The 54,559-nt window shown below is 47.4% G+C and carries 71 protein-coding genes and 1 pseudogene; 44 read left to right on the forward strand and 28 right to left on the reverse strand.

Annotated features, from left to right (window positions below; translation table 11 throughout):
- Positions 1-604 precede the first annotated feature (604 nt).
- From KTQ90_RS03345 to KTQ90_RS03425, 17 genes are all read left to right on the forward strand, one after another.
- Positions 605-850 carry a hypothetical protein gene (locus tag KTQ90_RS03345; RefSeq protein ID WP_217317191.1) on the forward strand — a complete coding sequence of 82 codons (246 nt, stop codon included), beginning with the start codon at positions 605-607 and terminating at the stop codon, positions 848-850.
- Between the two features lie 2 nt (positions 851-852).
- On the forward strand, positions 853-1,161 hold the full coding sequence (locus KTQ90_RS03350) for a hypothetical protein (protein WP_217317192.1): 309 nt from the start codon (positions 853-855) through the stop codon (positions 1,159-1,161).
- Positions 1,158-1,358: a hypothetical protein gene (locus KTQ90_RS03355; RefSeq protein ID WP_217317193.1), complete on the forward strand. Its 201-nt coding sequence runs from the start codon at positions 1,158-1,160 to the stop codon at positions 1,356-1,358. Before KTQ90_RS03350 ends, KTQ90_RS03355 begins: the two co-directional genes overlap by 4 nt.
- Positions 1,359-1,524: 166 nt before the next feature.
- Positions 1,525-2,127 carry a nucleotide modification associated domain-containing protein gene (locus KTQ90_RS13940; protein WP_217317194.1) on the forward strand — a complete coding sequence of 201 codons (603 nt, stop codon included), beginning with the start codon at positions 1,525-1,527 and terminating at the stop codon, positions 2,125-2,127.
- 1 nt (position 2,128) lies between these two features.
- Positions 2,129-2,353, forward strand: coding sequence for a hypothetical protein (locus tag KTQ90_RS03365; RefSeq protein ID WP_217317195.1), 225 nt, complete (start codon positions 2,129-2,131; stop codon positions 2,351-2,353).
- Positions 2,354-2,375: 22 nt separating this feature from the next.
- A complete protein-coding gene (locus KTQ90_RS03370; protein WP_217317196.1) occupies positions 2,376-3,137 on the forward strand; it encodes a Rha family transcriptional regulator in 762 nt (253 codons plus the stop codon).
- Positions 3,137-3,742 carry a class I SAM-dependent methyltransferase gene (locus tag KTQ90_RS03375; RefSeq protein ID WP_217317197.1) on the forward strand — a complete coding sequence of 202 codons (606 nt, stop codon included), beginning with the start codon at positions 3,137-3,139 and terminating at the stop codon, positions 3,740-3,742. The genes KTQ90_RS03370 and KTQ90_RS03375 overlap by 1 nt, the downstream gene beginning before the upstream one ends.
- Positions 3,739-3,963 carry a hypothetical protein gene (locus KTQ90_RS03380; protein ID WP_217317198.1) on the forward strand — a complete coding sequence of 75 codons (225 nt, stop codon included), beginning with the start codon at positions 3,739-3,741 and terminating at the stop codon, positions 3,961-3,963. Before KTQ90_RS03375 ends, KTQ90_RS03380 begins: the two co-directional genes overlap by 4 nt.
- An 11-nt stretch (positions 3,964-3,974) precedes the next feature.
- Positions 3,975-4,406, forward strand: coding sequence for a hypothetical protein (locus KTQ90_RS03385; protein ID WP_217317199.1), 432 nt, complete (start codon positions 3,975-3,977; stop codon positions 4,404-4,406).
- Between the two features lie 9 nt (positions 4,407-4,415).
- The gene (locus KTQ90_RS03390; RefSeq protein ID WP_217317200.1) at positions 4,416-4,838 is read left to right on the forward strand and encodes a DUF7448 domain-containing protein; all 423 of its coding nucleotides are present in this window, start codon (positions 4,416-4,418) and stop codon (positions 4,836-4,838) included.
- Positions 4,835-5,008: a hypothetical protein gene (locus tag KTQ90_RS03395; RefSeq protein WP_217317201.1), complete on the forward strand. Its 174-nt coding sequence runs from the start codon at positions 4,835-4,837 to the stop codon at positions 5,006-5,008. The genes KTQ90_RS03390 and KTQ90_RS03395 overlap by 4 nt, the downstream gene beginning before the upstream one ends.
- 14 nt (positions 5,009-5,022) lie before the next feature.
- A complete protein-coding gene (locus KTQ90_RS03400) occupies positions 5,023-5,529 on the forward strand; it encodes a dUTP diphosphatase (protein ID WP_217317202.1) in 507 nt (168 codons plus the stop codon).
- 1 nt (position 5,530) lies between these two features.
- Entirely contained in the window at positions 5,531-6,040 is a 510-nt protein-coding gene (locus KTQ90_RS03405) for a RuvC family protein (RefSeq protein WP_217317203.1), read from the forward strand.
- A gap of 38 nt (positions 6,041-6,078) precedes the next feature.
- Complete coding sequence (locus tag KTQ90_RS03410; RefSeq protein WP_217317204.1) at positions 6,079-6,492, forward strand: hypothetical protein; 414 nt, start codon at positions 6,079-6,081, stop codon at positions 6,490-6,492.
- Positions 6,493-6,494: 2 nt separating this feature from the next.
- A complete protein-coding gene (locus tag KTQ90_RS03415) occupies positions 6,495-7,016 on the forward strand; it encodes a hypothetical protein (protein ID WP_217317205.1) in 522 nt (173 codons plus the stop codon).
- Positions 7,013-8,581: a DNA primase family protein gene (locus KTQ90_RS03420; protein ID WP_217317206.1), complete on the forward strand. Its 1,569-nt coding sequence runs from the start codon at positions 7,013-7,015 to the stop codon at positions 8,579-8,581. The genes KTQ90_RS03415 and KTQ90_RS03420 overlap by 4 nt, the downstream gene beginning before the upstream one ends.
- A gap of 12 nt (positions 8,582-8,593) precedes the next feature.
- Positions 8,594-8,782, forward strand: a complete 189-nt coding sequence (locus KTQ90_RS03425) for a hypothetical protein (RefSeq protein ID WP_217317207.1) — start codon at positions 8,594-8,596, stop codon at positions 8,780-8,782.
- Positions 8,783-8,833: 51 nt separating this feature from the next.
- Here KTQ90_RS03425 and KTQ90_RS03430 read toward each other — a convergent pair whose 3' ends face one another.
- The 4 genes from KTQ90_RS03430 to KTQ90_RS03445 form a co-directional block, all read right to left on the reverse strand.
- The gene (locus tag KTQ90_RS03430; RefSeq protein WP_217317208.1) at positions 8,834-9,343 is read right to left on the reverse strand and encodes a hypothetical protein; all 510 of its coding nucleotides are present in this window, start codon (positions 9,341-9,343) and stop codon (positions 8,834-8,836) included.
- 2 nt (positions 9,344-9,345) lie between these two features.
- Positions 9,346-10,104, reverse strand: coding sequence for a hypothetical protein (locus tag KTQ90_RS03435; RefSeq protein WP_217317209.1), 759 nt, complete (start codon positions 10,102-10,104; stop codon positions 9,346-9,348).
- A gap of 43 nt (positions 10,105-10,147) precedes the next feature.
- Positions 10,148-11,779, reverse strand: a complete 1,632-nt coding sequence (locus KTQ90_RS03440; protein ID WP_217317210.1) for a phage portal protein — start codon at positions 11,777-11,779, stop codon at positions 10,148-10,150.
- A 68-nt stretch (positions 11,780-11,847) separates the two neighbouring features.
- A complete protein-coding gene (locus KTQ90_RS03445; RefSeq protein WP_254359387.1) occupies positions 11,848-14,112 on the reverse strand; it encodes a terminase large subunit domain-containing protein in 2,265 nt (754 codons plus the stop codon).
- Between the two features lie 164 nt (positions 14,113-14,276).
- Between KTQ90_RS03445 and KTQ90_RS03450 the strand changes: the two genes are divergently transcribed.
- The 27 genes from KTQ90_RS03450 to KTQ90_RS03580 all read left to right on the forward strand — a co-directional run bounded on the left by KTQ90_RS03450 (position 14,277) and on the right by KTQ90_RS03580 (position 43,293).
- Positions 14,277-14,969, forward strand: a complete 693-nt coding sequence (locus KTQ90_RS03450) for a hypothetical protein (protein ID WP_217317211.1) — start codon at positions 14,277-14,279, stop codon at positions 14,967-14,969.
- Between the two features lie 27 nt (positions 14,970-14,996).
- Entirely contained in the window at positions 14,997-15,767 is a 771-nt protein-coding gene (locus KTQ90_RS03455; protein WP_217317212.1) for a hypothetical protein, read from the forward strand.
- Between the two features lie 33 nt (positions 15,768-15,800).
- Positions 15,801-16,991 (forward strand): hypothetical protein, encoded by a 1,191-nt coding sequence (locus tag KTQ90_RS03460; protein WP_217317213.1) that lies wholly within the window; start codon positions 15,801-15,803, stop codon positions 16,989-16,991.
- Positions 16,992-17,084: 93 nt separating this feature from the next.
- Positions 17,085-17,513 carry a hypothetical protein gene (locus tag KTQ90_RS03465; RefSeq protein WP_217317214.1) on the forward strand — a complete coding sequence of 143 codons (429 nt, stop codon included), beginning with the start codon at positions 17,085-17,087 and terminating at the stop codon, positions 17,511-17,513.
- A gap of 63 nt (positions 17,514-17,576) precedes the next feature.
- The gene (locus KTQ90_RS03470; RefSeq protein WP_217317215.1) at positions 17,577-17,897 is read left to right on the forward strand and encodes a hypothetical protein; all 321 of its coding nucleotides are present in this window, start codon (positions 17,577-17,579) and stop codon (positions 17,895-17,897) included.
- A gap of 3 nt (positions 17,898-17,900) precedes the next feature.
- Positions 17,901-18,470, forward strand: coding sequence for a hypothetical protein (locus KTQ90_RS03475; RefSeq protein WP_217317216.1), 570 nt, complete (start codon positions 17,901-17,903; stop codon positions 18,468-18,470).
- A complete protein-coding gene (locus KTQ90_RS03480; protein ID WP_217317217.1) occupies positions 18,467-18,874 on the forward strand; it encodes a hypothetical protein in 408 nt (135 codons plus the stop codon). The genes KTQ90_RS03475 and KTQ90_RS03480 overlap by 4 nt, the downstream gene beginning before the upstream one ends.
- Before the next feature lie 38 nt (positions 18,875-18,912).
- A complete protein-coding gene (locus KTQ90_RS03485; protein WP_217317218.1) occupies positions 18,913-19,497 on the forward strand; it encodes a hypothetical protein in 585 nt (194 codons plus the stop codon).
- Between the two features lie 122 nt (positions 19,498-19,619).
- A complete protein-coding gene (locus KTQ90_RS03490) occupies positions 19,620-20,060 on the forward strand; it encodes a hypothetical protein (protein WP_217317219.1) in 441 nt (146 codons plus the stop codon).
- Positions 19,946-20,335 (forward strand): hypothetical protein, encoded by a 390-nt coding sequence (locus KTQ90_RS03495; RefSeq protein ID WP_217317220.1) that lies wholly within the window; start codon positions 19,946-19,948, stop codon positions 20,333-20,335. Before KTQ90_RS03490 ends, KTQ90_RS03495 begins: the two co-directional genes overlap by 115 nt.
- Positions 20,336-20,531: 196 nt before the next feature.
- Entirely contained in the window at positions 20,532-27,773 is a 7,242-nt protein-coding gene (locus KTQ90_RS03500; protein WP_217317221.1) for a hypothetical protein, read from the forward strand.
- 96 nt (positions 27,774-27,869) lie between these two features.
- Entirely contained in the window at positions 27,870-28,337 is a 468-nt protein-coding gene (locus tag KTQ90_RS03505) for a hypothetical protein (RefSeq protein WP_217317222.1), read from the forward strand.
- 4 nt (positions 28,338-28,341) lie between these two features.
- On the forward strand, positions 28,342-32,853 hold the full coding sequence (locus tag KTQ90_RS03510; RefSeq protein ID WP_217317223.1) for a hypothetical protein: 4,512 nt from the start codon (positions 28,342-28,344) through the stop codon (positions 32,851-32,853).
- Between the two features lie 3 nt (positions 32,854-32,856).
- Positions 32,857-35,223: a hypothetical protein gene (locus KTQ90_RS03515; protein WP_217317224.1), complete on the forward strand. Its 2,367-nt coding sequence runs from the start codon at positions 32,857-32,859 to the stop codon at positions 35,221-35,223.
- A gap of 94 nt (positions 35,224-35,317) precedes the next feature.
- Positions 35,318-35,689, forward strand: a complete 372-nt coding sequence (locus KTQ90_RS03520; RefSeq protein WP_217317225.1) for a four helix bundle protein — start codon at positions 35,318-35,320, stop codon at positions 35,687-35,689.
- A gap of 232 nt (positions 35,690-35,921) precedes the next feature.
- Entirely contained in the window at positions 35,922-37,097 is a 1,176-nt protein-coding gene (locus KTQ90_RS03525; protein WP_217317226.1) for an RNA-directed DNA polymerase, read from the forward strand.
- A 4-nt stretch (positions 37,098-37,101) separates the two neighbouring features.
- Positions 37,102-37,716 carry a DUF4376 domain-containing protein gene (locus tag KTQ90_RS03530; protein ID WP_217317227.1) on the forward strand — a complete coding sequence of 205 codons (615 nt, stop codon included), beginning with the start codon at positions 37,102-37,104 and terminating at the stop codon, positions 37,714-37,716.
- Position 37,717: 1 nt separating this feature from the next.
- Positions 37,718-38,170 (forward strand): hypothetical protein, encoded by a 453-nt coding sequence (locus tag KTQ90_RS03535; protein ID WP_217317228.1) that lies wholly within the window; start codon positions 37,718-37,720, stop codon positions 38,168-38,170.
- Between the two features lie 12 nt (positions 38,171-38,182).
- Positions 38,183-38,644, forward strand: coding sequence for a DUF5675 family protein (locus KTQ90_RS03540; RefSeq protein ID WP_217317229.1), 462 nt, complete (start codon positions 38,183-38,185; stop codon positions 38,642-38,644).
- 19 nt (positions 38,645-38,663) lie between these two features.
- On the forward strand, positions 38,664-39,146 hold the full coding sequence (locus tag KTQ90_RS03545; RefSeq protein ID WP_217317230.1) for a hypothetical protein: 483 nt from the start codon (positions 38,664-38,666) through the stop codon (positions 39,144-39,146).
- Positions 39,147-39,151: 5 nt separating this feature from the next.
- Positions 39,152-39,835, forward strand: coding sequence for a hypothetical protein (locus KTQ90_RS03550; RefSeq protein ID WP_217317231.1), 684 nt, complete (start codon positions 39,152-39,154; stop codon positions 39,833-39,835).
- Positions 39,836-40,026: 191 nt separating this feature from the next.
- Positions 40,027-40,533, forward strand: coding sequence for a hypothetical protein (locus KTQ90_RS03555; protein WP_217317232.1), 507 nt, complete (start codon positions 40,027-40,029; stop codon positions 40,531-40,533).
- Positions 40,534-40,544: 11 nt separating this feature from the next.
- On the forward strand, positions 40,545-40,889 hold the full coding sequence (locus KTQ90_RS03560; RefSeq protein WP_217317233.1) for a helix-turn-helix domain-containing protein: 345 nt from the start codon (positions 40,545-40,547) through the stop codon (positions 40,887-40,889).
- Positions 40,890-41,110: 221 nt separating this feature from the next.
- Entirely contained in the window at positions 41,111-41,827 is a 717-nt protein-coding gene (locus KTQ90_RS03565; protein ID WP_217317234.1) for a hypothetical protein, read from the forward strand.
- A 123-nt stretch (positions 41,828-41,950) separates the two neighbouring features.
- A complete protein-coding gene (locus KTQ90_RS03570) occupies positions 41,951-42,442 on the forward strand; it encodes a hypothetical protein (protein ID WP_217317235.1) in 492 nt (163 codons plus the stop codon).
- Entirely contained in the window at positions 42,439-42,870 is a 432-nt protein-coding gene (locus KTQ90_RS03575; protein WP_217317236.1) for a hypothetical protein, read from the forward strand. Before KTQ90_RS03570 ends, KTQ90_RS03575 begins: the two co-directional genes overlap by 4 nt.
- Before the next feature lie 15 nt (positions 42,871-42,885).
- A complete protein-coding gene (locus tag KTQ90_RS03580) occupies positions 42,886-43,293 on the forward strand; it encodes a hypothetical protein (protein ID WP_217317237.1) in 408 nt (135 codons plus the stop codon).
- 71 nt (positions 43,294-43,364) lie between these two features.
- Here the strand turns inward: KTQ90_RS03580 and KTQ90_RS03585 are convergent, their stop codons facing one another.
- From KTQ90_RS03585 to KTQ90_RS03695, 24 genes and pseudogenes are all read right to left on the reverse strand, one after another.
- Positions 43,365-44,102, reverse strand: a complete 738-nt coding sequence (locus KTQ90_RS03585; protein WP_217317238.1) for a hypothetical protein — start codon at positions 44,100-44,102, stop codon at positions 43,365-43,367.
- Between the two features lie 2 nt (positions 44,103-44,104).
- A complete protein-coding gene (locus KTQ90_RS03590) occupies positions 44,105-44,440 on the reverse strand; it encodes a DUF4406 domain-containing protein (RefSeq protein ID WP_217317239.1) in 336 nt (111 codons plus the stop codon).
- Positions 44,441-44,453: 13 nt separating this feature from the next.
- A complete protein-coding gene (locus KTQ90_RS03595) occupies positions 44,454-45,464 on the reverse strand; it encodes a radical SAM family protein (protein WP_217317240.1) in 1,011 nt (336 codons plus the stop codon).
- A gap of 238 nt (positions 45,465-45,702) precedes the next feature.
- Positions 45,703-46,083 carry a hypothetical protein gene (locus KTQ90_RS03600; protein WP_217317241.1) on the reverse strand — a complete coding sequence of 127 codons (381 nt, stop codon included), beginning with the start codon at positions 46,081-46,083 and terminating at the stop codon, positions 45,703-45,705.
- Positions 46,076-46,213, reverse strand: a complete 138-nt coding sequence (locus tag KTQ90_RS03605) for a hypothetical protein (RefSeq protein WP_217317242.1) — start codon at positions 46,211-46,213, stop codon at positions 46,076-46,078. The genes KTQ90_RS03600 and KTQ90_RS03605 overlap by 8 nt, the downstream gene beginning before the upstream one ends.
- Before the next feature lie 15 nt (positions 46,214-46,228).
- Positions 46,229-46,360 (reverse strand): hypothetical protein, encoded by a 132-nt coding sequence (locus tag KTQ90_RS13845; RefSeq protein WP_302180496.1) that lies wholly within the window; start codon positions 46,358-46,360, stop codon positions 46,229-46,231.
- Positions 46,361-46,540: 180 nt separating this feature from the next.
- A complete protein-coding gene (locus tag KTQ90_RS03610; protein ID WP_217317243.1) occupies positions 46,541-46,924 on the reverse strand; it encodes a YopX family protein in 384 nt (127 codons plus the stop codon).
- A 26-nt stretch (positions 46,925-46,950) separates the two neighbouring features.
- Positions 46,951-47,319 (reverse strand): YopX family protein, encoded by a 369-nt coding sequence (locus tag KTQ90_RS03615; RefSeq protein ID WP_217317244.1) that lies wholly within the window; start codon positions 47,317-47,319, stop codon positions 46,951-46,953.
- A 3-nt stretch (positions 47,320-47,322) separates the two neighbouring features.
- Positions 47,323-47,904 (reverse strand): NUMOD4 domain-containing protein, encoded by a 582-nt coding sequence (locus KTQ90_RS03620; RefSeq protein WP_217317245.1) that lies wholly within the window; start codon positions 47,902-47,904, stop codon positions 47,323-47,325.
- A 1-nt stretch (position 47,905) separates the two neighbouring features.
- Positions 47,906-48,244, reverse strand: a complete 339-nt coding sequence (locus tag KTQ90_RS03625) for a hypothetical protein (protein ID WP_217317246.1) — start codon at positions 48,242-48,244, stop codon at positions 47,906-47,908.
- A 297-nt stretch (positions 48,245-48,541) separates the two neighbouring features.
- Complete coding sequence (locus KTQ90_RS03630) at positions 48,542-48,691, reverse strand: hypothetical protein (protein WP_217317247.1); 150 nt, start codon at positions 48,689-48,691, stop codon at positions 48,542-48,544.
- A 47-nt stretch (positions 48,692-48,738) separates the two neighbouring features.
- A complete protein-coding gene (locus KTQ90_RS03635; protein WP_254359391.1) occupies positions 48,739-49,458 on the reverse strand; it encodes a DUF2829 domain-containing protein in 720 nt (239 codons plus the stop codon).
- A gap of 5 nt (positions 49,459-49,463) precedes the next feature.
- Positions 49,464-50,093, reverse strand: a complete 630-nt coding sequence (locus tag KTQ90_RS03640) for a hypothetical protein (protein ID WP_217317248.1) — start codon at positions 50,091-50,093, stop codon at positions 49,464-49,466.
- Between the two features lie 25 nt (positions 50,094-50,118).
- Positions 50,119-50,397, reverse strand: a complete 279-nt coding sequence (locus tag KTQ90_RS03645; protein WP_217317249.1) for a hypothetical protein — start codon at positions 50,395-50,397, stop codon at positions 50,119-50,121.
- 7 nt (positions 50,398-50,404) lie between these two features.
- Positions 50,405-50,812 carry a hypothetical protein gene (locus KTQ90_RS03650; protein ID WP_217317250.1) on the reverse strand — a complete coding sequence of 136 codons (408 nt, stop codon included), beginning with the start codon at positions 50,810-50,812 and terminating at the stop codon, positions 50,405-50,407.
- Between the two features lie 124 nt (positions 50,813-50,936).
- Entirely contained in the window at positions 50,937-51,263 is a 327-nt protein-coding gene (locus tag KTQ90_RS03655) for a hypothetical protein (RefSeq protein ID WP_217317251.1), read from the reverse strand.
- Positions 51,260-51,811, reverse strand: coding sequence for a hypothetical protein (locus KTQ90_RS03660; protein WP_217317252.1), 552 nt, complete (start codon positions 51,809-51,811; stop codon positions 51,260-51,262). The genes KTQ90_RS03655 and KTQ90_RS03660 overlap by 4 nt, the downstream gene beginning before the upstream one ends.
- 2 nt (positions 51,812-51,813) lie before the next feature.
- On the reverse strand, positions 51,814-52,065 hold the full coding sequence (locus tag KTQ90_RS03665; protein ID WP_217317253.1) for a hypothetical protein: 252 nt from the start codon (positions 52,063-52,065) through the stop codon (positions 51,814-51,816).
- A 7-nt stretch (positions 52,066-52,072) separates the two neighbouring features.
- The gene (locus tag KTQ90_RS03670; protein WP_217317254.1) at positions 52,073-52,789 is read right to left on the reverse strand and encodes a hypothetical protein; all 717 of its coding nucleotides are present in this window, start codon (positions 52,787-52,789) and stop codon (positions 52,073-52,075) included.
- Positions 52,773-52,976 carry a hypothetical protein gene (locus KTQ90_RS03675; protein ID WP_217317255.1) on the reverse strand — a complete coding sequence of 68 codons (204 nt, stop codon included), beginning with the start codon at positions 52,974-52,976 and terminating at the stop codon, positions 52,773-52,775. The genes KTQ90_RS03670 and KTQ90_RS03675 overlap by 17 nt, the downstream gene beginning before the upstream one ends.
- A 1-nt stretch (position 52,977) precedes the next feature.
- On the reverse strand, positions 52,978-53,238 hold the full coding sequence (locus tag KTQ90_RS03680; RefSeq protein WP_217317256.1) for a hypothetical protein: 261 nt from the start codon (positions 53,236-53,238) through the stop codon (positions 52,978-52,980).
- Positions 53,239-53,511: 273 nt separating this feature from the next.
- Complete coding sequence (locus tag KTQ90_RS03685; protein WP_217317257.1) at positions 53,512-53,676, reverse strand: hypothetical protein; 165 nt, start codon at positions 53,674-53,676, stop codon at positions 53,512-53,514.
- Between the two features lies 1 nt (position 53,677).
- Positions 53,678-54,004 (reverse strand): hypothetical protein, encoded by a 327-nt coding sequence (locus tag KTQ90_RS03690; protein WP_217317258.1) that lies wholly within the window; start codon positions 54,002-54,004, stop codon positions 53,678-53,680.
- A 220-nt stretch (positions 54,005-54,224) separates the two neighbouring features.
- Positions 54,225-54,559, reverse strand: a pseudogene (locus tag KTQ90_RS03695) (A1S_2505 family phage non-structural protein); the annotation flags it as partial.

Here is a 54,559-nt window from a genome sequence, read left to right on the forward strand (position 1 = left end):
GAAGAAAAAATTTTTAAGCGGTTACAAATTTATATAATATTAGGCAAGCGTGAAACATAAAATGTGCGTTTAACACTTATTAACGTTATATTATTGCATATAATATAAAGAAAACAGGGTGCGCCCCCCTGAGAATTGGCTATTTGTCAGCATAGTCACCTCTTTTAAAAATTTTTTCTTCCGATTTTTGGTTAAGTGTAAACTTATGTTCTCATTTGTTAAAAACTATAAACTTGTATATTTATGTATATTCAGTTTTATTAACTTCCTGGCGGTCGAAACTGGGAAGTGGAACGTCTCTTTGTCGCCGAATAGCTATGTATATTTATTATACACTCGGTGTAGGATAAAAATGCACCAAAAACCTCGTATTTACGGGAGTTTGTGCATGATTGTAGGACTTATTTTGTACCTTCGTTTCAGAGGCATGTGAGGATAGGGGTTGAGAACCTTATCATACACTACCTACACAAACCCCGTGTTTATCGGGGATTTGGCTGCATTTGGAACCTACATAAATCGTTCATTTTCTGTTAATCGGAATTGACCGTCTCTACGGACTGGTTTTATTAGATGCAAAAGTAGTAAAATTAATTGTAAAAGTATGGGAAACGGAATGGAAAACCTCATGGAAAGACTTGAAAAAGAGTTGGAGGAGGAAAAGATGGCGAGGATTAAGCGTCGCAGATGGCGCAGGCGTTTCATGTTGTTGATGGTATTCGGAGTGATAGTGTTTTCTATTTCTGCCGTAACGGCTGCATTCACCAAGTCATTGGTAGCTGGATTTATGGTACTGGGTCTTGTATGTATGCTCTCATATCCGCTTTATCAATTATATAACGAATGTTAATTATGGGATTTTTCAAGAAAGAGAAGAAAGAGGTAGTGGACGTGCAGCCATTCAGCACCCCCTATGAGTCTAAGACAAACGAGTCCTGCGACGGTCTGACCCGTGCGATGGACAATGCGGCGGATGTGGCTACGATGCGCCATGTCTTGTTGCAGTTCTCCAATTGGTTCAAGAGTGACTTCAAGGAGTTGCCGCTTCTGCAAGCAGACCCGTTTGTTGACGACTGGTGCAATGGCATGACGAGAATGATATATGACTATATGTCAGACATTACAAAGAAAAAAGAAGAAACAAACAAGACAAAGGTATGAAACAGGAGTTATTGGATGATTTGCAGCGTTTGCTGAAATGCCCTATACCAAAGGTGCAGTATGCCGGTGAGGGTGCTCTTGTTGTTTATCACAGCAATAACAACCCTACGGAGGACGATATAGCCGCCTACAAGCTTGCGCTGCGCGAGATGGAGGAGATATGGGTGCCGTTCAAAGAAAGGAGTAACAATGATTAACAGAGAGGACATTAAGGAGGGCTTGAAGTTTAGGATGCCCAACAACAAAATCGAGCGTAAGCATCAAGGTACCACGGATATGTGTGAATCCATCTAGTATCTGACAACGCTGAAAACTCCGCACGGAGACAAAAATTATGTAACGCTCCAAGTACCGCTTTTCGAGGTGTGCGGCGGTCCGAAGCTGATAAGCTTAGCAGACAAGGAAGACCCGCATTGCGCATGGGTCGGCGAGTACATCAAGGTTCGCAGCGATGCGATCGGAAAGAAACCGCTCTACATATCCCTGGGCGACGTGATGCAACGCGGAATACGTGCCATCGACGCTAATCTCTACCTCATTTTCAGTGCAGAGATTCCGAAAAACAACTGGGCGTACAACGCCTTTTGGGGTGGCAGTCGTAGCGGCGGGAAAAAATACCGTATGGAGCATTACGGATGTTCCCTTGATCCGATTGACGTTCTTTCAAAGCTTTCCGCGTTTACTGAACAGCCAACTGGAGATGCCGATGCGTTCCGCGACATTACCGATGGCATGTACGACACCTTCAAAGCGAAGAACCACGACTACGGCAATAGCTTCTCGGAATTGTTTGCGGAGTGCGGCATGACATACGCCTACGGGCACATGACAGAGAAGTTGAAGCGCGTGAAGTCGCTGATGTCTGACGAGGCGAAGGTGAAGGGCGAGAGTATGAGAGACTCATTGCTTGACCTTGCGAACTATGCGATACTTACAATTATGGAACTTGACAAAACAAGGAAGTGATATGCCGAAGATTGTTTTAGACCTCAAAGAAAGCGGAATGGAGCTTTTCTTTAAATTGTTCTTTAGTGCTACAAGAAAATTGGGGCTTTCAGACAAAGAGGCGTGCGAAGCATTCAGAAAGTCTGTTGAAGCAATAGAAAATGCTCCGGCAGAGGAAAGATGCGCCTGGTATAATTCGCATGAACACATCAAGCTGCGAGTGGAAACAATAAATGACAAAAAGTAATTGTAACTTAAAATCTAACAATATGCAAGAGATTGTATTTAGAAGCAACGATAACCAAGCTCTGACGACAAGTGTGATTGTTGCAGAGAAGTTTGGCAAGGAGCATAGCGACGTTCTTAAAGCTATAAAAAGTTTATTTACGACAGGGGAAAAATCCCTTTTCGTTGAGAACCAGCAACTTGCGAAGATGTTTTCCCTTACGGAGGTGGAACAGCCGATGCCTGTTGGTGGCGGTGTGAAGAAGCTGCCTATCTACGTGATGAATAGGGATGGTTTTACTCTGTTGGCTATGGGCTTTACCGGTGCGAAGGCGTTGGCTTTTAAGTTGGAGTATATGAACGCCTTTAACGCCATGGAACAACAGATACGTCAGAGTTCGGGCGTTCCGCAGACGTTCTCCCAAGCTCTTATGCTTGCTGCCAAGCAGCAGGAGCAGATAGAAGCACAGCAGAAACAGCTTGAGATGCAGAAGCCGAAAGTAGAGTTCTTTGAAGCAGTGGCTGAAAGCAAGACCGCCATCGACATCAAGGCTGCTGCGAATACACTCCACTTCAAAAACATCGGCAGAAACAAGTTGTTTGAAATTCTGCGCAACGCGAAAATACTCATGTGGAACAATCTCCCATATCAGAAGTATGTTGACTGTGGATATTTCCGCACGATAGAACAGAAATACACGACGCATGACGGTGTGAAAATCAGCATCAAGACCCTCGTCTATCAGAAGGGAATGGATTTTATCCGCAGAACACTGAATAATTTGGGTTACAAACAGGTTGAGTAATGACTAAGGACTGGAGCGGAAACGGCAAGAGCACCTTCATAACAATCGGTGCGAGCAACCACACGGACAAGGAGCGTGAGGAGCACGATTTCTACGCTACGAGCCCTGTTGCGATTGACAGACTTGTCCGCAACTTCGAGCTGCCGAAGAAGATTTGGGAGTGTGCTTGTGGTACTGGATGCTTGTCGGAACGCCTTGTTGAGTTCGGGCACGATGTCGTGAGCACCGACCTTATAGACCGGGGTTACGGCGATGTGCAGGACTTCTTCAAGGCAGACACGATGCCCGACGGCTGCGAGTGCATACTGACGAACCCACCCTACAAGTACGCACTGGAGTTCGTGCAACACTCGCTTGACTTGCTTCCCGACGGAGGCTTGTGTGTGATGTTTCTCAAGACAACATTCCTGGAGGGCCAGAAACGCTACGAGAGGCTCTATAAGAACACGCCACCTAAGTATGTACTGCAATTCTCAAAGAGAGTGCTGTGCGCAAAGAACGGCAAGTTCGCTGCAATGCGAAATGGCGGCGGCAGTGCAGTCAGCTACGCATGGTTTGTATGGAAGAAAGGTTACAACGGAGAAACAACCATAAAATGGATATGAGCAAAAACAGATACCGCAACAAAGCACCCTACTCCACCCTGCATCCCGACGCAAGGCACTGGACTCGCAAGGGGAACTCGTGGAAGCAGAAGGTTGGCTACGATACCGAGGGTGAGGCATGGGAGTTTCTAAATCAGAACCCGAGGCTGAAAGCTATTGGCGAAAAGCCTTACTTCTGTGAGCTGTGCTCAAGGTGGCACATCGGAAGGTTGCACAAATAAATATTGAGGATATGAAGAAGAAAGGATATTACGAATATACACCGCAGATTTACCCAAGGAAACTTTGGGTGATGTACAATACATCGGAAGAAGAAATAGACAAATGCTTTACCAACATGAAAGGCGAACCTCTTGTTCACAACGGCGAGCCTATGAGCGAAGGAAACTACGGAGGTATGGTTTATGACGAATGTATGAGTAAGGCAGGGAAATACTTCGGTAATCTCGTTGTCTTTCCCAAAAAGAGCGATATGACTATGAAAAATATCTGCCATGAGGCATATCATATTCTATCGTCTATCAACGATGCGTGCGACTTGGAAAGAATGTATAACGGCAGAAATGAGCACCAGGCATACCTCATGGGTTGGATATGTGATTGTATCAACAACGCTCGTTTGGGAGTCGGTGATTTTATAGAAATTAAAGACAAGGAGGAATAGCTTATGTTTTTGGGATTTGAAAACTATCGCGAAATTGATGTGCTAAAAGGAAAAACACTCGTTAGTGTCGATAGAGGCCATTATGACTCAAACGATGCTTTGTTTTTCAAAACAGCTGATGGAGAATTTTACATTATGACGCACTACCAAGAGTGTTGCGAGAATGTATATATAGATGATATTTGCGGTGATTTCGCTGATTTGCTGAATGAGGAAATACTGACAGCGGAAGAGTTAAACAACGACTATCCTGTAGATGAAGAATGTATTGAAGATACTTATACTTGGACATTTTATCATTTAGCAACGTTTCATGGGGATGTCACTATTCGATGGTTTGGAACAAGTAACGGCTATTACTCCGAGAGTGCGGAATTTTACAAAATTAGTGAGGAAGATTATAATGTTCATGTAAATAGGAACAGCTTATGATTAAGAAAGGAGATAAGCGCAAGAAGCATTATAAGTGCAAGGACTGCGCAATGTTTGCGGACGAGGATGCAGATGGCGCACCCTATTGCCTCGCCAAAGACCTCTACACGTTCGTAATGGGCAAAGATGAGGCTTGCGAGGAGTTTGTAAAGTGGAACGGTAAGAAATAACAAACAAAAACAAAATGGAAAGAGAGAAGATAGTAATAGAACTTTGTGGCGGCAGGATGCCTGAAAAGGCACACGATGCCGACGCGGCGTATGATGTGTTCACCAAGGAAGATGTAAAAGTGCTAGACTATGAGCGCTATGCAATACCGCTCGGCTTCAAAATACAACTGCCCAAACACCTTGCAGCAGTTATACAACCAAGAAGCGGAATGTCTGCAAAAGGTATGCCCTCCCAAAAGATGTGGAATGGCGAAATCATTAAAGAAAAGCGAATTGATGCCGATGTTGAACTTGGCTTGATAGATAGCGGCTATACCGGCGAGGTGAAAGCAATCGTGAAAACCTTGGGTATAGGTGCTTTTATGTCAGGAGACATTTTTATCCCTGCCGGCACAAAGATAGCACAGATGCGCATTGTGGAGATACCGAATACGGAACTTGTGAGCGGTGTCATCAAAATTCAAGAAAATGATGACAAGAAGCGTGGCGACAACGGTTTTAATTCAACAGGAGTAAAATAACATGGCAAGCAAGACATACATCGGCATAGACCCTGGCTCAAAGGGTTTCATAGCAGTAATGCACCCTGACGGCACGCGTGAGTATTGCTCCTTGCAGGACCGCGATTATCACGATATTGCGCTGTTTCTGAAAAACATCAAGACGGTGTGTGAGGAAAATTGCGTGTGCTGTATGGAGGAGATACACGCCATCTTCGGTTCGTCGGCAAAGTCCACATTCTCGTTCGGAGAAACGTTCGGAGTGCTGCAAGGTCTGTTGATTGCGCTTGAGATACCCTATCATCTTGTACCTCCGAAGACTTGGCAGAAGGAGATTTGGATAAGTCACGATAAGGTTATCAAGAGTTACTGCGGAAAGAAAAGCACTGACAACAAGGCGACATCCATCAACGCCGCAAGACGACTGTTCCCGACCGAAGATTTTAGGCGTACAAGCAAGTGCAAGAACGTAGACGATAACAAGTGCGACGCAACGCTGATATGCGAATATGGGCGAAGGAAATGCCTTTAGAGAGGATAAAAACATTGTTTAACTAAATAAGTATAGATATGGATTTTGGAAAGAAATTATATTGCGGCAATTTTGTGGTTACAAAGAAATCGCGCAGTCTAAGCAAGCAGGAGTTGAAGGAACTCCGCGACAAGGAAGGTATCCGTGAGGATGTCCGCAAGCATCTGACACGAGGCTCGCTTCCGTACATTTGCGTCGAAACGGTCGGCGGCGGATGGAAGGTGGAGTTCGGTATCGGCACGACGATGTTCGAGGCAATCGACGCGCTCGGCATGGTTCGTGACGAGAAGGGCGACTGGCGCACTCACGGAACGGAAGGCAAGAACGCAGAGGCTATCTTTACCGGCATGTTCGTTGATACTACCGTCGTCGGTGATGCGGAGTACCAGACGGCAAAGATGAAAGCCATGAGCGAGTATATAGAACGAAACACAAAGCATGACGATAAATAAATATGGCGGACAGAAAGACAGAGAAACTTTCGGCTAAGATGAAGTCGGAGGCGGTCGGCTTGGGTCTGTGCCAGCAATGGACTGACGAATGGGCCGACGGCACGTCGAAAGACGAGCTTGTCGAGAAGTTTGTCAGAGGCATTGACTTCTGCATAGAGCACAACTTTCCGTCATGCGAAGTGATACGGAAGGAGTTCGGAGATGTCATTCACGACCACGGCGTGTACGTGGACGAGAACGTGATTGCGGATGACAAGCCGACGGTGATATTAAACGGAGAGTGCGTCGCAGGACTGACCTACTCTGGCAAGAGCTGCGGCGACATATATGTAAGGCATGACTGCGAGGCGACTGTATTTGTAAACGGCCTTGCGAGAGCGTTTATCAACATGTACGACAATGCGGAGGTGGAAGTGTATTGCGAAGAGGGGGCAAAGGCTTTCGTCTATCTGCACGGCGGCAGGGTCAGAAAGACGCGAGGTGATGTCACAATTAGAGAAAAACACAAGGAGAAGGAAGAATGAAAAGAAGTAGTGGTGAGGCGATAGATTCGCTGTACGGGCAGTTGAAGGCGTTGAGTGCAGACGCGAAGTACGGCTTCGGTATGTACAGAACCGACTGGGGCAAGGTGAACAGCGAGAGCTGGAACAGGCTCCTGGTGGGCTTTTGCAAGAGTATCAGGGAACTTGCCAAGGACTGCCCTGTAAAATATTTTGCAGGAGCGTTCTATACGTTCAACGGAAAAATATACGAGGTGGTGGAGCCGATTGTTGTGGAGCAGGCTTACCAGTTGCTTATGGAGGACTTGTTCATAGCACCCGTGCTCGGTCGTTCCACAATCAGAAAGGAGTCGTTCATCGACACAATCAAGAACTACAACGTGCTTGTTCCGCAGTTCGATGTTGTGGCGTTCGCCAACGGTGTCGTTGACTTCGGTATTGCGCGTGTGGCTCCTACGGCGATGCCATTCTCTCCGCATTATCATGTGACTTACTATCATCCGTACAACTTCGATCCGAAAGCGAAGTGCAAGAAATGGGAGAGATTTCTGCTTGATGTGCTGCCCGACAAGGACTCGCGTGACATCTTGCAGATGTTCATGGGACTCGGCTTGGTGCAGCGCGGTGACGCATACAACCCGTATGAAGGAAAGATGTCCGACAAAATAGAGCTGTGCCTTATGCTTATCGGTAGCGGAGCAAACGGAAAGAGTGTTATTTTCGAGGTCATGTGTGCCCTGTTCGGCAAAGACCGCATATCAAAAATGGACTATGCGGAACTTACCGCTGACGGTGACGAGGGCATGAGAGGGCGCTACCCTATCCGTAACGCCATCTTCAACTGGTCTTCTGACTCCGACCCGAAGAAGTTCGGACGCAAGAACACAGGTATGTTTAAGCGCCTTGTAAGCGGCGAGCCTGTACCGTACAGAAAGCTGGGCGAGAACGTACTGGAGTCAAAGAGCCTTCCATACCTCATCTTCAATCTCAACGAGCTTCCGTTCCCCGAGGATGTCACGCTCGGCTTTATCAGACGCTTGCAGTATGTCAGCTTCGACGTTACCATCCCGAAAGAGAAGCAGAACCCTCGTCTTGCTGCGGAGATTATCAAGGAGGAGCTTTCTGGTGTGTTCAACTGGGTTCTTAAAGGCGAGCGTATGTTGAGAGAGCGTAAGTTTCAGTTTCCGTCTGCGGAAGGTTCGCGCAAGCAGCTCATTCTTTCATATCTCGGCACACAGCCCGTGCTGGCATGGCTAAAGGCGTATGAGATACGCTGTGACAAGGGAACGAAGGGCGAGATACCAGTTTGGATAAACGCCAAGACGCTGTATGACAGCTTCAGACAGTTCTGTGAGGATAACAATCTTGAGGAAAAGGAGATACCGTCACAGCAAAAGTTTGGCAGAGTGATGTGGAACTCCTGCAAGTTCTACAAGAAGCGCACGCCAAGCGGAGTTATCTACGAGACATACGGCATCACGGAAGCAGACCTTGCGGAGCACTTCCTCATATCCAACATGAAGAGCGCGGAAGAGACGCAGGAATACAGCTTTATCAAGGACGACCTGCCTGCAAAGAAAGAAGAGTAAACAGAGATAGTTATGGAAGAGTGTATCATTAAAATCATCGAAGATAAGTATGCTCTCGAAATGGGCCTGCGTATCATCATGGAGACGGCAGAAAGAAAGGCACTTCCAGAAGAGGTTTTTCTGCCGACCTTTAATGACAGTTTGATTGAAGAAACGTTCATGGCGACGCTTGAAAAGGTTGCCGGCAAGAAGTACAAGTAGAAACAGGAATAGCCTTGCAGCAAAGAGATTACTGCAAGGCTATTCCTGTATTTATTTATCTTTCTTGTTTTTATAAAGAAGGCAATTTTTGCACGAAGTGGGATAGTTGATTGGTACATAGTAGTGAACCGTATTGTTCTCCACATCTATCTCATCCTGCTTGATTTTGTTATAGTCCGCCTCAAGCGACACAATCTTCAGCCAGTCAGGAGAGCCTTTCTTGGCTTTCTTTTCAGCAGCCACCAGCTTGCGCAGGATGGATTCCTTTGAAGTCTCCTTTGCAAGTTCCTCCGCGGTTATCTCGTCGTTCCTGGGCGAGTTTGTGCCCTGTACATCCGCGATGCGCGCCTGAACTGAGTCGAGTGCTTCGAGCTTCTCAATCTCGCGAAGCAGTTCAGCTTTGGCCCAGTTTAGGCCCTGGCCTTGGAAGGCTACATTCCATGCGTCGCCTTTACCCCAACCTGCCGCACGCAGGTCGGCATATATAAGATATGAAATATCCGCCATGTTGTACTGCTTTTTCAACTTGTACATATAGGCAGACAATGTGTATTCTGACATAATTACTCCTCCTCTTTTTTGTAAACAAATTTAACATAGCAAACGCACCGATAGTGCAGCGGTGGGAACGGGTCTCCGAAGTGGTGCAGATACGTCGTCTCATCATCGCAGTGCGCGCATGGATACGAACTTCCTCGAAAGATGTAGTAGCCTATCGCCCCATGTTCCTTGCCGTACTGCTGTTCGGCTCTGCCCCATGCGACGGCGACCATTTGTCGCGCGTTGCGGACGATATTCTGATACGCCGAATGAAATACGCCCTTGCCGTATGAAGGCGTGGCGATGTTTATATCCTCCTTTCTTGCCTTCGTGATTACGGACGTGGTGTACGGGTCTTTATATCCAGTACGTATTGCGGACATGAGCTGCGAGTCAGTGTATTTCATCAATACGCCGGCCTTGCACATACGCACCATGTCCTCCGCAAAGTTTTTCAGATAACTGGTGGTTCGCTCCATTGATGTCCTGCCGAACACCTTTGACACAAGAAAGGCTTCCGTGCTCTCCGTGCCGATATTCAATATCGAGCACGCAGTCTTGGCACAGACTGCAATGTCATTTTCTATTCCGTCAGCAACGCCTAACGCAATGCGCTGTGAGGCTGCAATAAACCCATTCTCGTTTGTCAGTGTCGCTCCCCTCCTGTATTTGGAAGCGAGCGACACTATCTCACGGGCAACCTTAAACAGCCGCTTCTGTACGCGCGACTCGCAGGCTATCTGCGCTTTGGTTCTGTTAAGTGCGTATTCTCGTGACTCCATAAATTCACATTATCCATTTATTCGTATTTTTATGCAGTATTTTTTAATGTTTACTGTTCCAGTCAGCCCAATTTTGTTCAGAGCCATCTTTTCTGTTACCCCAACGATCCGTATCTACGGTTCTGGGCCTACCTTTCTTGCCGCGACCTGTATTAACATCGCTTCCCGACTGCTGATTGTTAATTTTTGCAAGCGCTTCCTCCTGCTCGATGTTGTTCTCGACCTGCGCCTCCTGGCGTTGGATGTCGATGAGCAAGTCCTGCTGGTCTTCCTCTTTCTGCTCGCGCATGATACGAGTAAACTCGTCGTTCTTCGAGAACTTGGAATTGCGCTCAGAAGCAGTCTGCTTCGAGAGGAATTTGTTCTGAACCGCAGTGGCCAGGTTGGTGATAAGCTCAGTGTCGTTCTGATGGATATAACTCTCAATCCACGCATTGACCGGCAGTGCAACCATTGAGGCCATGCAGTTGTTCTCCGTTCCGATGCCAAACTTAGTTATACGCACCAACTGGTCGAGGAATGGCTGCAATCTCTGCGCGTCGTTCATGGCAGCTTCGAGGGCCGGAGAATACAGCAGCTTGATTGCAACACCAGGCAGGTCTCCCGATTTGAGTTCGGGTGGCTTTACGGTAAACGAAAGCTCGTAAATAAGGTCATAAGACTTGTTGAGCTGTGTAGCGAAGGCGTTTGACGCGTCCGTGCCGTTGAGGAACTCCGCCCTGCCGTCCGTGTCGGTAATCATGATCGTCTTAGCAGCGCCGTTGGTATCTCCCTTTATCTCAATCTCATCGCCCTCTCCTGTAAGCGTGAGTATCGGGAAGGCGTACGCCTTGTTGTTCTCGCAGAGATACGAGAACGCCTCTTCGTAGTCCTCGATATTGCGCTGTACGGCAGACCAGCAAGGGCCGTCCTCGTTGCGGGCGTATGCTACAGGTATGAACGGGAAACCGTGTCGTTTCTCTTCGATGCAGGCATATTCGGATGCGCCGAAGATTGACGCAATCTTTCTGACTACGTTTTTCGCTGTACCTCCCGACAAATCCTTCTTCAATCGGTAGAACTTATTCTTATCCCATGCTTCAACCCACTCGATGCGCTCCTCTCCTTCTTCGTCGTAGTCTACATACTTGCGTGCAAACGCAATCAGTTCGCCAGTAAGCGGGTCGTATCTCGGAAACAGCGTGTCGCCACGGTCGAATGAGAGTGTTCTCGTTCCGAATTTGCCGTCGCCGTCGAAATAGCCTACAATGGCACAGTCTGCAACCTTCATATATGCGGATACCGCCTCGAAGAAGCGTATTTCCATATCGTGCATGAGCCATCCCTTCCTGTATTTCGTGAGCAGCTCTTGTAGTTTCTCTTCGCCACCTTCTTCGGTTCCCTCCGCAAGCTCGAACTGAATGTCATTACCAGTCACATGAAGAACGTGCTTGGTCCAAATCACCTGCTGGAAGGCAAACGCGGTGCGCTGAATTTTCTGCACGCACCAAAGTCCAGTCTCGGGGTTCTTCTTCCAGATGTCGGGATATTGCTGCGGGTCGCAAATCCTGTGCCCTGACGGATAGAACTCGCGCAAGAAGTCCTGCTGTGTTTTGATGTTGCGGTACAGCACATCCGCAGGCATACAAGGGTCTTCATTCTCGGAAAACTCCCGGTCGATAATTCCGTGTTTCATATAACCCTTCGGGGTCACTTCGTAAAACGGCTTTCGGACGAGCAGTTCCCGCACGTCCTTTACATTGTTCAAAGCATCCATAGTCCTTTTATCTTTTTGTGTTTCTTTTTAGTTAAGCTGAAAATCATTATGTACAGCCATGACTCGAAGAAGTCGGGCGAGTGTCCTACATAGCGTTTAGCCATCTTCTTAGGCAGCAGCTTGAAGCCCCTGTCGTCGCTGTTGTCGTCGCGGCGCAGCATCTTTCTCTCCTTCTGTAAAATCTGACGCAGCGGCACCTTGTCAAATCCGTCTCCAGAATACTTGCGCTCAAGCAGCGAAGACTCTATCGAGATTCGTTTTTCCTTTATCATCTTATAGAACAGGAAGGCGCATTGTGATTTAAGGTCTTTGTACAGGAACTTGATGCCCTTTTCTTCCTGGTGTGTCATAGCGACAGGTGCTGCCTGGTTGTTGAACGGTACGGCATCGACAAAGAAACCTTTGAAATACTGACCGATACCCTGCAAGTCGTAAGTGAAGTTGCACTCCTCCACTCCCCATTCACGCAGCTTCGCCTGCACCGCAGACACGAGCGTTTGAGAGTCGAGTCGCATTACTACAAGGTCTTTGCAGTGCCATCCCTCCCACAGCCACATCACAAAGTTGTCGCCGCCGGTGAAGGCAATGTCGGCGGATGCGCGCCGCACCCCATCTCCCACCTGTACGGCATTATCGAATATCTCTTCGAGGTCTGCCATTTTTATCATATCGTCGCCCGCGGACTTCCAGTTCCAGTTGGCTTCGAGGTCGCGCATACGTTGCTCCTCGTCCTGCTGTGCAAGGTTGGCGAGATATGACGCGTCGGTAGAGATAAGTTTGATGTTTTCCGATACGTCGGCACGAATGAACGTGGCGGATTTGATGAACATTTCGAGCTTGGTATATCCGAGTTCGGCATAGCTTTCTTTCCACAGCTTATCTATGATACCTCCGCATTGTTCGTAAACCTCCTCTCGCGTATCTCCCCAATAGATTGAGTCGGGAGTATCTCCATCCATGAAGCAGTAGCGTATGACTCCGTCACGCTCGGGGATAATGTATCCGTCCTCGTCTACCCACCAGTCTATGAATTTGCGCACCCACGACTCAGGATCAGGGTTGCACGTTATCCAGAAGCGGTTGCGGATTTGCGAGGCGTTACGGTTGTTGGTAAGCAGATACTTGAACTTCTTGTACGGACACTGGGTTCCTTCGTCGATGCACACGTATGCGAACTGACGGCCCTGAAAGCGGGTCTTGAAGTCCTGGTACGAGCCTGCGTAGTATGAGAATTTTAGCCATCCTCCGTTGGTGAAGTTCCATGTCATATCATTCTGCGACTTGTTGTATGTGCCGAACTGCGAGAAGAGCTTGTACGAGTCCGTTACAAGCGACTGAAGGTCATCCTTCTCGTTACGCAGGATTGTTGCATGGAAGTCTGGATTCTTAATATCTTTCAGTACCTCCATGAGAGAAGAGAAGGACTTGGAATTGTGGGTGACTATGAAGTCTTCGACTACAAACAGTGCATCCGGGTTGTCTACGGCAATGCAACAACAATTCCTCTTTCCGATTTTCTTGCAGCTTACGATACGTCTTACAAGTTCCTTTTTCTTGTAATTGAACCTTACCGACCATTTCTTTTTCGCTGTTTTCCGCACATAACACACCGAACCTAAACTATCAACCAAATACTTAAAGTCGGTAGCCTGCTTGGAAGTGCGGTATTTTTTGCACCAATACTCGCCGCTCTTTCTTCCCGTATTACTGATAAGTCTTTCGAGTGTAGACATTCTTTCACTGATAGAAGCGAGTCCGTAGCTTTCATCAAATTCCACTGGCTTGACGCACGGAATGGTTATGTCGTATCCGTCGGCGATATATTTCTCAATCTCGCAAGCGAGATGAGGCATACACCGTCTGCTTCCGTCAATGTAAACGTTCCAAATATGGTCGTCAGAGCAAGTTATTTTCGCTCCGTCGGATAGTGTAATCTCGTAACAATCTCTTTTCGGATAAGCGAGGAGTCCCAAAACACGATGTCCTTTCCCGTCCGAACCGATTACGGTATCCCCATATTTCAGCTCCTTGATTTTAACGAAACCCCTGGACGTTAAAACCATCGTATTCTCATCGAGTGGCCCGCCTCGCGAGCCTCCGACTATCTTAATATCAGCATCAATGGCAAGCATACGCTCCTGTCCGCCACGTTGAGCGATAATCTTCAACCTGTCGGGATGCTTCTTGTCTTTATCTCTTAGTGATTGAATGTACTCTTGAGTGTAAACAGGCTCTCCGTTATCCAATTTCAACCCTGAAAAACAACTTTTCTGCATATATATACAAAATATTTATGCAAATATATCGAAAATATTTGGTTAATTGTATATTTATTCATATTTTTGCGAAAGAAAAACGTATATTTATACATTAATGGTAGAAGAACTACCGAAAACCAACACAAAAACTTTTATATATGACAGTAGAAGAACTGCTTTCATTGGTGAACAAGGAGGTTGATACCACCAAGTTCAAAGCACTTAGCCAGAAGACCATTAACGAAGAACTTAATGATGTACTGGACGAATTTGGTGACGACGAGGCTGCGAACGCCAAGATAGTCACCAAGGTGGCAAACCGACTCAAGCGCATGGACGGCAATCTGCACAAGAATGTCTCTGACGAGATTAAGAAAAGCAGAGAGGAAGCTGAACGCAAGAAGAAGGAAGAGGAGGAGCGCAACGGCAAGAAGGAAGAGGAGGAGCGCAACGGCAAGAAGGAAGAGGAAGACAAGTCTGACGACAAGTACGACAAGCTGCTCGCAAAGCTCGAAGCCCTCGAAAAGGCTAACGAGGAGCGCGACAAGAAGGCATCAAGAGCCGCTACAATCGAAGCGGTCAGAAAGGGCTTGAAGGATAAGTTTGACAAGGCAAAGCTCGAACTTAACGATTTCTTTCTTGACACAGCAATCTCCAAACTTGAAATCCCCGACAAGGATGCCGATGTAATCGACCTGGTTTCAAAGGCAGAGGGTATTTACACTACCGACTTCAAGCGTGCTACAGGCAACACCGCGATACCGCACAAGGGTAGCGGCTCTTCTTCTGGCGGCGGCAAGACAATCCGTGACGACGAGTGGGCTGACATCATCGAACCGCAAGGGAAGTAAACATTTTAATTTTTAAGGTAAAAAGTTATGGATAACAACAAGGATTACTACGGACAGATGATGGCGCAGGGTGCAGTCAATGCTACCGGCGCTGTAATCTTGCAGTCAGAAATGACTATCGGCGGTCAGCGTCATGTGTTTGTTGACCTGCCTGGCGCCGTTAAGGAAGCGTTCCGTCGCCCTCCGATTGGCGGTGTCCTGAAAAACCCGTTCCCTGGCCCAGCCAAGATTTATGCCGGCGACCTCATCGAGCACAGCCTCGGTTTTGCGGACAACAGCGGCGGCACAATCAAGGTGCTCAAGAGCTATGAGGTGGCTAAGGCTACCACCGCTGCTGCGGATACAGCCATCTACATCACACGCGACGGCTATCACCACATTCCGTTTGTGGGTGACAATCTCATGGTTGGCCCGAAGGACTTCAAGACAAAGGGTAAAGGCGTGCTCGTTACTGCGGTTGAAAATGACGTGCAGGACGGCAAGGATGTTTGGAAGGTTACACTCGCAGAAACTCTCGGCTCCCTTACCGTCGGTACGGTTCTCGTGGAGGCGGAAAAGGCAGGCGCAACTGTTTCTGCTATGGTTACAAACCCGAACTGCTTCGCTCCATGCGACGTTGACATGCCGTTCCATACACTTGCCGGCAGTGACAAGTTCTATGCTCCGCGCTACCTCAACGACTTCTGTCTGCTCGGCACTGACGTGGTTATGTGGAAGTCACGCATGAGTCCGATCCCACCGGCTGTAGAGGCGATGAACAAGAGCCGCTACGCAGAGTGGTGGTACGCAGAGAACTAATCGGAAAAACACACAACACAAAAACGAAAAGATATGCCAAAGTTTGATTTTAATAATTCCCGAAAGGCGCGTTTCTTCAGCGACCCCGAGAATACAAGATACTTGCAGAAGTTTATCGACACGAAGGACATCTTCCATGTAAAGTACGGCTGGTATCTCACGCAGGGTACTATCGCGCCCGACCTCACGCCTACCAACCATAAGGGCGTGGCTACATTCTCAGTGGAGGCATCCGCTTTGCACGCTGCAACGCTCGCCAACCTCCGTGCTCCGCTCGCAGGTTCATTCCAGAAGGACAAGGGTGCATTGGCAGTTTATTCTGCCACTATTCCCGACTTCATTACCGACGGCTTCAAGGAAACCGCAGAGGAGCGCAACTACCGCGAGAAGCAGTTTGAGGAGTTTGGTAACGACCGCGACCTCGTAAAGCAGTGGCGCAACGACACCCAGGAGTTGATGGACTCTCTCGACATGACCATGAACTACATGGTGGCAAAGCTGGCTACAACCGGCGAGCTTGACTATACAGGCATCGCCCGCGGTATCCAGATTCCGCTTCACAAGGTGCCGATTCCGAAGGAGAATTTCAGAAAGTGCGGCAAGCTCGAATGGGCTAACGCAGACTGCAACATCCTCGAACAGATGCGCAAGATTGAGAGCGAGTGGCGCAAGGAGTTCGGTCAGAACCGCCTTGCCCTCGTATGGCAGATGACCTACGACACCTTCTACAACACCTTCCTTGGTAACAAGCAGATTAAAGAGCTGTACATCAACTGGTGTAAGGCCCACTATGTTGCTTATGTTGAGGACTACGGCGTGAACACAGAGATGTTCCTCAAGGCGTTCGCCGACATCCAGGGTATCTCACGCATCGAGATTATCGACGAGGAGGAGCGCAACCTCAAGTTCGACGGCTCGGTTGTCAAGGTTAAGGGCTGGGATGACAACATCGTCGTTCTCCGTCCTGCCGGTAATGCTTTCGAGTACGAGCGCAAGCAGGTTGCTGACAAGCCGATGTTCGAGAAGTACGGAAACAACATCGTTCAGAAGGTGTTCGCGCAGACGAACAAGGGTCTCGGTCTGCTCTGCAACTCTACAATCGCCAACGGTGACTACATGGAGTGGCATACCGACCTCATGTTTGCCGCAGTACCGGCGATGCTCGACTTCCCGTATCGTTGGATTATCGACATCACCAAGAAGGGCGAAGGCGTAGCTGCCTAAACATAAAAGCTATCCGTCCTCCTGTAGCTGCAATCGGCTGCACTTGGACGGATAGCGTAAACAATCTCTGAATTTAACGACAGGATAGGCATTATGGATAAAGGCAATAAAATTCACACACTGGAGGACGCACTGTTCAGCAAGGTACGTTTCAGCATACCCGAGGACACGGTGCGTACAATCCTCATTGAAAGAGCGCTGGACGGAAACATGGCGTATGTAGACGCCAATCCCGCCGATGTTCGCCTTGCCTATGCAGACATTCTAAAATGGCTTGTTCTCGGCCCGAGCAAGATGAACAACACTTCCGACTCCGATAACGGATGGAGCCATACGGAAGGTGGTTTTGAAATGTCGGAGCGCGACCGTGCTGAGCTCAAGGCGGAAGCCAACGCAATCTATGCGGAGCTTGAGCCAGGTTCGATGTTAAAGAAGAAGTCGTCGTTCAGAATAACCTCTCATGGCGTGAAGCGTGCCGACATTTCGGCGTTCGGCTGTCCGCTTCCTCACATTATAAAATAAGGATGTATGAGAAAGGCAAATATCAGGAACCCGAGATACCCTCACACGATAAAAATCGTCAGGGTGCTTGTCGGCAAGGCGGACGAGAACGACCCGTTCGCGGATGACGACGCAAAGGTCGGCGAGGATACGGAGATTGTAATCTACGAAGGCGAGGGCCGCAGCTATACCGATACGACTACCGAGGGCGGCAAGAATGTTGACGAGAACAAGAGGAAGGCATCAATTCCTGTCAGATATGACGAATGGGATGCTGGCAGATGTCCTCTTGATGGCGACATGATTTACGCAACGGTCGGCAACAACACCGAGGTCGGAATGGTGAAGGACTGCGAGCCTGACAATAATAGAACTGTTGTTTATTGGGACTTTACAAGGGTTTAGTGTATGGCGGTTTTAAAATCAGTTCACGGCAAATATTCAGACCAGCTCTTTTTCCGTCTTTTCAGAAATGTGAAAGAGTACACAAAAGAGATGATGCTCGAAAACATGGAGAAGATGGCCACAGAGGTGTTAAGGACAGCGTATGCTGAAAGAGATTTCATTTCTGTTACAGGAAACCTCATAAACTCGTTTGCAGTCGGTATCTACTACAGGGGCGAACTTGTTAGGGTTGTTGGTGCTGCGGACATGGGGATAGAAAAGCCAGTAAGAGTATCTCTCAGTCCCGGAGAAAAATTGTCTGTAACACGATGGTGGGATGATGTACCAGTCTTCCCGACCAAGAGTGGAGAACCCGGCAAGTATATAGGCAATATCGGTCCCGGACGTGTTGATGGAAGACAAGCTGCTATTCAGAAATTGAAGTCGGTGAAACCGTGGAAAAGGGACACATACTCTCTTATTGTCGTTGCGCCAATGGTTTACGCGGACTATGTGCAAGACAAGATGGGGCACGATGTCTTGACCAGTGTACGCGACGCCATGCCGCAGATTGAAAAAATTTGCTATATATGATAAGCATAAAGACACTATACTACGATGTCGGCAATGCCGTAAAAGGCATCTGCGACAAGGTTTATCCAAGAAACCGCCCGAAGTCTGTCTGCGACAGGCCCGACAGCTATATCGTTGTGTCTTTCCCGTCAAGCATCTACAACAATGAGATGAACGACGACGGCAGTTTCAACGATTATACGACTACCGCGCAGATAGAGATATATGTCCGTGACAAGACATCCGCCAGGAACCCCAATACGTTGAACGTGTCTGCGGTATCCGAGAAGGTCAGTGCGGTAATGACAAAGTTTCCAATCTCAACAGACAACATCATCGTAACCAAGCCGCGTGTCACTCTGCAAACGGACGACGGCGACGGTTTTTCGGTAACGATAATACAGGGCTCGTTAAGAACCAAATAAACGCAAAAATTAAGGTTTAACTAAAAAAGTTTTGAATTATGGCAATGAAGAAAATCGAAGAGTTGAAGGACCTCTTTGTAGGCCCTAAGACACTTTTGTACGCTAAGGCAATCACAGACCTCAGCAAGGCTACTATCGACATTACAGCAGACCTCGAACTGCCTGTTGAGGTTGACTCACTGAAGGCGACAATGGAAGACCCAACCATCAACCACTACAAGGTTATCGGTCTTGCAGGCGACTGGGCGACAACCTCCGAGCTTGGCGACTTCAACGTTGAGTTCGTTGTTCCGTCAAAGGCAAAGGATCTGCTCGCTGCGATGTTTGGCAACGATGCGGTGAGCGAACTTACAAAGGTCACTTTGAAGACCGGCGACACCGAGCTCGACGCGACAACTGGCTTTACCGGCGTTGCTCTTGAGCCTAAGAAGTTCAAGATTCAGGGCACAATCGCAATCGTTGACGATACCAAGACAAACGTCATGGTCATCACCAACATCGCCCTCTACGCCACCTTGCAGTGGGACGACACTGGCACCAAGCCTGTTGCGTTCAAGTTCTCTGGTTCTATCGAGGGCGCAGGCAAGAAGAGCATCGCTTGGCTTACAAAGGCGGCAGCTTAACAGCGGAAAGCGGTATTCATCTAAACATGAAGCGGAAAGCGGCGGACTTATCAAGGGCCGCGGTTTTCCGCTTTTGTTTTTACAAGACTTAACATCAAGAAAACAACATGGAAGAAAAGAAGATGGAACAGCCCAGTGACGAGTTGCAGAAAGCTCTTGACAGCGTATTGGAGGCGGAACCCGAAGCGGTAGTGTTCATGGGTAAAAAGCGCAAAATCGGTTGGCTTAAACGAGGTGCGATAAGAAAGTTTTCGCACGTCACAGCGAATGAGGAAGACGAGTGGAAGCGCGGCGTAAAGCTGTGCGCCATCGTTCTTCTTAATAATTTTTGGAAGCTGCGCTTCTTCTACTGGGCTTACTGGCGTTGGTTGTACTATATCAAGGACTTGGATGCAATCGAGGTTCTGAGGGTCGTTGACGCAGCTAAAAAAAAAGTACCATTGGTAGTGTGCTCGCTGACTACCATATTAGCGACAGGGATGACGGATCTGGCGATGACGATGACGAAGAAAGAAGTGAAAGCTACCCGAGCAGGACAAGCTGGGGAGCAGCCTTCTCGTTAGCCGAAAAGTTCCCGTTCCTCTTTGCCACGCGCTACGGCATCAAGGCATACGACTACTGGTGGGGCTACACTTCGGCACAGATAGACCTCATGGTTGCAGACCAACCCATTATTGTGTATAAGAAAGACAAGAAACGCAACCCCGACGGTAGTGTCAAGCACACCGCAAAGGAAATGGACGACCTTTGGGATAACTGGGTAAAGAAGAAGGAGAAGGAGGGCAGTCTTGTTGGCAAGAAGATTAGCCTCTCCGATTATTTAAACAACAAAATCTAAACGATAAATATTTCAGGATATGGCAGACGGAAACGTTGGAAATTTATGGATGAGCCTTGGACTCAAAGAAACAGTATCTAAGGAGTTGAACAAGATTGCCGATGGCATGACTGGCGTTGATGCAAAAACCAGGAAAGCGCAGGAGAATTTGCGAAAACTTGCTGATACGGATGTATCGGGGAAGAATATAAGTTTTTTGAAAAAAATTCAAAACGCTCTCGGTGATACGTCTGCCGAAGCAAAGGAGTTGCAGGCTGTATTAGGTGTGATTGGGAAAACCAAAGGTGGCTGGAAGGGTATAACGGAAGATTTAAATATAGGAAAATTACAGCAGTGCGCCAAACTTGTGCAGCAACTTGAGTTCGCTCTGACTAACATTGAGTCAAAAAAGGGTTTGTCTGACTCTGGTTTTAACCTGCAAAGCACAATATATCAAAGTAGAGAAGCTATTGATGCTATTGCGTCGCTGCAAAATCATTTGAAATTTGCCGACGCACCGACAGCCAGTGGTCTAAAGGCTATTCGGCAAGAGCTCCAAGGTCTTATAAACGAAGGCACATCCCTCATTCAGTCCCCCATCAAGAACTACACGCAAATCGACAAGTGGTTAAACACACTCGATGGCAAGGTAACAGACATAGAGTACAAATACATCGTAGCTACACAGGGGGTATCTAAGGAAACCAACGCCGTTGCAGATGCAGGAAAGAGAGCAGAGGAACAGACCAAGAAAAATGCAGAAGCCGTCAATGAGCAGACCAACGCCCTCAAGAAGCAGGAGGAGCAGCTAAAAGCTACCTCTGCTGCACAGAAGGAAAAGAGTGCAGCAGAAAGCAAGGCTGCGACTGCACCAAAGATACAGCCGTTCGTTGAGGACAAGGGGCTTGACAAAATGCTTAACGATGCGACGAGGGTCACAGAAAAAGTCGAGGAACAGAAAAAGTCGTTAAGTGGGCTAAGCGACGCCGCAGGGAAAGCGTCTCGCGACATTAACGAAGTTCTGAACAAAATTGTAGGCGGAAATGCTGCGGGAATGTCGCTTGACGAACTTGCGAAAAAGACAGCAAGATACTCGCAAGAGTTATTGGCGCTCGAAATAAAACTAAAAAACCTCAAGAGTAAAGCCGAGACAAATCCGGGTAAAAAAGGCCCAGATTATAGTGAAGTGAAATCGCTGGAAGCAAAAATCAAGAACGCTCAAATATATCTTGACATCATACAGCAGATTCGCTTAAAAAAAGACGAACTTAATGCGACGGGGGCAAAGCAGCCAAACGTAAATACCAAGGAACTCGAAAGAGGCAAGACTCTTCTTGACGAGTTTTATGGCACCCTAAGAAAAATCGTTAGCGAAAATGGCGTAGACGGATTGATGGTTTTGGGCAATATGCCTAAGGCTTTGGGCGGTACAATGCGCGAGATTCGGAGCTTGCTTAGTTCGTTCTCCAAAGAAAATCCGCTGTCTGTGTTTGCCAACGGTGCTGACAGAGCTTGGACAGCCATCTCAAATCTTGAAACGAAGATGAGAGATTTGCAGCGTCTGATGGATGAGGGCAAGAAGATGGGCTATAAGACAGACATGCTGCCAGAAAACTTTTATGAGCTGAAACGTAGACTCCAAGAGACGTACAGACTATTTGGAGACAATAGTCATAGACTTACGGACAAGGCTTATATGGAGAACTTGTTCTCGGATATAGCCAAGACAATGAAGATTGCGGCAAATGCCGAGCGTGAATATGGCAGGGAGAAGGGCAAGACGATAGCGACGAACAAGGAGGCGGAGGCTGCTGAGAAGCGAAATGTGGCTATTGTGGAGGCTGCTGTGCAGCGGAGAATACAGGCCCGTCAGAGAGAGGCAGAGAGAGCGGCGGCGGCAGAGAGGGAGGCGAACCGATATGCGGCAGAGAGTGTGAACAAGGCTATAGCCGCGAAACGCGAGCAAAGGAGACAGGAAGATCGCGACAACAAGCAGAGATTATCTGAAATAAAGGCAACGGAGGCTCGTTACGACTCGCTTGGCAATAAGGTAAGGGCGCTCAGACGTGAGTTTAGCCGCGGTATATCGTTGGGAGCCGACGTGAGCAAAGCGGAGGCTGAGATACATCGTCTTATCAACATTATGCGCTATCTTAAAATAATGCACCGTGAGCTTAAAGCTGGCAGTATGAGTGACGTTGGCCGTATAGGAAGTGTCGGTACAGGTCACGACACAACGCTGGCGGGACGAGTGCTGCAAGACCAGAAAGCAACGAACGCAGCGGCACAGGAGGCTATAAACAAAGGCATACGCAGGGGTATCGACTTGGAGCGTGAACGCCAGCAGGAGATAGCGAAGTCAGCGGCAAAGGTGCGTAGCGACTTGGCGGCAGCTCTTGCGGGCGCAAATGCAGAGGCGAGCAAGATGCACGGCACGCTGAATGACATAAAGTCTCTCTTTTTGCAGGGCGGTATTGTGTACGGTGCGCAGTCGCTTTTCAACGCTATTGTGCAGACGGGCGGCGAGATTGTACAGCAGCATATAGCTTTGCGCTCCATTTTGGGTGATGTCACAAAAGCGGATGAGCTTTTTGCGCAGACGCAGGAGCTTGCATTGCGTTCTCCGTTCAAGTTCGGCGAGTTGAATCGAGATGTCAAGCAGCTCGCAGCTTTCGGAGTGGAAGCCGATTCTTTGTATGACACAACCAAGCGACTTGCGGATATTGCGTCAGGTCTTGGAGTCAGCTTCGAGCGATTGGGCTTGGCATACGGCCAGGTAAAGGCGCGTTCATGGCTTGATGGTAAGGAGTTGCGTCAGTTTGCATACGCAGGCTTGCCTCTGTTGCAGAAGATAACTGAATTGTACAACTCTGAGGGTAAGAACAACAAGACCAACTACAAGCAGAGCGATGTCAAGGAGATGATTTCCAAACGTCAGGTCAGCTTCGAGGATGTTCAGAAGGTATTGTGGAAGATGACAGACGAGGGAGGTCAGTTCTACAATATGCAGCTGGTGCTGAGTGAAACGCTTCTGGGTCAGTGGAACAAGTTGAAGGACGCATGGGAAATCATGCTCAGTAGGTTCGCGGAAGGCAAGAACGTCATCGGCGGTACCTTTATGTTCGCGATAAAAGGCGCTACGGATTTGCTTCTGACGATAGACAAGTTAAGCCCTGCCCTATTGACATTTGCGAGCGTGTTCCTGTCAAAGAAGCTGTTCGGTCTTGCTTCTTCGCGCTTGGGTATCGGTTCAATCGGCAGGAATTTGAACGACCAGGCCAAGATACAGCTCCGCAATTACGCCATAGAACAGCAGCAGCTCGTTCTCGAAAGAAAGATAACGCAGGAAATAGCGACGCAGAACGTTCAGAAAAGAGCCTATTGGCTCGCCGATGTGCAGACGCAACAGGCGGTAATGGGCAGACTTGCACTGGAGGGTAAGTTGTCTATATTGCAGATGCAAAAAGCCGTTAGGGAAGGTCTTATCACAAAAGAGTTAATTGACCAGCTTGTCATTATGGGTCAGATAACCGCAAGACAGGGAGAGATAATTCTAAAAGGCGGTACAATGGCTGCTGTAATGAATATGACCGGCTCGAAGCTGAAAGGCATGTTGAGCTTTGTGGGCGGCTGGGTCGGACTGACATTTATGGCTGTCACGCAGGTTATATCGAGCATCTACAACGAGTTCAGCGCGATAAAGGAGAAGGCGGAGAGCTTGCAGGCTCCAGATTCTGACTGGATGAAGGACTACTATGATGCCCTGGGCGCAAAGAAGGGCACAACGGACACAGAGCTGAAAAAGCAAATTGACAGCATGAAGCAGTTGCTTATAAAGAGCGACGCCTACACGAAGACTATTGATGAACAGATTAAAAAGGCGAAAGACCTCAATGAGCAGTATGACATCCTTCGAAAGGGTGTCGAGAACGCGAAGAACGTAGCGTCGGGCGATGCTGGCGTGATTGCAGACGCAATAGGTTCTACGGGTGGCTGGAAATCGGGAAATCCGTTCAACGACACCATTGAGGAGAACTTGAAGGACTTGCAGCACTCCACCGATGCGTACCAGCTGAAATTGTCGGCGTTTGACGAACTGACAAAATCGAAGATGGATAGTGTCGCAAGCGCCATCCTTGGTGCAGCAGGCGCAGGCAAGACGCTTGAGGACAAGATACGCATACTGGCAGATGAGGGCGGACAGAAATGGGCGGTATTCCAGGCCAATATGGTGAAGTGGAATAAAAATATTGGCTTTTCTATAAAGGTTCTTGGCAACAAGGCGAATGATGTCACGTCGGACATCAACGAGATTGCCAATGATGACGTTCCAAGGATACTCAATACGATAAAGAAACACCTCGGTCTGTACGGCAATGACTTCAAAAAATGGTGTAAACAGAATCCTGAACGGTTCAGAAACATGCTTCTGCAAATAATGGATGAAGCAAAATGGCTGATACCGCAAATTAATAAAGAACTCGAAAAGATTACGAGTTTCAAGTTTGAGCCGAGCGGCAATAAAAACTCGGTGACTGGAAAAACCGTTATGCAGGAGCGTGTCTTTGAAAATCTGAGAGGCAACCAGAAGGCTTATGACCTCATATCAAGCTATATCGCAGAAGGATCATGGTACAAGACCAAGAACAACGCCCATTCAGCTTTGCAAGACCTTTATGATGAAATGGAGTCACGTCAGAAAGGTGGACCCTCAAAGGCGAGCATCGCGGAAGCCAAGAAGGACTACGAAACATTGCACAAGGCGGTTCTGCAAGGCTTCGGGTACAATTTTATCCCCGAGGACAGGAAATCCAATAAGGTTCCGAAGAACAAGGGCGACAAGAAGGATGATAAGGAGCTTGATGAGCTGAAAAGACAGCTTGAGGACTTCAAGGCTGCGAGACAGGCTTACCAGAAGTTGAGGAAAGAGGCCGGCATGAGCCGTGCGAAGGCAAAGAACGAGGTATTCGGTCTGTATAAGGACTTGGACTGGAAGAAGATTGACCTCGACAATTATTCCGGCAGCATCGCCCGACTGAAAGACGGTTTCAACTTCGACAAGACGAATGACAGAAAGAAATTCAGAACGCAGCTCGACAAGGAGAACTTTGAGTGGCGCTTCTCCGAGGAGCTGAAACCCGAATGGGAACGAGTTGCTTCAAACTTCAAGGAGGCCCTGGAGAAAGGCGTGAAGCAGGCGAACTTGCAGAAGGAACTGTACGAGAAGACAGGCAGTCTGGATTTCGCCAAACTCGCCTTTCAGGACGGCGCGGTGTGGGATAAGCAGACAAGAAAGATGGCGGAGGACTTCAAGAAGAACTTCGGCCACGATGTCAACCTCGGAATGACCGAAGCCGACGCGAAGGTTCTGTATAAGGACACACCTCTCGCTCTTGAGGCTTGGCAGAAGATAACGACCTTGGTAAAGGATAATTATGTCAAGAGCTTGCAGCAGGCTGCGGACATCATCGCACAGACAGCGAGCACGCAGGAGAAGATAGCCGCCATCTACGCCAAGTACGAAACTCCGATTGCACAAGCAAAGGAGGCGGGCGATAACGGGCTTGCATATCGTTACGCGCGCCAGCGTGACAAGGAAGTGAACTCCGTTAAAACGGAAGCCTTCAACAAGAGCAGCGACTATATCACGTTCTTTGGAGCGGTGTCGCAGCTCGGCATGGATCGGGCATCCGAAATCGCTTCGCAGATACGCGAAAACATCAATCAGGCACTTGCTGACGGAACCATTGACGCTCGCGAGTACGGCAAGCAGATACAGCAGCTTGACGAGCAGTTGAATAAACTCTCAAGCGGCAAGAAAAACTTCTTCAATGCAGGTTTGAGCGGCGTTGCAGAACAGCGCGTTCAGAACGCCAACGAGAAAATCACCGCGGGCGCAGCATTGAAGCAGGAGGGTGAAAGACTTGCGCAGGAGGCTACGACAAGACTATTAGACGCGCTGAAAAACAGTGATTGGGACGGCGTTGCGAAAGCTACTGCGGAAGTGCAGGAAGGCAAGAAGAAGGCAAAAGAGGGAGAGAATAAGATTAAGGAAGGACAGGAGGAAGCGAAGGCTGCGAACAAGTTCAAGAAAGCCATGTCTGCGGTAAGCGTAGCGGCTGACAAAATAAACGCCAATATTCAAGGTGTTGTAGCTGCGTTCAACGACATCAAGGACACGGCAAGCGCACTCGGCGTAGATACTGAGAGTAACGCATGGCAGGACGCAACGGCGTTCTTTGACTCTCTCAACGGCATTTCCAATTCTATCTCTTCCATCGCGACAAGCGCTATGTCAGGCAATGTCGGCGGCGTCATTCAGGGTGTAGTCGGCATCTTCACCTCTCCGTTCAAGGCTTTCGCTGCGGCGCATGACGCAAAGCAGGAACGCCAGATAAAGCTCGCCGAACGCAACATCACAGAACTTGAGCGCTTGCGCAACGATGTAAAGACGGCAATAGAGAACACTCTCGGCGGTGTCTATTCGTACAAGATGGATAAGGACACGAAGGCGACACTCAAGAAAGTAACGGACAACTACGAGAAGGGTCTGAAACTCCAGGAGTCAGGCGTGCTTATCGGCTACAACGGCCCGTACACAAGTGACACCTACAACGCAGCCAAGAAGTCGCTTGCCGAACCCGACAACGCTTTCCTTGCGGAGCAAGCATCCCTCATGGCGCAGAAGGACGAAATGCAACGACAGCTCAACGCCGAGCAGGGCAAGAAGAAGAAGGACAAGGACAAGATTGCCGACTACAAGCAGGAAATCAAGGAGATGGAAACGACCATCAAACAGCTTGCAACCGACTTCCTCAAGGACATCTACGGCGTAGACATGAAGGCGTGGGCGAGCCAGCTGACCGACGCAGTTGTAAGCGCATGGGGAAAAGGTGAGGACGCCATTGACGCATACAAGAAAAAGGCTAGGGATATGGTGAAAGACCTCACCAAAAACATTCTCTCGCAGAAGATTATGGAAAAGGCTCTTGAAGGTCCGCTTGAAGCGCTCACTACGACCATCGAGCAGAAAGGCAGACTTGAACCTGAGGATGTCGTGAACGTTGCTGATGAACTCTACAAGCAGACGGACGACGCGGTGTACAACATCACGGCGATACTGGAGAGCCTGAAAGACAGAGGTCTTGACCTTTCGGCAACCGGCGATGGAAGTGTGACCAATGGCATCAAGAACATCACGGAGGAAACCGCGGATATTCTCGCAAGTTACGTCAACGCCATCCGTCTTGACGTGAGTGTCAACCGCGCCCAGGTCAAGGACATCGGAGAACTATTGAAGATGCGTCTTCCCGAAATGGGTCAGATACAGAAAGCGCAGCTCGGGCAGCTCACGCAGATAGTCATGCTTGCGGAGGCTCGTAACGAGAAGCTCGATCGGATGATGGATTGGATGAACGCGGTGTCTACAAGTGGCAGAAAAAAGCTCTATATCAGCTGATAAAGTGGATATTTATTGTTAAAAACGCGGATAGTTATATATTAATTTGTATAATTATCCGCTTTTTATTATTTTTGGAGAAAATTAGGTATATTTATGCAACACTACAATGTCTTCATACAAAAAGAGCAGGCGGGAGCGGTGGTAAAAGAGACCGTAGCTGACTTCGACGTGTGGTGCGCCTCCATACCGTTCGACATCGGCATGGAGGTCAAGGAGTCTGTAGTAAAGGACTGGAAAGACGAGGATGGAGAAGACTCATATCTCGGCGACAGCCTTAAATTCGCAGCATACGACATGACCGTGAAATGGTGCTGCAAGGGCGACAAGTTCTCAGCTAACGCAGTAATAAGAAAGTTTCTGAACTACCTGAGCGGACGCGACGGTAGCGGCATGAAAATGAAGATGTACTGCGACTGGACTAAGGTGGGAAGAAGACACATCCGCCTCAAGAAGGTGTCAGACGACGCAAACCTGCACCGCGACGACGAGGGAGATGTGGTAACGTTCTCTACAGTGTTGAGAGTTGAAGACCCCGTAACGGAAGTAACATTAAGCAAATAGAGATATGGAATGGAAACTTTATCATAAGGACGGTACGCCACTGCGTGACGCCAACGGCAAGGAAATTTCCGTTCATTCGCTGACATACGACGGCGAGTGGATGGGAGAGTGTTCCGTATCCGTATCAATAGAGAACGAGGCCCCCATTGACTTCTCAATCGGCGACTACCTGATTTACAGAAACGAGCGCTTCGAGCTGAACTACGACCCGGGCAAGATAAAGCAGGGCCGCAAGAACGCCCTCGGCGACTCGTTCAAGTATTCAGACATAAAGCTGAACTCCCTGTCCGACGAGCTGGCAAGAGCGGAGTTTCTTGATGTCGTGCTGAACGACGAGGCACAGCTGCACTACACCGCCCTACCCGACTTTGTTTTCTATATCGGATCACTTGACGATTTGCTTGACAGATTGCAAGCTAACATGAACGAGCAGTTCGGAGACAAAGCATGGAAGTTCTATTCACGCAACTGGAAGAGAAGCCAGACACGAGGCTGCGAGGCTGCAAGATGGGAAGAGATATATGGTGGCGATACAACCAAAGAGGACACTGGTGTTGCAGACACCGAGATAGACTCAACTTCAATCAGTGTACAGAATCAGACCGTATGGGAAGGACTTGCGTTGGTAAACTCCCAGTTCGACGTGAACTTCATAACGCGAAACAGAGAGGTGTTCGTTGACACATCGGGCTTGCTTATGCAGAACACGTTCAAGTACGGCGCAGCATTTGGACTTGTCGAGATTAACCAGGACGCAGAAAGCGACCAGAAGATTGTCACGAGAATGAGGGCATACGGTTCGGAGAAAAACCTACCCAACAGATACTACGCAACATTGAATATGGAGGTGTGGGCCGACTTCGCGGATACGATACAGCTTCTCGATCATACCACATGGTATGCAGCGGACATCAAACTTGGTGGTCTTAATGTTGAAAAAGCGTCGGCGTATTTCACCAACCATATCTCCGACGGACAAGGCTCCTCGCGGTACTCCGTCAGTCTGCATGACGGCGGCGTTGTCGTCAAGGCTACGGTAACGGTTCTTCGTGCGCCGTATTTCGAGGAGCGTATCGAAGTGCGCGTTGCGGGCGGCACGAACGAGGAAAACTCGGTAGCCGACGCAAGAAAATACTACGAGTCGGTAAAGTCAACAAAGATGATTCATTTTGTAAGCGGAGTGAACAAGGAGGCTTTCCCCGACAACAGGAAAGACTACGCTACCGACCATCTGCCCAACAACATGGCGTGCTCACGCTTAATGCTGCCAGGCTTTCCGCAGATGTCGTTGCAGGAGTGGTGGAACAGCCACACTGACAAGCACGCGTCGCTAAACCCTACCGGCGCCGAGCTTCGCTTTTCAACACGAACCGACCGCCCTTGGGTCGAGTCGGCTACAGCGGACACCATAGGCGTGCGTCCCGGCAGTGTATTCTTCGATACGGAAGATATAAAAGAAAAGAAGGAAGAAATATTTCCGACAATCAAGGAGATGGAGGTGGACGGCGTGCGCATTGACGAAATCGCGGTTGGCACGAATGTAGAGGACAACGGCGTATTTAAGGATGATCAAGATGCTCCTTCATGCAAGGTCGAGCTTAACGAAAAGGTGAACTTCGACATCGACGCCTTAAAGCAGAGCGACTTCTCCATTACTATGACGGACGGAATGTGTGCCGGCAGAAAGTTTAAGGTGTCGGGAAGTATAAAAGAGAACGGTCGCTGGGTGCTCACGTTGCAGCGAGTGAAAGACATCGGTCTGTATTTTCCGTACAAGGACTTTCAGATTAGCAAGGGCGATCATTTCGTATTGTCGGGAATCGAGCTGCCTGTGCAGTACGTTGAAGCTGCTTCCGAAAAGCTGCTGCGCTACGCTATTGCATGGCTTATAGAGAACGACCACACCAGACACACCTACGCACCGAAGATTTATGACATCTTTATGGCCCGTCAGCATGACGAGGCAATGGCCGACACCTCGGGGGCAGTAAAGAGCATACATGACACAATCAAGGAGGGCGACATTATGCCGTTCAAGGATGAAGACCTCGGACTTGACGCGGAAATAATCATCGACAGGCTGACAATCAAAGAGGAAAACGGAAAGATACCGTCATACGAGGTAAGTCTGCGTGAAGACAAGGAGGCAGGCACGCTGCAAAAGATGCAGGAACAGATAACCGCGCTCGGCAGAGGTAGCGGTGGCGGCACTACGCCTGCACAGGTTAAGGAATATATCGCGAGTGAAGGCTCGAAGTTGTTTCTCTCAAAGACAAAACAGGATGTCGCGCAGAAACTTATCCGCTTTTGGGAAGGTATTGCTTTTGGCGAGCAGTCTGACAGCAATGTCCTCGGCATCTCCTCCGACGGCATCGCCACCCTCAAAGAGGTTGTGTCGGCTGCGTTCCGTTCGGGTGCGCTCGGTTCGGGTTTCAAACTCGGCAATTATTCTGACAGCGAAGACAGCTATCTGGAGGTAGACCACCTGCTTGTGCGCAAGGCTGCGGAGTTCGTGAAGCTCGTGATACGCGAGCTGCAAAGTGTGGGTGGCGAGATAGTCCTGTCGCCTGCGTCGATGAAGATTAACAAGGTGGACTTCTTGAAAAAGGGCACGTTGCTACCCGAATACGGACCGACACCCTTGCGATACGACGTCTACCGTTGTTCGTTTTTAACGAAGCGAGGCGACGAGGAGATAACAAACCCGTTTGCTGTCAACGACCTTGTGCGCTGCCAGACGTTCAACATAAAGGAGGACACGACGGCGAATGCAAAGAACAAATACTACTGGCGCAGAGTGCTGCTGGTCGGCACGGACTACATCGACATCCTCGCTTTGTCTGGAGGCAACTACGGCGATTCGCAGCCCGAAGTGGGCGACGAGCTTGTTCAGATGGGCAATACAACCGATGTGACACGCCAGTCAGTGCTGTACCTCTCGGCTTACGGCTCTGATTCTCCGTCAATCAAGCTGTACAAGGGCGTGAACGACTATACACTCGACAGCAAGGAGATATTCGTGGTGTCACGCGACGAGATTTATGCGCTTGCGTCAATGTTTAAGCTAAAGGTGAAGGACGGCGACACAACAAAGGAAACTACGCTTGCAGAGATTGTAGCGAACGTTGACGGACTGAGTTCTACGGTAACCGCAAACAAGCAGGAGGTAGATGGGCAGATAGGCAAGATAAACACTACTCTAACGCAGAACGCAGAGAGTATCACTTCGCTTGCACAGAAGCAGACGAATACTGAGAATAAGGTATCGAAGATAGAGCAGTCAACTGAAAAAATCTCGCTACAGGTTGAAACGACCACGAATTTGAAGAACTGCATCGTCGGCTCAGCCCTACGTCCATGGGATGACATCATAAAGATTGCTGCCGGTCTCTCGCAGGCAGTGAATATAGTAAACGGTGGCGGTGTTGGCGGCTCAAACTACGCAGTATTCAATGCGCAGGGAGCGACTGCGAACACATGGACTGGTCTATACTTCAAGGATGTGCGTGTGACACCTGGCAAAAAATACACCTTCAGTATTTGGGTAAAGGTCATAAGGGCTACTGATAACGGCTCGTATTACTCTATCAAACGCTTCGATAATGGTGTCGAAAGTACCGTTATCAAGGCGAGCGATTACTCCACAGCAGTTAGTGACTGGGTACTATACACGAGTCAAATAACAGTGCCCAGTGGTTGCTCAAGGCTACTGATAGAAACAGCTGTTCGCAAGAACGGTACTATCAACGTGTGTCGTCCGATGCTCATGGAGGGCACAGAGTATGGTGGCTGGAGCCTTTCGCCTTACGACAAGACGGAAGCTGGCAAGCTGGAGTCCAACTTAAAATCTACGGGCATAGACATCGAGAACGGCAAGATAACGGCAACTGCGGACAAGTTCGAGGTGCGTAATAATAGCGGCGAGACAACCGCGAGCGTGAACGAGAAAGGATTGCTTGAGGTTGGCGCAGGTGTGTTCTCGGGACTTATCCGCAAAAAGATGACAGAGATAACTCCTGAGAACCTAAAGGAGTACGTTTCAGACGTACCGGCACTGGCTCTTGGACATATTCAGATTGACTTTGAAAAGACGGGCAGCTTTGTGATGTTTTCGGGAAACATAAAAGCTATGTTCAACACTGATATTGTTATTGTTCCACCTTTCTATATGCCTCAAGAATACTATTGGGGCAGTCTGAGCACGAAGACGGTCTACGAGGCTCTGGCGTACATCGGACAGACCATTGTTGTTGTCAATAATAGCGATGCTGAAATGACTTTGATAGGATATACGCAGCTTGATTTCCCCACAAGTGTAGAGTATTTTCAAAGGGGGTATGGTGCGATAGTGACCTGCTATCTTACAGGTTCTAAAAAATGTCGAATATCATGGAACGGCAGCGTTAGAGAGTTTTTTAGCGTTATTGATAAACAATCTGATGCAACAACGGGACAATCTACAGAACCTACTGCTGACGAGCCGACAATAACAGAAGAAGAACAACCAAAAGAATAAGATATGAAGAAAATAGTTAGAGGCAATGATTTTACGTTGCGCATACCGGTAAAGAAGATAGTGAACGGCGAGCAGGTGGCTTTTCCGCTGCCTGCCTGCACGGACATCGTTGTGAACATCGTAAACCAGTATCGGCGTGTGGCTCTGAGCTACACTATCGACACGACGGAGGACAATATCATCAATGCGCGTGTTGAAGGCGACGCTGTATCAGTGGGCACATACGCCCTGGAAGTGCGCGGCAAGATTTTCGGCAATGACTGGCGCAGCAAGGAGTACGAGCAGTTTGCAATTGTGGACAACAACGCTTCGGGCGATACGGCGTTCAACGGCGAGCTTATCGAGGGCGAGGACAGCGTGGAGATGAACACGGCGCTTGTTATCCTGCCTCCGACGGCAGAACTGACGCAGCTCATAACCGATGCTAATATAGCCGTAGAAACAGCAAAACAGACGGACGCGATACTCGAGGCTAACGAACACGAGCGTACTGTTGCGGAACAACAGCGAGTGTCGGCAGAAACCGCACGCGAGTCAGCAGAAAGCGAACGTAGCGAGAGCGAGAGTTTTCGACGGACAGCGGAAGTTAAACGTGAAGACAATGAAGACTTCAGAAAAGTAGCGGAGTCACAGCGTGACATGGTCGAGAACGAGCGTGTCACTGCGGAACAACGGCGAGTGTCGGCAGAAACCGCACGTGTCGCAGCAGAAAAACAGAGAGCGACAACCTTCACGGAGCTTTCGGCGAACGTAGACGCAGCTGTCAGTAAGGCAGACAGTGCAGCAGATGCAGCAAGCACGGCAACCGAAAAAGCAAACACAGCCGAGGTGAAGCGTGCGGAAGCAGAAGGACAGCGTGCGGAAGCCGAGGTCTCACGCAGCCGGGAAGAGGGTATTCGCCAGGAGTCTGAAACTGAGCGCATACGTAAGGAAACGGCAAGGGATGAAGCGGAAGCAGTTCGCCAGGCAGCCGAGGCGGAACGAGTAAAGGCAGACGCGGAGCGTGAGAAACGTGTATCTGAAGCAATATCTAATACGTCCTCTGCTACTCAGGCAGCTACTGATGCAGCGACCGTAACAACAGAGGCAGGGAAGAAGGCGACCGCAGCGGCTACGGAAGCAGAGAGGGTAAATGTAAACCTGCAAGGCTCTACTATCTCTGTGACTAACCGCAACGGAGAAACAAAGTCGGTAGACGTAGTGAACACCGATGAGGAAGTGACGGTAACTATTACTTCTACTGTGGATTCCATTAAAGTAGCAGGTGTAAAGATTAACGTGTTCCTCAATAACGGAAAGACTCCTCAGACATACACCACCAACAGCGAAGGCAAGGCGACGTTTACCATCGACCGAGGAAACTATTACCAGGTAACGTTCCCTGAATACGGCAATGCGCAGCCTATTGCGCCTGTAGGCTATACAGCAGTGCTCGCAACCCGCAACATCGATGTAGACTACAAGCCTTACGACGAGGAGAGCATGGAGAACGTAGTGGTGACGGTAACGAAGTACACCGACGGCAAGGGCGCTGCATACGAGGGCGTGCCAGTAGTGGTGACGGTAGACCGCAAGAACACTACCTACAATGCTGACGCAAAGGGTCAGGTGTCGCTGTATGTGCCCTACGGCAAGGAGTTTACTGTCAACGTCGAGAATCAGGACGGCTACAGCGTGAGTCTTAACCGCAATACTCGTACATACACGGCGAGTGTGCCGCAGCGTCTTATCGACTACAAGATGTATCAGTTCCGCGCTGGCATATTTGTCATCGATGACAACCTCAACGAATACTACCTTGAGGAGTGGCAGGCGGCTGGCAAGACCGCAGAAGAAGCGGTGGCTATCAAGGTAGCGGACGCTACCCTCACGCTGAACCGAGGCACGTTTATGATAAGAATATCCGACATGCTGGCTCCTACGGCACTCCCGAAGAAGTCATGGTGTACGCAGAATTTGCAGTTCGACAGCATCGCGCTTAACGGCAACAACACGAAGGACGCGAACTACTACAACGGCGAGTCGTCGTCGTTTCTCGTGCGCCAGGAGGCTGTAGAGCGCAGCCTTAGCGTGCCTGCCTTCGACTGCGCCTATGAGCAGATATTCAGCATCGCAGGACATGAGCTGCACGGCTTCCTGATGTCTATCGGACAGGACTATGTGCATATAGCGAATATCGGCATCATCAAGCAGGTGCTCACGGCGCTTTACGGAGAGGAGGTGGCTACTGCATACTACAACTTTGTGATGAAACAGTACCGCTGGACTTCTACGCAGGGCAATGCTACGGGCGCGTGGTGCTTCAGTAGTAGTGCGAGCAACAACGCCAAGTCGAACTCGTACTACGTTCTGCCAGTATTCGCTTGTTAATCTCTTTATCTCTTTTAATCTTTATCTCTCCGCGAGCAAAGCGAGCGTCAAGCGGCACGCAAGCGGAGAGTGGTAAATAACAATTTAAAACAAAATGGCATACACGGAGGCTCTGTTCATATATAAGGACACTTATCTGCTCTGCAAGCTGCTGCTTCAATACAGCAAGAACGTAAGCCGTATCATCAGATACGGAGCGTACGAGACGATGACAAGCAAGGCTTGCACGGCGCTCGACCTGGTTCGCAGAATCAACGAGAGTTTTGAAGGCAGAGAGGAGAACCTGCATGAATTCATCCTGCTTATGTCGGAAGTCAAGTCGAGAATCAACCTCTTCACCGATGCGGATTTCTTGCCTGTCAAGACTGCGACGAACCTTAACCATCAAGTCGACAAGGTACTGAAAGAGGCGTACGGCTGGCAGAAGGCAGAGCGGAATCGCAGAGGCGAGAGCCGTGGAGCGTAAAAGCAACACGGGAGAGCCGTCACACATGTGACAAGGGGCGCTGACACGCAACTCCGAAAGGAGAAGTGTTCGGACCGCAAGGAGACAGCGCCGAGAACGCAGAACAATGCTACGAACGCGTGGAACTACAGTAGTAGTGCGAACAACAACAACAAGTCGAACTCGTACTACGTTCTGCCAGTATTCGCATATTACTACGTGACGAAAGCTCCGTGTATGCCTTTTTAATACCATGAATAAGAACACAAAAGAGTATGTCTCACTGGAAGATGTGTATGCTGCATACTACGACTGCCGAAAACACAAAGGCTCGACGTATGGGTATCTCGAATACTCGCTGAACTACATAGAGAACAACTACCGGCTTTACGCCGAGCTAAATAGCGGCACGTACCGAATAGGCAAAAGCAAGGCGTTCTGCGTGACGCACCCACAGCTACGGGAGGTATTCTGCGCTCAGTTTCGCGACCGCATCGTACATCACCTGCTTGCGCTGAAGTTCGGAGAACTCCTCGATGGCGAACTCACGGATAGAGCCTACGCCTGTCGCAAGGGTAAGGGCACGGACTACGGCATTAGTGACGTGAGAACACAAATAGAACGGGTAACAGAAGACTACACGCAGGAGGCGTGGATATTGAAGTGCGACCTGCAAGGCTTCTTTATGAGCATAGACCGCAGATTGCTGTTCGGTCTCCTCGAGCGAACGATAAGAGAGAAATACAAAGGTGGAGATATTGAGTGGTGGCTGAACTTGTGGAGAATGGTGGTGCTGCATGATCCGGCAGAGAGCTGCATAAAAGTGGGCGACCTCACCTTATGGGATAAGCTGTCTGCGAACAAGTCGCTATTTACCTGCGGAGAAGGCAGAGGACTACCTATCGGCAATCTTCCGAGTCAGTTGCTCGCAAATCTCCTTCTTGCCGACTTCGACAAAATGATGATAGAGAGGTTAGACGATAATGGAGGCTACGGGCGCTACGTTGATGATTTTGTAGCGATACATACAGACAGGAAGGCGCTGCACGTTACGCTCCAATGGGCGAGAGAATATCTGCGCACACGGCTCGGGTTGACGCTGCACCCGCGAAAGGTAAGCCTACAACGCGCAAGCAGCGGAGTCAGGTTTACGGGCGTAATGATACGACCATATCGCACGCTGCCAAGTAGCAGAACGACGGAGCATCTGTTTAGCGTGATAGACGAGTTCGGAGAATGTGCGAAGCCGTCCGCCGAAGATTTGGCAAGATATGCCAATCGCATAAACAGCCTGCTGGGGCTGATAGCGCACCGCACGTCGTACAACATAAGGCGTAGGACATGGTACATGATGCCGCACAAGGAGATGGTGTACTGTGTGAATATGAAGAAGATTAAAATCAAAAATAAATACAAACTTAAAAAGTAAAGACATGGCAAAAATCTATTTCGTCAGCACACTGATACCTGCTGACAAGTTTAAGAAAAAGTACGAGCTTGGTGGCATTACGATATACCATATCGGTGAGACGCTTGACGAGAAATCAGACGCCTACAAATGCTGGGAGTGTACCGTACCGACGACTACGTTTAGCGAAGATTTGGTAAAGACCGAGTTCGAGGCGTTCGGCAAGGAGATGCAAGCGTTTGCACTCCAGATAGCCAAGCAGTTGAAGATAGCAGAGATAGACGCTTACGACAAATCCTCTGCTGTCAACGGCTTTTATCTGAACGGTATGCTCATTCCGTGGAGCAAAGACGACCCATCATCTCCGAATGTCGATAAGCGCATGGGCTTGCGACAGAATATCGCCGACAAGGTAGCGTTGGGCGAGGAAAATATCTCAATATGGATGAAAGGCATGTCTTTCACGATGCCGTGCGCACAAGCTGAAATGCTCATGCGTAGCATTGAGAACTACGCGTACGAGTGCTTCAACGTGACAGCAGCACACAAGAAAGCTGTGAGCGAGCTGACGACCATCGAGGAGGTGGAGAAGTATGACATCACGGCAGGTTATCCTGCGCAGTTAAAGATGGAGGTGTAGTATGACATTAGCTATCATTATACTCATCGCTCTTGCGCTGTACGTTTTTAGCTGCTGCGTGGCAAAACGAGTGCCTACGATGCTCTCGGAGGTATATTACCTCGCAGATAAGGACTGGCTCTTTCCTGCGCTCATGGCGGCACTCGGAGCGTCGTTCTTGCCGCTCATGCTCGAAGCCGGTGGATTGGAGTGCATGGCATTCCTTACCTGTGTGGGCATCATCTTTGTAGGCGCAGCTCCTGCGTACCTCGACGAGAGTCAGCGCACAATACACAAGTGCGGAGCTATCACGTCGGCAATAGCAAGCGTGGCGTGGGCGTGCAGCATCGACGCCCTGCCTACCATTTTATTCGCCATACTTGCAGGCGTACTCTGCATCTGGAAGCGCCGCTACTGGCTGTTCATAGCCGAGTGCTGCGCAATACTCAACATCGTAACAACATTATTCATTTAAATCTAAAATAACATGGAAATCAAGGTAAAACGAATAGCAAGAAAGGATGCGTACACAATAGGTAAGATGTACGTCAACGGCGAGTATGTCTGCGACACTCTTGAAGACAAGGACAGAGGACTGACATCTAATATGTCGGTTGCGCAGATATGCGGAGTTAAAATCAAGGGCGAAACCGCCATTCCTACGGGCAGATACCTCGTCGATATGAAGACGGTATCGCCGCGCTTCGGAGGTCGGGCACAGTACCAGTTCTGCAAGGGTAGACTGCCGCGACTGTGCAATACACCTGGCTACCAAGGCGTACTGATACACTGCGGCAACACAGCGAAGGACACGGAGGGCTGCATCCTCGTAGGCGAGAACAAGGAGAAAGGCAAGGTGCTGAACTCAACGGCAACGTTCCGCAAGCTCTACCCTATCCTAAAGGCGGCTGACGAGAGAGGAGAACAGATTTGGATAACAATAGAATAACACGAAAACACAATATAAAATGGCAGGAAATATCACTACAAGTACAGGTAAGGCTTTCGTGGTCGGTACGATGAGCACGGAAGCGCTTACCGCTCTGTTTGATTTACGCTGGATGCTCGTTCTTATTGTCGTTCTCATCGTCGCCGACTTTTGGTTTGGTGTGTCGGAGAGCCTAAAAAAGCATGAGCACTTCCGTTTTTCGAGAGCAGGCAGAAGAACGTGCAACAAGGCGGTGGACTACGTTACATATCTCATACTCGGCTCGGTGCTCGGCTTGGCTATCTTCGAACCGCTCGGTTGGGCGAACCACGTAACAACAGCGGCTATCGGTTTGGGCTTCGGGTGCATCTGGGAGATTGACAGCATCGTAGGACACGTATGCGCATTGCACGGCATCAAAAACACGTTCTCTATCAAGCGGTTTATTATTTCGCTTATTAAGAGCAAGAATAAAGACATCGGCGAAGCGGTGGAGGATGCAGTGGATAACAATAAAAATTAACGAATATGGATATAAGAGAAATTCTGATGCTACTGAACTGCATCATCTTGGGAGCGACAACGCTCTTTATTTTCTACAAGGCAGACAAGCTCGGTGTAGTCGATGAAGGCTACGACGAGGATAAGCGAAACCGACAAGGCGCAATCGGTTGGTTTGTGGCTTCGGTGTTCGTAGGCGTTCTTGCGCTGCCAGTAATGGTGCTGCGTGAGATTTATCAATGGAAGCGTTATAAGCTACCGGGTATTGAGTGGGATGATATTTGTCGCTACGGCTTCACTATCATCGTCGGCTCTATGCTGCATCTGCTCCTGCTTGTGGTGACGAGCTGCACAACTCCAAAACCTGTTGTGTTGGAGCGAGTAATCAACAAGACGGACACGCTGTATAAGACCAACTACAAAGCAGATACGTTCCGCGTACATGATTCTATCTATGTCGAGAGCTACATGATAGGAGATACGATATATAAGACAAAGAATGTGTACAAATGGCGTGACAGGGTGAGCGTTAAGACGGACACAATATACAAGTCTATCCTGCGAGCGGACTCAATTCCAGTGCCGGTGCCAGTTGAGCGTAAGGCGACATGGTGGGAGCGGACGCAGATGTTCGTAGGCAAGATAGCGGTCGGAGCAGTGGTACTATGTTTAATCTCACTGCTGCTTTGGCTGATACACAGAAAGAGATAATATGTAGATTGGTTAGTTATTAGTTTTTTAGTTTAAGGTGATTTGTTTTCAGGAGCCTTGCCCGTCTGTGAAGATAGGCAAGGAGTTTAAATAAATATAAATATAAGTGACGGCGCATACAACTTTGAAAATAAATAACTAACTTGCAACGCAAAAACTAATCAGCGTTACGTTAAACCAAAAAAATCACTATGAACGAGGATGATAAAAGGATGTTTCTTGCTCTTGTGAAGGGTAAGGACATATCGGAGATTATGTCTTTGCTGGCAGAGTCCGGCAATCAGTATTCACGCAGAATACTGCGGTTCTTCCGTTGGTTCTGCAAGTGGGTTCCAATACTCATAATGACGGCGCACATGTACGGAGTGTTTGACTTTAGCCGCAATCCAAAGGAGATGTTTGCCGTGCACAGAGCAAATTGGGCGTGCTACACATTTATATACATCATGGTCTATGTACTGCCGATGGTTATTATTCTTGCGTCACGCTTCTTCTGGCTGTGCTGGAAGTATCGCATACCGTTCTTCTACTTCTTCGGTGTCAACTCCATACACCTTGTCTACTGGAGTTGGTACACGACTAACGAGATGGTGATGGCGCACTTTGCAATCATGGCGTTCACATTGTTGTTGTATATCTACGGAGCTGTTGACTGGTTCTGTAGTAAGTCGCGCCTCGGCAGAAAGATGTTCAGTTAAACAGAAATGCTATGAGAAAGATTTTCGGCTACAAAATGCTCGGCACGTTGTTGCAATCGCTTGCCAATTCGTGCTTTAAGGCAGACGAGCAGCAGCGCAACGGCGAGAAAGTGACGGCTTGCGGTATGAGCGACGATGATATAGAAACACTCTGCCAGGACATACTTCCAAATATGCTCAACCCGATGATGAGCGCAGAGGAAGTAAAGGACAAACTTTGCGTTAGCGATGCAACGCTCAACAGAATGGTAAAGCGAGGCGAGATACCGAACGGTGAGTGCAAGAAGCGCGGACACACACGATACTGGAAGAAGTGGGACATTCTTCACTTCATAAAACACAAGAGAGGCAAGTAAAGAGGCTTCTCTTTTTTTGTTTCCTATTCTTTCCAATTCTTTAAACACTGGAAAGAATGTTTTACAACGTGATAGTACCGACTATCACCTTATATATCTGATTATCAGCGTAATATAAAATCTTTGAGCGTGTTACGGCATTATCCGCCGTAACTCGCTAACTTTGCGGTGTAACGTTACAATAGTGTTAGTTAATATTGAGGATTTCAAAAGATTGTATTATGGAAATGACAGATGCAAAAGTAGTAGAGAAGAAAATCTACGAAGAGGGGAAGAAGCACGATGAGTATGCCAGCAAGGGCTTGGCAGGAACAGCCCTTGGTATTGGTATCGGCGGCTTGGCTTTAGCTTTGCTCAATGGCAATGGTCGTGGTGTCTTCGGTTCTCTCGGTGGTAACAATATGCCAGAGAATGTAAACATCAACGCTTATGGGGCTGGCGCAAGTTCTAATCAGCCAACCGCCTTGCAGGTAATGGAGAAGGAATGCGCTGATGAGGTGAAGCTGCTTACCGACATGTTCGGTTTGAAGCTCGACACAGCTAACAAGTTCTATGCTATGCGTGAGACTGACATCGCAGAGAAGTTCTCTATGTACAAGGGCGCTAACGATGCTATCAACGCTGAGAACCGCCGCGCTATGCAGGCTGAGTTCGGTCTTTACAAGTCTCAGATTGATGCGGACTTCGGTCTGTACAAGAATCAGAGAGATCAGTACGATGCGTTGCAAGCTAAGTATTGCGACCTCGACAAGAAGGTGGCCGTGATGGAGGCTCTTACTCCTTACAAGGAGAAGCTGATGATGGCTTACGTGAACGAGAAGTGCTGCCGCAAGATTGATGGTGTCCTCGGACTCCAGAGCACTCCTACTGTTACAGTTCTTCCATCCGCAAACTTTTGCGGATGTGCTGCTACATCCACTCCCACTACAGGAGCGTAACAGAGCTGTAAGGAAGTCGGTTAGACGGACTAAGAAAAAATGAGTTGGTGAGGGGCGTTTGTCCTCGTTGGCGGATGCCCTCTCACCTCTCTATAGCATATCACCAACTTAAAGATATTGATTATGATGAATTTTGGAAACAGCCCATTATTGGATATGGGTACAGGTCAGCAGCAGCCGCAGATGATGGATGCCGAGCTACAGAAGATGTATGAGGCAATACAGCAGAAACGAGCATCTATCAATATGCAAGCACAGCAGTCTCCCACCCCTTTATGGGATGAGATTGACAAGATTGAAGACAATCTTACAGGCGCACAACGTCAGTACTTGATGCAGAATCAGGAGTACGTAGACAGCTTGCAATATGTGTCTAAGTTAGTGCAAGACGAGGAATTGCGGATCATACGTCCTCGTATTGAAAGCACTCAGCAAGGACAAGACGCATTGAAGAAACATCTATCTTTGATGCAACGACTGAGAAAAGAAGTAGCGCAAGCAGAGGAACAAAAATCAGCTATGCTTAACGATTATATGACAAGCCATAGTGATAAGACTTGGCAGGAATATCTCGCTATGGTTCAAGGAGCGAAGAAGGGAGGGAACAAGAAATGAACTTACAAAAACTGAAAGAACGTCTTGCGCCGTCAATAGAAACCTGGATAGACGCAAGAATTGACGACATGATAAAAGGCAATCCGTCGCTTGCCATACCTTCTGTGTATATGAAACGAGCAGCGCACAATATCGTTTGTCGTAACAAGGAAAAATGGGAAGATAAAATTGACAATCTATCCCTGTTTGTCGCTGATGAAAATGGAGTTGTTGATGCGGAATCTGTTTTCGATGACGCGATGCAAATACTGAAAGCGATGGAGAAAAAGCCTTTTGATATTGGGGTTCTTCATGGCACAATAGGCGATGGATGTATCTCTATTGATATGCCTGATGGCATTATCTCTGCCTTGTTGTTTGGCAGCAACAAGAGTATAGCCATTACCACAGATGATATTGCCGAATTAAAGAATATATTAATCACGTAAGATAAATTTAGCGGTATGAAAACAATACAGACAAATACGCTTGCCGAAAAGCTGTTCTGGTTTTACAGAATCGGCATAAGAGCGATACCTATACTCCTTATGGTTTTACACTGGTTCGGCGTGTATTGGTTTCACCATAACACTGCGTCAATGGGTTTGGATCTGAACGAGAACGCCGTTTTGGTTGTGTCAGTTTATGCGCTTGCGTATATCGTGCTGCCTGCCGTTTTACTGCCAGCAAGCTTTCTTTTCAAATTCGGCTGGGTGTGGCGAATACCGTTCCTATATCTTGCAGGAGTTATTCTGATAAGGCTTGGGCACGGCACGCTGTGTATTTCCGAAGCAACAAAGATTGCGGACTACACGCTGATTATTCTTACGATGCTGCTGTATGGTCGGGCATTTACGTTGCAAGACAAATGACAAAAAACCGCGCACGGACAGCAAGATTTTACTCCTGCTGTTCGTGCGCGGTTTATATTAACCTATTCCCACTAATCCTCTGGTTTATATTCTGGGTTCATCTGCAACGCATACTCTCCTGCGCGGTCATAGATATTCTCGTTCGAGATCTTCGTTACGATATTCTTCGCCGCCTGAACGCTGTCCGCATCGTCGTTGATGTCAATGTCGGGCATTCCATGTATCGAGTTTATGACTGACTGCATGGCGTTGTTCCAGTTACGTTGCAGCTCCAGTGCGTTACCTTCGTTGAACGCCTGGCGCAAGTCCATTCCTATCTTCTTCTGAATATTGTCAAACAGGTTTCTGAACAGGTTTACAGCAATATCTATCAGCACCATTGCCGTCTCCATACGGGCGATTATCTTGCTTTTCGGCACCTTATTCTTCAAGAAGTAGTTGTCGATGCAGTAATAGAGCGTTGTAACGAGCGGTTTCAGTTCAGCTTCCGACGCATCGGAGAGGTCAAGCCAAAGCTGATAGCGGTCGGCGAGGACAAAGCGCATCTTTGCATCCCATGTGTTGTATGCGGCAAGAGTCTTGTTGATGCTTTGCTTTGTCTGCTGACGGTATAGCTTTTTGTCCTCTTTAATCGCATTGTAAGCGTCTATCATCGCTGTTTGGGCGATGTTGTATGCAGAACCCATTGTGATGTAATACAGCGAACAATAGCGGTCAATGCTCCTTAGCAATTCCTCTTTCTGCTTTACGCTTGGCGCGATAATATACGCCCTTCTCGGAGTGTGGCTTATTAACTGACTTGCACTCATACTTATATTGCGTTTAAGATTTGCAAATCGTGCGCTTCGCCTATCACGCCGACAACGGGTATTCCGCAAGCGTCCGCTACACGGCGTTCCGTTTCACAGCCTTTCGAGCATCGCCATCGGCTCGGAACAACGATGCCGTCGCAGCCGAGGAGCAGGCGTAAGTCCTCTTTCATGTGTTCCGTGTACGGCGCAGAGTCGGACAAAGGTTTGCCCATGGGATTGACTGCCTTGTAGCCGAGAATTGTCAGTTCTTTCTCAATCTGAGCGAAGAACTTGTGTCGCTCGTTGAGGTTATAGCCGGTAATCGGTGATGATATGTATATTTTCTTTTTGCTCATTTTGTTTATCAGATTAAAATACCACTTCTTTGTAGCTTGATGTCGGCTTCTTGCCGGACAGGATTGCATTGCCACAAGTAATCAGTCCGTTGTCCTCGTCATACGACGGAACGAACACGATTACATCGAATCCGTTTGCCTTCAAATCCTCTTCCACTTTCTTGTACGGCACAAACGAGTCGTAACCTCCGCTTGTCTGAATATGGTTGGCTTCGCAGCTGTTTGTTCTGTGAAGCGGTGTAATCTTACACATGAACTTGCGTGGGTCAAACATCGAAGCAAGTACCTTGCCGTCAATGATAGAGTCGTCGGCAAGTGCGAAGTTAAGAGTGTACTTGCGACCGCGCGGAGTTTCAAGTGTGTCGGCAAGTTCTGCAATATCTCTCAATGGCAAGGCGTTTCCCGAGAACAGGTATTCTCGCTGCGCGTCGTCGGTAGAGTTTATAGAGAACTGCAAGCCTGCGTTTCCGTTGTAGTCGGTATTCTTAACTCTAACCCATTTGTGGATAAAATCATACAAGTTACAATTATGCTTCGGGAGCATTGTGCTTACTACAGGATGTACAAGTGAATTTCCGATGTAGGGAATAATATCATCACGCAAGAAGAAACGTGCGTGTTCGATTACAGCCTCGTTCCATGTCGGCTCGCCCATGCGCGCATAGTGTACGTTAAGACGCTTGGTATGGTTAACCTCTGGGTGCATACTTAACGCCGTTGTTATCTCGTTACGCAGGTCGTTCAGAGTTACGTTGCGCCCAGGCCCGACTTTCGGCACGTCGCAGAACTTGCAGTTCATTGAGCAGCCGTACTGTGTAGAAATTGTTATCACCCATTTTTCGGTTAGGGGCATCGGCGTTCCGTTCGGCACACCATTCAGCTCTCTTGTTATGCCGAGAAAGTCGGCTTTGATGTTTGCATCTTTTCCGTAGTCGGCTACTGTCAGAAACTCCAACACGCCTTTGTCTCCTTTTGCGGTGTAGATTTCACCTGTAGGAACTTTGATTTCTTTGAGTATTTTCATTGTTATTTGATTTTATGTGATGTTTTACTTTTTTGCTGCGCCAATTCTTATGTGCACGTATCAAGTTTTCAATTCCTTTTTACGATACCACCTGCGCACCTCGTATGCAACAAACACGCCACACATTTTGGGGTATTGACGCGGTTCTGTTTCGATTGATGTACTTATCTTTTTAAACTTTACTTTAGTGCAGAAAGGATGCGTCAGAAACATGGTTTTGTAACGCTTCTTTGTTTTTCTAATCTTCATATTCTTTCTTTTTCTTTTTATAGTCCAAACAGCCTTCTTCCATCGTCGGCATGATACAGAGACCGCCATTCTCAGCATCCTCAACAAGTTCTTCTGACGCATGAAACGAGTTGAACATTTTGGCGTTGTGATGCTTCAAGCATAGATTTATGCGAACCTCTTTTTCGTATTCGTACCCTGTTAGCGGATTGACCCCTGTCCTTGTAATAGTCGTAGTTTGCTCCGTTTCTTTGTACCACTTGCACGAATAGCAAGCTGCGATATTGCAAGGAGATTTGTTGCAATACTTTTCCTCATGTTTTATGCAACGTATTTCCGTAAGAAACAGCTTTCCGCAGTGCGAACAGCGGTATGCGTTTACTCTAATCATTCTCTACCTCCTTTTTAATTGCTTCAAGCTGTTGTATGATGTTGTCTATCGTCTTGCCGCTGTAATCAACGGCAATTTCTTTCAGCACGGCAATCTGCGCCGTCAGTCTGATATAATCTGCCTGTTTCATTATTGCTTGTTTTTATTAAATTTTTCGTGTTTCTCCTTTTGAGAGTTTCAAGAGCTGTATAGTTTCGAGCATTGACCTGCTGCTGCCGCAGTCAAACCCTGCGTCTTCCAGCTTCTTTATGTGCCGATTCTCCTCTTCTTGTGTCATTGTTCTCTGTTTTCGGGTTTGTGTTCCTCGTTCCATTCGCTCACGAAATCTGCAAGGCTTCTGACGATACCTATGAAGACATTAAAACTTATAGGCCCTATTCTTGTCGGGGTTGTAATTACGACGTGTCTTTCATCGTCAGACACCCGAACCCTAAATGTTATCGTTGTTTCCTGCATATTAGCCTCCTTTCTGGTCGTCGTGAATATTGCCCTTGACAACAGCATAACAGCATAAATCTGCCCCTAAAGAAGAAGCTATACTGTCCTTTGTCGCATCTTCTCTCAATCGAAAAGCACCAAACATTTCGGACCACGCTATAATATATAAAGATAAAGCAACTTCTACGACATCACCCTCGTATATCTCCTTGCCGTTTTTGTCTACACAGCCAGTGAACTGACATACGGTATCGGGGTTTACCTTATAGGGAATATTTCTATTCAACATGCTTTCCTGTTGGCAGTCCTCAATAATGTATGTATTATAATTTTCCTTATAGAAATATCCATAAACCCATTCTTGATCGTTAAGCCGCTTAGCCTTAAACTTAATTTTTCTCATTGTTTTATTTATTTTTAGGTTCAAAACTATACTGGGTCGTTAATATTGCCGATAATTTCTACATCGCCTTCGTGATCGTTGACAACAGTATCGTGCAACGAAAATGTACTTGTGTTTGCTGTTTTGGTGCACACTAAATCAAAACAATAACAGCGCATATCATGCGCTACGAAACCTATATTCTTGCCGTTATGCGCAAGAATATCGTCCTCATAAATTTCCTTGCCGTTCTTATCTTTCAGTCCTGTGTATTGCCCGACCGTATCGGGGTATACCTGCGCCATGTTATTTCCGTTGTCGTTGCTTATGTATACTCCGTCTACGAAGTGGAGTAAGTCACCATACACCCATTCGCCGTTATCGAGACGCTTGCCTCTGAATTTGATTGTTCTCATAACTTATTCCTCCTTCAATTTATTAAATGTCCATATATAACCTCCTGCATGTTTATAAAAACCTCTTCTACACTTTCTGATTAACTCGGAACATATTCCTGTATCTCTGGCTGCACTCGCAGCAGAAGGGTATGCTTTTACGAATCTCATATTTAAAGTGTATTGAAAAACTGGCACAGAACATCTTTTCCCAATTTTCCGTTTTGTTTCCTCGCTTCTCGGATGTCTTATTTGATTCTTTACGCGAACTGCTGTCAATGGGTTGTGCTGATTTTCTATTCTTGTAACCCATTTTAAATTATCTACGTTATTATTTGTTTTATCTGTGTCAATATGGTCAACCTCTGGCTTATGCTCAGCATTCTCTATAAAAGCAGACGCAACGAGTCTATGTACGGAAAATCTTTTAACTTTATTCTCCTTCCATAACATAATATACTCATATCCGTCTCTTCCAATAGATGGTTTCTTTAAACGTTCTTTACCTACCTTGTATCTTTTTAGTGATTTTATCCGACCAATAGAACTAATCTGATATAAACCTTCGTAACCAACAATATCTTTCCAATTTTCTTCTTCTGTCATATTAACCCTCCATTTCTTTTATAGCTTGCTCACATCTTTGCATATTCAAGTCTATGTATGTTATAAGATGTTCGTCTTTGCCCATGTATAAACCCTTTGTAAGAAAGAGGCTATCCTTAACCTCTTTTATCAACTCAATAGCTTTTTCTTTATTCATTTGGTTGAACTTACTGACTGAAGACTTTAAATTTGACTTACTTAGTTTCCTCTTCCATGCCCGGCGTTCAGCACGGGACATGCCATCTTTATTGATGGAGAATGCTTCCTCTGTTTTAGAGAAGTTTTGACGCTCATATTCTTCGAGGACAGGAATAAGATGCGATGGAATTTGTTCGTCCATATTATCTGCTTACATATTTATAGGTATCTATTTCTGTTTTGTAATCCCTATTACAACTCTCATCTTTTGTCCAAGGTAACTTTAGAAGTACTTCTTTGGTAAAAGAACAAGGAATGTTACCCCAAATCTTATCTCTTTGCTTTTTCGTCATTCCCATACTAACTATAGTTAAATTTAATACCTGTGTGATGATAATTAGTAATTTGTAATATGCTCTGCGTACATTATTTTTCGCATAAGGCGGTCTATTTCTTTATCTGATGCTACATGGTCTATTGGGTAGCGCATAAAGTTTCCCTAATCACTTTGCTTTTGAATATCACCATTGGAACCCATACCAATCAAACACCCATATCCGTCACCATTTTTATAGCCATCATGGATAAATATACTTCCATCACTTGTTACAAGAAATTCTCCTCTTTTAAATTCGCTCCTTTTTAACATATTTCTCTTCTTTTTTACTCTCCCCACTGTCACTGGGGAGAGAGTTATTATTCAGTTACCAACTCCCAGTCCTCTGCAAATACATCACTCGAAGACGGAACCCAAGAGTCGGCACGTCCGTCTGGGTGAATTATGAGCATCTGATTAGTGTAAGCGATGTGTGGTTCAGCACGTGCCATAATGATGTCTTTGACAGACTGAGGAAGTGACTGCATGTTAGGGATAATGTCGGCTGAAATACGAGCAGGTACTTGCTTGACAACAAATAAACCTTTGCCATTCCAACCAGCCCTGCGGACAGCCATACCTGCTTTAAGGTAAAGTACTGCCGTGCCGAATGTAAAATTAGATTGCTTAAAATTCATCTTATTTGCCTTTATAAATCTGTCTGCCAAGACAAGGTAATATTGCCCCATCACCCCTCTTTGCACAGTCAACAAAGCACGAGAAAGTGCGTCTAAAGCACTGAACTCATCCGAAGAAAAAAAGTTATCGCATTTTTTCATGCGTTTTTCAAGGTCTTCGAGTTCAAGAAGCATTCTGTTGACAAACGTTTCTGACGGCTTGTAAGCCTTCTCGAATACATCTGCTGGCGACCACGACTGATAGCCACCCTCGTACTCAACGAGATAGCCAGCCTTATCCGTTTCACACTCAGAGGGTCTTACATCCTCTTTCAAGAGCTTGCGCTCGTAGGCTTCACCCATTGTCATAGGCATAGCCTTCACTGTCTTAGTTCCAGTGTACAGTTTCATTTGTTCGTTCATAATGTTTATTTTACAAGTTCAAAATCGTAAACGAATACCCAAGGATTGCTCTCCCATGTGTCCTTGCCGCTGATTTTGTCTATCAAAGCAGCGTAGGCTTCTTTCGCTGTTCTGAACGAGGAATTGGCAAGACCGTGATACAAATACGTTGTACCTTCAAGCCCTACGTTGTCGTCACGCCAAATGCCTTCTTTCAGACAGTCTTCTTCACTGATGTCTTGCAGACGTTCTACGCGGATGTTGGTGATGCAAATATGATGGGGCATAAGGTCTGCCTTAACAAACATCTTGTTCTTCCAACCTGGTTGTTTTATCAACTCCGCAGCAAGTTCTACTGGCATATCTAAAGCAATATCCTTATATTTTTGCGCCATAGCTACCACCTCGCCGACTTTGTAACGTGAAGACGACAATGCGTAATCAAGCATCTGCTCAAGCATATATCCTTGAGCTTCGTAGAGTTGTCTATTACATGCCCTTTCCCAAGCGCGAACGTCCTCATTTGACCACCCTTCGCAGGTCACCAATCTTTGAAAAAACATTGTGGGATTTAGCATTCTCCTGGTCTGCGTCTTTCGACATTCAAGTACGGCTTGTGTTAAGCCGCACTTGTCGTTGAACATAATCTTCTTCATGCTCTATATTTTCGTTAAGACATTATTACTTATTCTTCTGCTTCATAAGATTCTCCCTTTCCTGCTGCATCTTTTTCAAGCGAATAGCCAACTTATTGTCGGTGCCATACTGCTTGAAGAGTAGATGCGACTTATACTTCTCTGCACAAACGAAAAGAAGGAGTAAGAGGACGTTAAACACTACAACCAAGAGAATGGGCAGCATAACCAACCACCACGACCAACTGATTGCTCCGCAGAGTTTCATTACGATGAAGGCTACCTGAAGCGATGCCATCATAAAATCAATAATACCAAATTTCATATCTCGTTTATACTTTTAGTTCTGCGTTCAAGCCCAACGCCCAAAGGATATGTTGGAGTTCGTGAGCGTATTGTATTTCTCTTAACTTTTTGCAGTCGAGGTAGGCGGCAAACTTATTTTCTTCGACCTCGTACACGATATTGATGCCGAGGTCGTAATGATAGAAGTCGTACCATTCAGAAGCGCCGTCCTTTTGATGCTGCTCCTCCTTAAAGCCGTTCTTTTCGAGGAGTTCAAGAGTAAGGTGAATAGGGCTAATGTCCATAGTATAGCCATTATTGTCGTTGTTTATCTCTTTAACGGATGCACCACGTGCTCCTTGCATTAAAGATTGAACAATACACAACTTAACTGCGCCTGATACCGTCTTCACCTTCACAATATCGCCAATGCGCAAATCTTCTGGTTTAATCATTTATTAGCACCCTTTCTTCTTCTGTTTGAGTTTTGAAGCGCCTGTCCGTAATCCTTTGGGGAGGCTACTGCGTCTGGAATAACATTACATACTGATGGCAAATAATAAAGCTGGTTTACAAATCTCATTTCTCACCTCCTTTCGGCAGCAAGTCCTCTATGTAACACCATTCTATCACGCCCCACCATTTGCAGTTTTTATCGTAATCCATAGGGTTGTACACAACGCCAACATGATAATGCTTTGAACTATTCGATTCTGCCAAGAAAATGAAAGCATTTCCCTTTTCGGGCATTTCGCTTGCGTCGTGCCAAAGAGCTTTCTTAAACCATTCAACGCCATCTTCAAACGAGGCGCGACACGCTTCTTCTCTATCCAATGTGCTACGACACGGATTGAAATAATCAGCATTCATAATTGCTGCTTCTTGTATTTTCTTTTCGTCAATCATAATAGTTTCGTTTTAAAGTTATCGTAAATGTTCAAGTCGTTCCACCATTCTTCTCTGCCGAGTTCAACGTACCTGTTTTCGGGCATCTTGTGCTTTGCAACTGCCTTTATCCACTCGTTTGGAACAAACGCGTTGAACGATTGCAAACCGCTGTTTTTCTTCGTCTTGCCGACTACCTTGCCCCCGATGTAGAGATAAAGCGGATGATATTCGCCTTCGAAGCGGTAGCAGAGAGCTTGGAGCTGCTTGTGCTCTATCTCGCTGTAAAATGTCACCATGTAGCGGTTCCCTCGATGTAGCGCAGCGAGTGCGTGCATAAAGTCCTCGTAGCCGAAATGCGTGTTCTTCTTGCCGTTCAGCTCGTAGAAGTATCGCTCGAAGATGTCGCGTCGCATATAGAACCAGAAGTAGTCCATATCGTCGTCTGACATCTGCGGAATTGACTTATACACAATCTCCTGCCAAACGTGCTGTCGGAGGTGAGAACCACTTGCGAAGCCCTCAACTGCATAAAGGAAGTCGTGTCTATCTAAAGAAAGATTTATCATACTTAGAATTTTTCTCTTATTTTCTGATATTGCTTGACAAATGTCTTTTCCGTTACCCATGCGCTGTATTGTGTGCGGAAGTAACGCTTGGGCTTGCCTGAAACAAGCCCTGTTGCGTCACGAGGAGTGTGCACGCTCATATATATCTTTGGCACGATGTCCGTTGACACATACGATGTGATATACTCGTCCGCAAAAGCGATATGTCCTGTCTCGCGGAACTTAACATTTGCAAGTGAGAAGTCTTTTGCCATATTAGCGTTATTTGGAATTGTTTGTTGTGCCTAACAGATGTTGATTGCCCTCATAAGGGATGCAGCACTTGTAGACACTTGATAAACAGACGTAAGGGCATTGCTTATTGAATGTGTTGTAGTGAGAGAAGAGTTCACAACGCCATACGCTATCTTCGTTGCATCTCACTAACACCTCTTGGAACGGCTTGAATGAACACTTAGGTTCAACAACCTTAACAGGCTCTACTTGCAACGTTTCAGGGTTGTATTTGCCGCCGTAATGCTTCTCTGCTGCTGCGATAAACAATGTTTTTTGTTCATCATTTGCCTTTACGAAACATTCTGTGTCGCAAACTTCCTCTTCGCCAAAGGTGTGGTCTTTGTAGTAGTTGATTGTGGTATTAAACTCCGTGTAATCATCATTTGCCCAACACTCAAATACAGCGTACATTTGGCTGGGCGGATTATACACAATATCACCACGCTTGAAGAACTTGTCCCAACAACGCATTTTGGCAGAAGGAAAGAGCAAACACTTCGCGTCTTCAAAACCATCGACATAATGTCCGTTTTTTGTAAAGCCTACCAAAGTATCCGCAGAGGTTAAAAGAATAATCGGGTATGTTTTCCAGTCAGAGGTACAAACCTCATCGAGATTACATTCGCCAAACAGCGGCGAATACAGCTTTGTGTCTTTTGGCATATCGCGGAGTATTTCCGCAATGTTAATCTTGTTCTCCATTTTCTTGCTCCGTTTCTTTTGATTCGTATTTACGTATGTAGGCTTCAATTATTGCCTGCTGTAAGCCTATAAGTTTCAGCGCCTCTCGGTAGTCCGCCTTCAACTTGTTGTATATCGAATTTCTACCAGTGAAGTACCACATACCACAAACGCAGGCAAAACAAAGGGTAAATAATGCTATTCCCATGTTATTCGGTTTTAAAATTGTTGATGTTGTAAATAGTTGTTACTATCGGATGAAGGCTCATGCTACCAAAGCTTGCGTCGCTGTTCGGGTCGTCCTTGAAGCTGTATGTGATTGTACCGCCGAAGCGCATCATCGTGACTTCAATCTCTCTGCCTTTGTAGTTGTTGTTGAGTCTTGCAACGCCGTCTTTAAGACGGTCGAAAAGCATTTCAGGAGTAAACTTCTCGCTAAACACAAACTCTGCATTTCTAAAAGTTTTCAACTTGTATGCAAGATCCCGTGTCTTTTTGTTGTGAACGCTACATCTCGGGCATTCGCAGTAAAATCTTTCTTCTGTCATATTTGTTGTATTATTAGTGTCTTAATATGTGCGCCTTCACCACCTTATGAACCAGGTGTGGCTGCGCCTTGTTAAACTCCTCTACAAACCAACGTTCGTATTCATCTTGAAAGCGTGGTCTGCGGATTTTTCCAATCTGGGGGGGCAAGATGTCTACGGCAATCTTTCTCCCATTGTCTAATATCAGTACGGCTTTCATAGCTTCCCGGTTCTAAACCCTAACTCCTTTGCTATTGCAAGGAAGTCGGAGAGCTTGTCGGGCGATACGCTGGTCTGCTTGCCTTGCGAACAGACAACACCATCTTCAACCTTGAAGTAGATATTGCCATCCATGTTGATGTAGTAAATCTCACTCTCCATATTACTTCACCTCCATATTGATTAAGTCGTCAAAATCTTCTTCCGTCTTGCAGTCGTAGCAGTAAGTCAGCGTGCCGTCAGCATCCTTTGTGAGCATCATAATGCTGTTCGTATCGTTCAGCAAGTCAAGCAGCATATCTGCTCGAGAGAAATAATTTACGTTGTCGTTGATTCTAAGCCAATGTGCGCCAAGAATAAAACTTGTTGTGCGGGAACCCTCTTGTTCGCTTGTGTTCTCGTCGTAGCGGATAAGAACATAATTGCGTCCTCGTATGATAGCCCACACATCGCGCAGCCTGTTAATAAATTCTTTGATTGTTTTCTTCATATCTGTTGTTGTTACATGTTAAAGTTAATTTCCTCGGCAGAAACTATTTTGAAGTTTGCCACGTTTTTAAAACAAATACTGCCGCTGTCCTTCCTGATTATAATCAGTTTTTGATACTTTTTGTTTGGGTACATCGCGGAGATTGTATCAGCCGAAATGATTGTCGGCATACTATCTCCGTGCTCAAAAACCAAAAGGAAGTATTGTTTGTTTACCATGTTTATTCAACCTCCTCAAATTTGCCGTCTATCAATTTGTAATAGGTGTCTGCCTTAATGCGCTTCCCATCTACCTGTTCTGTTTTTACGCAAATCGGTTTCCATACATCTTCTATCTTTTTCCATTCGGCAAGAGTTATCCAACTTCCAATAGCAGCCTTTGCTTTAGAGTTGTATCCTGCGCACATTATGACAGAATCTTTACCACTACTGCCAATCTGAGCGTAGTCGCCCGATGAACCAATCTGAGCGGAGTTGCCCGATGAACCAATCTTAGCGTAGTAGCCCGATGAACCAATCTGAGCGTAGTCGCCCGATGAACCAATCTGAGCGGAGT

This window comes from Leyella stercorea (assembly GCF_019052365.1).
In the GTDB taxonomy this organism is placed as follows: Bacteria; Bacteroidota; Bacteroidia; order Bacteroidales; family Bacteroidaceae; genus Prevotella.

Bases quoted from the DNA above. Each gene is read 5' to 3' on its own strand.
- KTQ90_RS03345 (WP_217317191.1), top strand. From the start codon at position 605: ATGGGAAACGGAATGGAAAACCTCATGGAAAGACTTGAAAAAGAGTTG.
- KTQ90_RS03350 (WP_217317192.1), top strand. From the start codon at position 853: ATGGGATTTTTCAAGAAAGAGAAGAAAGAGGTAGTGGACGTGCAGCCA.
- KTQ90_RS03355 (WP_217317193.1), top strand. From the start codon at position 1,158: ATGAAACAGGAGTTATTGGATGATTTGCAGCGTTTGCTGAAATGCCCT.
- KTQ90_RS03365 (WP_217317195.1), top strand. From the start codon at position 2,129: ATGCCGAAGATTGTTTTAGACCTCAAAGAAAGCGGAATGGAGCTTTTC.
- KTQ90_RS03370 (WP_217317196.1), top strand. From the start codon at position 2,376: ATGCAAGAGATTGTATTTAGAAGCAACGATAACCAAGCTCTGACGACA.
- KTQ90_RS03375 (WP_217317197.1), top strand. From the start codon at position 3,137: ATGACTAAGGACTGGAGCGGAAACGGCAAGAGCACCTTCATAACAATC.
- KTQ90_RS03380 (WP_217317198.1), top strand. From the start codon at position 3,739: ATGAGCAAAAACAGATACCGCAACAAAGCACCCTACTCCACCCTGCAT.
- KTQ90_RS03385 (WP_217317199.1), top strand. From the start codon at position 3,975: ATGAAGAAGAAAGGATATTACGAATATACACCGCAGATTTACCCAAGG.
- KTQ90_RS03395 (WP_217317201.1), top strand. From the start codon at position 4,835: ATGATTAAGAAAGGAGATAAGCGCAAGAAGCATTATAAGTGCAAGGAC.
- KTQ90_RS03400 (WP_217317202.1), top strand. From the start codon at position 5,023: ATGGAAAGAGAGAAGATAGTAATAGAACTTTGTGGCGGCAGGATGCCT.
- KTQ90_RS03405 (WP_217317203.1), top strand. From the start codon at position 5,531: ATGGCAAGCAAGACATACATCGGCATAGACCCTGGCTCAAAGGGTTTC.
- KTQ90_RS03410 (WP_217317204.1), top strand. From the start codon at position 6,079: ATGGATTTTGGAAAGAAATTATATTGCGGCAATTTTGTGGTTACAAAG.
- KTQ90_RS03415 (WP_217317205.1), top strand. From the start codon at position 6,495: ATGGCGGACAGAAAGACAGAGAAACTTTCGGCTAAGATGAAGTCGGAG.
- KTQ90_RS03420 (WP_217317206.1), top strand. From the start codon at position 7,013: ATGAAAAGAAGTAGTGGTGAGGCGATAGATTCGCTGTACGGGCAGTTG.
- KTQ90_RS03425 (WP_217317207.1), top strand. From the start codon at position 8,594: ATGGAAGAGTGTATCATTAAAATCATCGAAGATAAGTATGCTCTCGAA.
- KTQ90_RS03430 (WP_217317208.1), bottom strand. From the start codon at position 9,343: ATGTCAGAATACACATTGTCTGCCTATATGTACAAGTTGAAAAAGCAG.
- KTQ90_RS03435 (WP_217317209.1), bottom strand. From the start codon at position 10,104: ATGGAGTCACGAGAATACGCACTTAACAGAACCAAAGCGCAGATAGCC.
- KTQ90_RS03440 (WP_217317210.1), bottom strand. From the start codon at position 11,779: ATGAAACACGGAATTATCGACCGGGAGTTTTCCGAGAATGAAGACCCT.
- KTQ90_RS03450 (WP_217317211.1), top strand. From the start codon at position 14,277: ATGACAGTAGAAGAACTGCTTTCATTGGTGAACAAGGAGGTTGATACC.
- KTQ90_RS03455 (WP_217317212.1), top strand. From the start codon at position 14,997: ATGGATAACAACAAGGATTACTACGGACAGATGATGGCGCAGGGTGCA.
- KTQ90_RS03460 (WP_217317213.1), top strand. From the start codon at position 15,801: ATGCCAAAGTTTGATTTTAATAATTCCCGAAAGGCGCGTTTCTTCAGC.
- KTQ90_RS03465 (WP_217317214.1), top strand. From the start codon at position 17,085: ATGGATAAAGGCAATAAAATTCACACACTGGAGGACGCACTGTTCAGC.
- KTQ90_RS03475 (WP_217317216.1), top strand. From the start codon at position 17,901: ATGGCGGTTTTAAAATCAGTTCACGGCAAATATTCAGACCAGCTCTTT.
- KTQ90_RS03480 (WP_217317217.1), top strand. From the start codon at position 18,467: ATGATAAGCATAAAGACACTATACTACGATGTCGGCAATGCCGTAAAA.
- KTQ90_RS03485 (WP_217317218.1), top strand. From the start codon at position 18,913: ATGGCAATGAAGAAAATCGAAGAGTTGAAGGACCTCTTTGTAGGCCCT.
- KTQ90_RS03490 (WP_217317219.1), top strand. From the start codon at position 19,620: ATGGAACAGCCCAGTGACGAGTTGCAGAAAGCTCTTGACAGCGTATTG.
- KTQ90_RS03505 (WP_217317222.1), top strand. From the start codon at position 27,870: ATGCAACACTACAATGTCTTCATACAAAAAGAGCAGGCGGGAGCGGTG.
- KTQ90_RS03510 (WP_217317223.1), top strand. From the start codon at position 28,342: ATGGAATGGAAACTTTATCATAAGGACGGTACGCCACTGCGTGACGCC.
- KTQ90_RS03515 (WP_217317224.1), top strand. From the start codon at position 32,857: ATGAAGAAAATAGTTAGAGGCAATGATTTTACGTTGCGCATACCGGTA.
- KTQ90_RS03520 (WP_217317225.1), top strand. From the start codon at position 35,318: ATGGCATACACGGAGGCTCTGTTCATATATAAGGACACTTATCTGCTC.
- KTQ90_RS03525 (WP_217317226.1), top strand. From the start codon at position 35,922: ATGAATAAGAACACAAAAGAGTATGTCTCACTGGAAGATGTGTATGCT.
- KTQ90_RS03530 (WP_217317227.1), top strand. From the start codon at position 37,102: ATGGCAAAAATCTATTTCGTCAGCACACTGATACCTGCTGACAAGTTT.
- KTQ90_RS03535 (WP_217317228.1), top strand. From the start codon at position 37,718: ATGACATTAGCTATCATTATACTCATCGCTCTTGCGCTGTACGTTTTT.
- KTQ90_RS03540 (WP_217317229.1), top strand. From the start codon at position 38,183: ATGGAAATCAAGGTAAAACGAATAGCAAGAAAGGATGCGTACACAATA.
- KTQ90_RS03545 (WP_217317230.1), top strand. From the start codon at position 38,664: ATGGCAGGAAATATCACTACAAGTACAGGTAAGGCTTTCGTGGTCGGT.
- KTQ90_RS03550 (WP_217317231.1), top strand. From the start codon at position 39,152: ATGGATATAAGAGAAATTCTGATGCTACTGAACTGCATCATCTTGGGA.
- KTQ90_RS03555 (WP_217317232.1), top strand. From the start codon at position 40,027: ATGAACGAGGATGATAAAAGGATGTTTCTTGCTCTTGTGAAGGGTAAG.
- KTQ90_RS03560 (WP_217317233.1), top strand. From the start codon at position 40,545: ATGAGAAAGATTTTCGGCTACAAAATGCTCGGCACGTTGTTGCAATCG.
- KTQ90_RS03565 (WP_217317234.1), top strand. From the start codon at position 41,111: ATGGAAATGACAGATGCAAAAGTAGTAGAGAAGAAAATCTACGAAGAG.
- KTQ90_RS03570 (WP_217317235.1), top strand. From the start codon at position 41,951: ATGATGAATTTTGGAAACAGCCCATTATTGGATATGGGTACAGGTCAG.
- KTQ90_RS03575 (WP_217317236.1), top strand. From the start codon at position 42,439: ATGAACTTACAAAAACTGAAAGAACGTCTTGCGCCGTCAATAGAAACC.
- KTQ90_RS03580 (WP_217317237.1), top strand. From the start codon at position 42,886: ATGAAAACAATACAGACAAATACGCTTGCCGAAAAGCTGTTCTGGTTT.
- KTQ90_RS03585 (WP_217317238.1), bottom strand. From the start codon at position 44,102: ATGAGTGCAAGTCAGTTAATAAGCCACACTCCGAGAAGGGCGTATATT.
- KTQ90_RS03590 (WP_217317239.1), bottom strand. From the start codon at position 44,440: ATGAGCAAAAAGAAAATATACATATCATCACCGATTACCGGCTATAAC.
- KTQ90_RS03595 (WP_217317240.1), bottom strand. From the start codon at position 45,464: ATGAAAATACTCAAAGAAATCAAAGTTCCTACAGGTGAAATCTACACC.
- KTQ90_RS03600 (WP_217317241.1), bottom strand. From the start codon at position 46,083: ATGATTAGAGTAAACGCATACCGCTGTTCGCACTGCGGAAAGCTGTTT.
- KTQ90_RS03605 (WP_217317242.1), bottom strand. From the start codon at position 46,213: ATGAAACAGGCAGATTATATCAGACTGACGGCGCAGATTGCCGTGCTG.
- KTQ90_RS13845 (WP_302180496.1), bottom strand. From the start codon at position 46,360: ATGACACAAGAAGAGGAGAATCGGCACATAAAGAAGCTGGAAGACGCA.
- KTQ90_RS03610 (WP_217317243.1), bottom strand. From the start codon at position 46,924: ATGAGAAAAATTAAGTTTAAGGCTAAGCGGCTTAACGATCAAGAATGG.
- KTQ90_RS03615 (WP_217317244.1), bottom strand. From the start codon at position 47,319: ATGAGAACAATCAAATTCAGAGGCAAGCGTCTCGATAACGGCGAATGG.
- KTQ90_RS03620 (WP_217317245.1), bottom strand. From the start codon at position 47,904: ATGACAGAAGAAGAAAATTGGAAAGATATTGTTGGTTACGAAGGTTTA.
- KTQ90_RS03625 (WP_217317246.1), bottom strand. From the start codon at position 48,244: ATGGACGAACAAATTCCATCGCATCTTATTCCTGTCCTCGAAGAATAT.
- KTQ90_RS03630 (WP_217317247.1), bottom strand. From the start codon at position 48,691: ATGTTAAAAAGGAGCGAATTTAAAAGAGGAGAATTTCTTGTAACAAGT.
- KTQ90_RS03635 (WP_254359391.1), bottom strand. From the start codon at position 49,458: ATGAACGAACAAATGAAACTGTACACTGGAACTAAGACAGTGAAGGCT.
- KTQ90_RS03640 (WP_217317248.1), bottom strand. From the start codon at position 50,093: ATGAAGAAGATTATGTTCAACGACAAGTGCGGCTTAACACAAGCCGTA.
- KTQ90_RS03645 (WP_217317249.1), bottom strand. From the start codon at position 50,397: ATGAAATTTGGTATTATTGATTTTATGATGGCATCGCTTCAGGTAGCC.
- KTQ90_RS03650 (WP_217317250.1), bottom strand. From the start codon at position 50,812: ATGATTAAACCAGAAGATTTGCGCATTGGCGATATTGTGAAGGTGAAG.
- KTQ90_RS03655 (WP_217317251.1), bottom strand. From the start codon at position 51,263: ATGATTGACGAAAAGAAAATACAAGAAGCAGCAATTATGAATGCTGAT.
- KTQ90_RS03660 (WP_217317252.1), bottom strand. From the start codon at position 51,811: ATGATAAATCTTTCTTTAGATAGACACGACTTCCTTTATGCAGTTGAG.
- KTQ90_RS03665 (WP_217317253.1), bottom strand. From the start codon at position 52,065: ATGGCAAAAGACTTCTCACTTGCAAATGTTAAGTTCCGCGAGACAGGA.
- KTQ90_RS03670 (WP_217317254.1), bottom strand. From the start codon at position 52,789: ATGGAGAACAAGATTAACATTGCGGAAATACTCCGCGATATGCCAAAA.
- KTQ90_RS03675 (WP_217317255.1), bottom strand. From the start codon at position 52,976: ATGGGAATAGCATTATTTACCCTTTGTTTTGCCTGCGTTTGTGGTATG.
- KTQ90_RS03685 (WP_217317257.1), bottom strand. From the start codon at position 53,676: ATGGAGAGTGAGATTTACTACATCAACATGGATGGCAATATCTACTTC.
- KTQ90_RS03690 (WP_217317258.1), bottom strand. From the start codon at position 54,004: ATGAAGAAAACAATCAAAGAATTTATTAACAGGCTGCGCGATGTGTGG.